The sequence below is a fragment of the Prevotella sp. HMSC077E09 genome, from assembly GCF_001814685.1.
GTDB classification, from domain to species: domain Bacteria; phylum Bacteroidota; class Bacteroidia; order Bacteroidales; family Bacteroidaceae; genus Prevotella; species Prevotella oris.
Window position 1 is genome coordinate 406 of sequence record NZ_KV817517.1, and the last position, 45,429, is coordinate 45,834.

30 protein-coding genes and 1 pseudogene are annotated in these 45,429 nt (G+C 43.8%); 20 read left to right on the forward strand and 11 right to left on the reverse strand.

Annotated elements, in window-relative coordinates:
- Nucleotides 1-610 precede the first annotated feature (610 nt).
- The 5 genes from HMPREF2983_RS03095 (at nt 611) to HMPREF2983_RS03115 (ending at nt 6,416) form a co-directional block, all read left to right on the forward strand.
- On the forward strand, nt 611-1,276 hold the full coding sequence (locus HMPREF2983_RS03095) for a hypothetical protein (protein ID WP_070666674.1): 666 nt from the start codon (nt 611-613) through the stop codon (nt 1,274-1,276).
- Nucleotides 1,261-2,778 (forward strand): RNA polymerase factor sigma-54, encoded by a 1,518-nt coding sequence (rpoN, locus tag HMPREF2983_RS03100; RefSeq protein ID WP_070666677.1) that lies wholly within the window; start codon nt 1,261-1,263, stop codon nt 2,776-2,778. The genes HMPREF2983_RS03095 and rpoN overlap by 16 nt, the downstream gene beginning before the upstream one ends.
- 272 nt (nt 2,779-3,050) lie before the next feature.
- Nucleotides 3,051-3,668 (forward strand): phosphatase PAP2 family protein, encoded by a 618-nt coding sequence (locus HMPREF2983_RS03105; RefSeq protein ID WP_018920635.1) that lies wholly within the window; start codon nt 3,051-3,053, stop codon nt 3,666-3,668.
- Between the two features lie 46 nt (nt 3,669-3,714).
- A complete protein-coding gene (purE, locus tag HMPREF2983_RS03110) occupies nt 3,715-4,221 on the forward strand; it encodes a 5-(carboxyamino)imidazole ribonucleotide mutase (protein WP_070666681.1) in 507 nt (168 codons plus the stop codon).
- A gap of 359 nt (nt 4,222-4,580) precedes the next feature.
- Nucleotides 4,581-6,416 (forward strand): 4-hydroxy-3-methylbut-2-en-1-yl diphosphate synthase, encoded by a 1,836-nt coding sequence (locus tag HMPREF2983_RS03115; RefSeq protein WP_070666683.1) that lies wholly within the window; start codon nt 4,581-4,583, stop codon nt 6,414-6,416.
- 513 nt (nt 6,417-6,929) lie between these two features.
- Here the strand turns inward: HMPREF2983_RS03115 and HMPREF2983_RS03125 are convergent.
- From HMPREF2983_RS03125 to HMPREF2983_RS03140, 4 genes and pseudogenes are all read right to left on the reverse strand, one after another.
- Complete coding sequence (locus tag HMPREF2983_RS03125; protein WP_004372726.1) at nt 6,930-7,952, reverse strand: DUF4973 domain-containing protein; 1,023 nt, start codon at nt 7,950-7,952, stop codon at nt 6,930-6,932.
- Between the two features lie 22 nt (nt 7,953-7,974).
- A complete protein-coding gene (locus tag HMPREF2983_RS03130) occupies nt 7,975-10,047 on the reverse strand; it encodes a RagB/SusD family nutrient uptake outer membrane protein (RefSeq protein ID WP_070666689.1) in 2,073 nt (690 codons plus the stop codon).
- Nucleotides 10,048-10,062: 15 nt separating this feature from the next.
- Nucleotides 10,063-13,145: pseudogene (locus HMPREF2983_RS03135) on the reverse strand (SusC/RagA family TonB-linked outer membrane protein).
- A 24-nt stretch (nt 13,146-13,169) separates the two neighbouring features.
- Nucleotides 13,170-14,654, reverse strand: a complete 1,485-nt coding sequence (locus HMPREF2983_RS03140; RefSeq protein ID WP_070666694.1) for an IPT/TIG domain-containing protein — start codon at nt 14,652-14,654, stop codon at nt 13,170-13,172.
- Nucleotides 14,655-15,660: 1,006 nt separating this feature from the next.
- Here HMPREF2983_RS03140 and metK point away from each other — a divergent pair.
- The 7 genes from metK to HMPREF2983_RS03170 all read left to right on the forward strand — a co-directional run bounded on the left by metK (nt 15,661) and on the right by HMPREF2983_RS03170 (nt 21,223).
- Nucleotides 15,661-16,917 (forward strand): methionine adenosyltransferase, encoded by a 1,257-nt coding sequence (gene metK / locus HMPREF2983_RS03145; RefSeq protein ID WP_004372899.1) that lies wholly within the window; start codon nt 15,661-15,663, stop codon nt 16,915-16,917.
- A gap of 56 nt (nt 16,918-16,973) precedes the next feature.
- Nucleotides 16,974-17,993: a DUF4271 domain-containing protein gene (locus tag HMPREF2983_RS03150; RefSeq protein WP_070666696.1), complete on the forward strand. Its 1,020-nt coding sequence runs from the start codon at nt 16,974-16,976 to the stop codon at nt 17,991-17,993.
- 8 nt (nt 17,994-18,001) lie between these two features.
- The gene (locus HMPREF2983_RS03155; RefSeq protein ID WP_070666699.1) at nt 18,002-18,748 is read left to right on the forward strand and encodes a uroporphyrinogen-III synthase; all 747 of its coding nucleotides are present in this window, start codon (nt 18,002-18,004) and stop codon (nt 18,746-18,748) included.
- Between the two features lie 24 nt (nt 18,749-18,772).
- Nucleotides 18,773-19,177 (forward strand): ribonuclease P protein component, encoded by a 405-nt coding sequence (rnpA, locus tag HMPREF2983_RS03160; protein WP_070666702.1) that lies wholly within the window; start codon nt 18,773-18,775, stop codon nt 19,175-19,177.
- A complete protein-coding gene (gene yidD, locus HMPREF2983_RS13360; RefSeq protein WP_083316658.1) occupies nt 19,174-19,425 on the forward strand; it encodes a membrane protein insertion efficiency factor YidD in 252 nt (83 codons plus the stop codon). Before rnpA ends, yidD begins: the two co-directional genes overlap by 4 nt.
- Nucleotides 19,426-19,515: 90 nt before the next feature.
- The gene (gene tyrS, locus HMPREF2983_RS03165; RefSeq protein ID WP_004377988.1) at nt 19,516-20,817 is read left to right on the forward strand and encodes a tyrosine--tRNA ligase; all 1,302 of its coding nucleotides are present in this window, start codon (nt 19,516-19,518) and stop codon (nt 20,815-20,817) included.
- A gap of 94 nt (nt 20,818-20,911) precedes the next feature.
- Nucleotides 20,912-21,223, forward strand: coding sequence for a hypothetical protein (locus HMPREF2983_RS03170; protein ID WP_246829327.1), 312 nt, complete (start codon nt 20,912-20,914; stop codon nt 21,221-21,223).
- Nucleotides 21,224-21,457: 234 nt separating this feature from the next.
- Here HMPREF2983_RS03170 and metG read toward each other — a convergent pair whose 3' ends face one another.
- From metG to HMPREF2983_RS03200, 6 genes are all read right to left on the reverse strand, one after another.
- Nucleotides 21,458-23,521 carry a methionine--tRNA ligase gene (metG, locus tag HMPREF2983_RS03175; RefSeq protein ID WP_070666705.1) on the reverse strand — a complete coding sequence of 688 codons (2,064 nt, stop codon included), beginning with the start codon at nt 23,519-23,521 and terminating at the stop codon, nt 21,458-21,460.
- Nucleotides 23,522-23,635: 114 nt separating this feature from the next.
- Entirely contained in the window at nt 23,636-25,825 is a 2,190-nt protein-coding gene (locus tag HMPREF2983_RS03180; RefSeq protein ID WP_070666708.1) for a glutamine synthetase III family protein, read from the reverse strand.
- A gap of 268 nt (nt 25,826-26,093) precedes the next feature.
- A complete protein-coding gene (locus HMPREF2983_RS03185; RefSeq protein WP_004372876.1) occupies nt 26,094-26,273 on the reverse strand; it encodes a DUF4250 domain-containing protein in 180 nt (59 codons plus the stop codon).
- A 663-nt stretch (nt 26,274-26,936) separates the two neighbouring features.
- Nucleotides 26,937-29,048, reverse strand: coding sequence for a S46 family peptidase (locus HMPREF2983_RS03190; protein WP_210400358.1), 2,112 nt, complete (start codon nt 29,046-29,048; stop codon nt 26,937-26,939).
- A gap of 107 nt (nt 29,049-29,155) precedes the next feature.
- Nucleotides 29,156-30,649 carry an oligosaccharide flippase family protein gene (locus HMPREF2983_RS03195; RefSeq protein ID WP_070666714.1) on the reverse strand — a complete coding sequence of 498 codons (1,494 nt, stop codon included), beginning with the start codon at nt 30,647-30,649 and terminating at the stop codon, nt 29,156-29,158.
- 251 nt (nt 30,650-30,900) lie between these two features.
- Nucleotides 30,901-32,127, reverse strand: coding sequence for a nucleoside recognition domain-containing protein (locus HMPREF2983_RS03200; protein WP_004372880.1), 1,227 nt, complete (start codon nt 32,125-32,127; stop codon nt 30,901-30,903).
- A 1,468-nt stretch (nt 32,128-33,595) separates the two neighbouring features.
- Between HMPREF2983_RS03200 and HMPREF2983_RS03205 the strand changes: the two genes are divergently transcribed.
- The 8 genes from HMPREF2983_RS03205 to HMPREF2983_RS03240 all read left to right on the forward strand — a co-directional run bounded on the left by HMPREF2983_RS03205 (nt 33,596) and on the right by HMPREF2983_RS03240 (nt 44,730).
- A complete protein-coding gene (locus HMPREF2983_RS03205) occupies nt 33,596-34,819 on the forward strand; it encodes a site-specific integrase (protein ID WP_070666717.1) in 1,224 nt (407 codons plus the stop codon).
- 116 nt (nt 34,820-34,935) lie between these two features.
- Nucleotides 34,936-35,145: a helix-turn-helix transcriptional regulator gene (locus tag HMPREF2983_RS03210; RefSeq protein WP_004381194.1), complete on the forward strand. Its 210-nt coding sequence runs from the start codon at nt 34,936-34,938 to the stop codon at nt 35,143-35,145.
- A gap of 33 nt (nt 35,146-35,178) precedes the next feature.
- Nucleotides 35,179-36,543 (forward strand): toll/interleukin-1 receptor domain-containing protein, encoded by a 1,365-nt coding sequence (locus tag HMPREF2983_RS03215; RefSeq protein ID WP_070666720.1) that lies wholly within the window; start codon nt 35,179-35,181, stop codon nt 36,541-36,543.
- Nucleotides 36,540-38,048: an argonaute/piwi family protein gene (locus tag HMPREF2983_RS03220; RefSeq protein ID WP_070666724.1), complete on the forward strand. Its 1,509-nt coding sequence runs from the start codon at nt 36,540-36,542 to the stop codon at nt 38,046-38,048. The genes HMPREF2983_RS03215 and HMPREF2983_RS03220 overlap by 4 nt, the downstream gene beginning before the upstream one ends.
- Before the next feature lie 10 nt (nt 38,049-38,058).
- Complete coding sequence (locus tag HMPREF2983_RS03225) at nt 38,059-39,654, forward strand: site-specific DNA-methyltransferase (RefSeq protein WP_070666728.1); 1,596 nt, start codon at nt 38,059-38,061, stop codon at nt 39,652-39,654.
- A 3-nt stretch (nt 39,655-39,657) separates the two neighbouring features.
- Nucleotides 39,658-42,315: a DEAD/DEAH box helicase gene (locus HMPREF2983_RS03230; protein WP_070666731.1), complete on the forward strand. Its 2,658-nt coding sequence runs from the start codon at nt 39,658-39,660 to the stop codon at nt 42,313-42,315.
- A gap of 36 nt (nt 42,316-42,351) precedes the next feature.
- Nucleotides 42,352-43,179, forward strand: a complete 828-nt coding sequence (locus tag HMPREF2983_RS03235; protein WP_141757617.1) for a hypothetical protein — start codon at nt 42,352-42,354, stop codon at nt 43,177-43,179.
- Nucleotides 43,180-43,272: 93 nt separating this feature from the next.
- A complete protein-coding gene (locus HMPREF2983_RS03240) occupies nt 43,273-44,730 on the forward strand; it encodes an RNA-binding domain-containing protein (RefSeq protein WP_070666737.1) in 1,458 nt (485 codons plus the stop codon).
- 58 nt (nt 44,731-44,788) lie between these two features.
- Here the strand turns inward: HMPREF2983_RS03240 and HMPREF2983_RS03245 are convergent.
- A partial coding sequence (locus HMPREF2983_RS03245; protein WP_070666740.1) for a hypothetical protein occupies nt 44,789-45,429 on the reverse strand: 641 nt, incomplete at its 5' end.

A 45,429-nucleotide genomic window follows, 5' to 3' on the forward strand; every position in this document is an offset into this window, starting at 1 on the left:
AATATTCTATGATATACCGCGAAGCGGTTAGGAGCCTTCCTCCTTGTGGTTTAGGCCTCCTGTCGCAATCGATATCCGAGAATATCTAAGAATATTATGGAAGATATAAGGGACATTTGATAATAAGACAGATTGAATTTCAACACATACTTTGTCAAAAAACATCTGAAAAAAACGGGGATTGAAAAACAGGAAACAGGAAAATAAAAAGCGGAAAATATTGGAAAAGAAGATTGAAAAGGAGAGATGGCAACACAAGAATAGGAGAGTACAATTGCAACTTGACGCAAAACAGCACGCTTTTTGATGCAGATTGGTGCATGATTTGACGCAACATGGCACATAACTTGACGCAGATGACAAGGTAATCTGACGTAAATCATGAAGAGATTTAATAGAAATAACGACGTATTTTATGCAAGTATATGATTTACAAACAGTTAGAAACATCGCAAATTCTGTGCGTTTTCGGCCCGAAGAAGAGTCTCACGGAGAATACGAGAGCGTTTTGTCAAGAAGTTTTCTATTAAGAGTTATCCCTTCATTTATTTTCATTTTTGCTTTGATTTGTCTGTGATAATCTTTATCTTTGCAGAAAGATTAAAATGTCATGGCAAATCAATCTCAATGGCAGGAAGCGTATTGGTTGCCGCTATTGCAACTGTATCTCAGGAAGCCCGTGGGCATGAAACCGCTCTACTCACGGCCCATGATAGATCTTGCCCTTGAATTAAACGTTGCACCTAAGCAGCTTTACGAGCAGATGAAGATGCTCGATAAGCGGGAAACTGCCTCACTGCAGCAGCTTTGGAAACGTTTTGCCACACACCAGAAACAGCTTCGACGCGACATCGAAACCATCAGAAAGATGCGGGGATTCAATCATCCCCAGCAGTTTTATGACGGTGTCAGCCAGGAAGAAACCTGGCAAACAGACTTCCGACCGCTGCAAGTGGATGCTTCGTTGACCCCACTCCACCTGATTATCATCCTTGACCTCTATTTCCGACTGACGCCTATCACGATGGTCAGCGACACACCCGAAGTGAAGGAATTAGCCACATTGCTAAGCTTAAAACCAGAGAAAGTGGCCGAAATCATGGGGATTTTCCAACTCTGCGACCCCTACTTGAACCGCATGGCATTTGAAATGAGCGAACTCTTTGCCTCCTGTCACGACGTGTGGCAGCGCTTTGGCAACCTCAACCCCAACGAACTGGCACGCGAAGCCACACAGATGAAAGATTTTTTTAAGACATCATGGCACAGAAACTGATACAAACTCAAGAACAGAAGCTGGCACAACAGATGCGCCTTTCACAGCAACAGATGTTGCAGGTGCGCCTGCTGGAGATGCCGTTGACTGAACTTGAGGAGAACATCAACGCCGAACTCGATGATAATCCTGCCCTCGAAAAGGACGACAGTGACATGACATTGGCTGAAAACGAGGGCGAGAACGACTTTTCAGACAGCGAGGATAACGACGATTTCGACAGCATGAACGAGAAAGAAGAGCGTCAGGATGCCCTTGATGCTGCCCTTGAAAACATCGGCAGTGATGATATCATGCCCCAGACTCCCTATGCCAACAACCACGATAATGCCGATTATGAGGAGACGGTATATGGTGACACGACCTCATTTTATGACAAGCTGAAAGAGCAGATGGATATGCTCACACTCACCGACAAGGAGCATTCTGTGATGGAATATCTCATCGGAAGCCTTGATGATGACGGTCTGTTGCGTAAGGATTTGGGCAGCATCAGCGACGAATTGGCTATCTATCACAATATCGATGTGAGCGAAACAGAGATTGAAAAGGTGCTGACAATGTTGCAAGGCATGGATCCTGCCGGCATCGGTGCACGCTCCCTGCAAGAATGTCTGTTGCTCCAGGTGAAGCGAATGCGCCGGGAAGGTGGGCACAGTCCACGCCTCTTGGAGGTCATGGAGCGCATTTTCAAGGAATGTTTTGAAGCCTTCACCAAGAAACATTGGGATAAAATAAAACTGCAACTCGGCCTCAGCGACACGCAGGTGGAAATGCTTCAGCGTGAAATCCGCAAGCTCAATCCGAAGCCGGGAGCATCACTTGGCGAGACCGAAGGACGCAACATGCAGCAGATTACCCCCGATTTCATTGTCGATACGGCCGATGATGGCACCGTGAGTTTCAGCCTCAACCATGGGAATATCCCCGATTTGAAGGTCTCTCCCTCGTTCACTGAAATGGTAGATGCCTACCGAAACAACAAGGAAGGCATGAGTAGGCAGGCTAAGGAGGCGCTACTCTATGCGAAAGAAAAGGTGGCTAAGGCGCAAGGTTTCATCGAAGCAGTGAAGCAACGCCGTCAAACACTGACGCTTACCATGCAGGCTATCATCGCTTGGCAAAAGAAATTCTTCCAAGACGGAGATGAAAGCGACTTGCGCCCCATGATATTAAAGGACATCGCCGATAAGACAGGACTCGACATCTCGACGATAAGTCGCGTCAGTAATGTAAAGTATGCGCAGACCAGATGGGGCACTTTCCCCCTTCGTTTCTTCTTCACGGATGCCTATACTACCGGAGAAGGCGAGGAAATGTCAACGCGGAAGATTAAGATTGCGCTGAAAACTGTCATCGAAAAAGAGGATAAGAGTAAGCCGCTCAGCGATGAGGCATTGACCAAACTGATGAAAGAAAAAGGCTTCCCGATAGCCCGTCGCACGATTGCAAAATACAGAGAGCAGCTGAATATCCCTGTGGCGAGGTTGAGAAGAGGGTAAACAAATACCCACCCCCAGCCCCTCCCCAAGGGAGGGGAGACTAAACTTGCAGGCTATTCCATAGTAGGCATATACGCAACGATACATGTTTTGAGACATGATGAAGCAGATGAAGTAATTGACAAACAAATATATAAAGTTCCATTTTCCTCCATGCTAAAGGGTTGAAAACCTTTCATGAGGTCGTACTCCCCTCCCTTGGGGAATCGAAGGTCGCTGTTCGTTGAGCCAGCGAAACGAGGAAAGCAATGGGTTGGGGGTAGGTTTATTCTATGAAAGAAAAAGATATTATATTGGCAGCACGCATATTCAGTATGGTATTCACACCATTCTATCTTCCCATTGTGGGCCTTGCCGCGCTGTTTCTCTTCAGTTATTTAGGCCTCATGCCATTAGGATATAAACTCACAGTGCTGGGTCTTGTTTATCTGTTTACCATTCTCTTGCCCACTTATATCATACGACTCTACCGACATTATCAAGGTTGGAAGCCTTTCGACTTCATCGTGAGAGAGCGAAGAATGGTGCCCTATGTCATCTCTATCGTGTGCTATTCGGTGTGTTACTACCTCATGAGCATAGCCCATATACCTCATTTCATGGGCAGCATCCTTGTAGCTGCGGTGTTGATACAGGTGGTTTGCGCCCTCATCAATGTGTGGTGGAAGGTCTCTATGCATGAAGCGGCCATCGGAGGAGTGGCAGGTGCATTGCTCGCTTTTGCCTTTCTGTTCACCTTTAACCCTATCTGGTGGTTCTCTTTGGTAGTATTTATCTCGGGCATTGTAGGCACAAGCCGCATGATGTTGCGCCAACACACGCTGTCACAGATTGTGGTGGCATGGCTCATCGGCTTCTTCTTAGCTTTCTTCACGATATCCATGGTATAGCCATTGCTTGAAAACGAAATTATAAACGAATTAAAAACATACAATCATGACACCAATTATCAGTATCATTATGGGCAGCACAAGCGACCTTCCAGTCATGGAAAAGGCTTGCAAATGGCTCAACGACAACGAAATTCCGTTTGAGGTGAACGCGCTTTCTGCCCATCGTACGCCCGAAGCTGTAGAGACTTTCGCCCGCAATGCCAAGCAAAGAGGCATCAAAGTGATTATAGCTGCAGCAGGAATGGCAGCCGCCCTGCCCGGTGTTATCGCTGCTTCGACTCCACTTCCTGTAATCGGTGTGCCTATCAAAGGTATGCTTGACGGCCTCGATGCCATGCTTTCTATCATCCAGATGCCCCCTGGTATTCCTGTGGCAACAGTCGGAGTGAACGCTGCCCAGAATGCAGCTATCCTCGCAACAGAGATGATTGCCCTCTCTGATGAAGCCGTTGCAGCTAAGATTGACGCATGGAAAGCGAGGCTTGGAAAGAAGATTGAGAAGGCAAATGAAGACTTGAAAGAGGTGAAGTATACATATAAATGTGATTAAGAGAAGCCTCCCCCGACCCCTCCAAGGAGGGGGGGAGCGCGCTTGAGAAGCCTGCAAAGAATATCAAAAAGAGAGGAAGAACGAATCTATTAAAGTCATTGACGATTTTTAATCCCTCTTATCAGACATACAGAAACCGAGAATTTACATTTCAACATGGGCATGGATAGATACTCACGAAGGGGTAAACCTATTTTCTCTTGGTGCTAATCAATAGAGAGAACACTGCATTGCAAGAAAGCATCAGCATATAAAACAAATGAATTTAAACATCAGTATTCTGCCCATCATCCGCTAATCCGCCCTCCCCTCCCTTGGGAGGGGGCGGGGGTAGGCTTTGAATGGGCTTCTTATACATTATGAACATAGATTTATTTCAATACAAACGGCGAGAGACATCGACCGTACATATAGGTGCAATCGACATGGGAAGCGAATATCCTGTGCGTGTGCAAAGTATGACAATCACCAATACCAACGACACGGAAGCATGCGTTAAGCAGGCAGAAGAGATTATCAAAGCAGGCGGAGAACTGGTTCGTTTGACCACACAAGGCACGCGGGAAGCTGAAAATCTCAAGCCTATCAACGCACAACTGCGGGCCGACGGCTACACAACACCACTCGTGGCCGACGTGCATTTCAATCCGAATGTGGCCGATGTCGCTGCCCTTTATGCCGAGAAAGTACGCATCAATCCGGGCAACTACGTTGATCCTGCCCGCAAATTCATCAAGCAGGAATACACTGATGAGGAATATGCTGCGGAGCTGAAGAAGATAGAAGAGCGCCTCATTCCATTCCTCAACATCTGCAAGGCCAATCACACGGCCGTGCGCATCGGTGTGAACCACGGCAGTCTGAGCGACAGAATACGCAACCGCTACGGCGATACTCCCGAGGGAATTGTGGAGAGTTGCATGGAATTCCTACGCATCTTCAAGCGCGAGAAGTTTGATAATGTCGTCATTTCTATCAAGGCTTCGAACACCATAATCATGGTACGTTCGGTCAGATTATTGGTTGAAACCATGGACAAGGAGGGCATGAACTATCCGCTTCATCTTGGAGTTACCGAGGCAGGAGAGGGCGAAGACGGACGCATCAAGAGTGCCGTTGGCATCGGTGCACTGTTGGCTGACGGCATCGGCGACACCATTCGCGTCAGCCTGAGCGAAGAACCTGCGGCCGAAATCCCTGTTGCCCGCCATTTAGTTGACTATATCAACCGCCGTCAGGGACATCTGCTCGTACCGGGAACTCAGGCAAAAGCCTTCAACTGGCTACGCCCCGAACGTCGCTTCACACGTGCCGTTGCAGGCATTGGAGGCAGCAATGCACCCATAGTCATCGCTTCTTCACTGAGTGGAAACAAGCAGGAGGCCGACTACATCTATGCAGGTCAGGAACTCAAAGAGCGCAAGGAAGGTCAGAAATACATTGTCGATTATGACCAATACATGACGCTCGACGACAAAACCAATGTCTATCCTATCTTCCCTGTGACTGCCGTTCCGTTCATAGCCATGGCAAAAGCCGACTTGAAATTCCTTGTTTTGCAGTTTGGTGCACCGACAGAAGAATATCTTGCCTGCCTCAAAGCGCATCCCGAAATCGTGGTTGTCTGCATGAGTAATCACCAGAATAGACTGGCCGAACAGCGTGCCTTGGTGCATGAAATGTGGGAGAATGGCGTTTTCAATCCCGTGGTTTTCGCACAGATGTATCGTCACACAGCAGCCGAAAAGAGCGATTTCCAACTCGAAGCTGCCGCAGACATGGGGGCATTAATGGTCGACGGACTGACCGACGGACTATGGCTCATGAACGATGGCGATATTCCACAGAGCATCATCACCGACACTGCATTCGGCATTCTGCAGGCTGCACGACTTCGTACAAGCAAGACTGAATACATCAGTTGCCCGGGATGTGGCCGCACACTCTATGACCTTCGCGAAACGATTGCCCGCATCCGCGAGGCCACAAAAGACATGAAAGGCCTTAAAATCGGTATTATGGGCTGCATTGTCAATGGTCCGGGCGAAATGGCCGATGCCGATTACGGCTACGTGGGCGCAGGAGTTAACCGCGTGAGTCTTTACAGAAAGCAGGTCTGTGTGGAAAAGAATATCCCGCAGGAAGTGGCAGTAGAACATCTGTTGGCACTCATCAGAAAGGATAGGGAGAGTTGATTGGCAGACAAGTTGACGGGTTTTACAAGCATAGAAGTGGGCAGTCCACGGGGTTGAGAGACAAGGAGGGAGTTAACAAGTTGACGAGCTTACAAGTTCCAAAGTTGACACTCAATAAGATGAGTAATATCCGATGAATGGGCAGATACGAGAACATACGGCGCACATATGAATTCATATGCCACGAGGTTCTTTTGACTCCAGTTTGCAATCTGCGTCACATCAGCTTGTAACTTGATGCAGATTACCGCGTGATTTGCGTCAAAATGCACGCTAACTTGACGCATATTGCAGTGTCATCTGACGCAAATTGAAAATCCTGATAGGGAAAGCCATGCTCATCCCCCATTCAATCAGAGGATAAAGCATGGCTCTCTGGCACTACTACAACAACTATCAATCTTTTTCCTTAAAGAAGCTAAACGATACTAAGCAATCTAACCAAAGTAGAGTAGTGCCGAAGCATGTAGTTTCGTTGGATATGTTTCTGACAACCTATACAAAATGGAGACGTTACCATTCGATGGCCTGATCCTCGTCGGGGATCTGCGTGTTCAGCTGTCGTTCTAATGTCAGCGTGCCGCTGACCGACCAGTTGAACTCTGAACCGGGTGCAGAGGTGTAGTCTACATAATCATAACTGATGTTGTTGATGATTACATAGCGGTGTACAAGGTAGGGTCTTACATCATCTTTCTGTTCGATGATATGAAAAGAGGCCTGTTTGTTCACTTTCAGTTTCAGGTCATTGTTGGTAGTGTAGAAGTCTACCGTTCCCTCCTTCTCTCCGTTAAAATGGGCCATGATCTTGTATTTGGCACGGTCGGTGCGGCTCTCATCGATATCGCCGGCGTAGAAGAATATGGTTTTGTCGTCTACCACATATCCACGGATAGTGGATTTTGCCGTAGCGTTAGCCTCGTCGCCCGTAACGAAGATTTTCATCATACTGCCCGAATAGTCGCCCGAATAGTCGTTGAAAGGGAAGATGCGCAGGAGCGCCTTGGCGTAGTTCTTGCGGGGATGAGCCGTGTAGCCATAGTCCTTACCGTTTACGACAGTAAGTGGCAGCACCCATTTGTTGCTCATGTCAATGCCGTTGAAGTTGAACTTCACATTGAGCAGTCCGACGCTTTTCCCTGACGGGATTGTCACCGTGTCGGGAACGGTGGCATAATCTTTCATGTCGGTGTACCATAGTTCAGTTCGATTCAAGAAGCGGGCTTGATTGAGGATATTCAGCGTGTCGCTGTCGTGTGCTATATGCACCGTAATGTTATTGCTGTTCTGCAATGAGCCACTGACGATTACCGGCAGTTTATAAGATGAGAGACCACTGCCTTCAGTAAAAGTCTTGTCGGCATTACGGCGGCTGTAGGGCACGTAGATGTCGGTGACGCCTAATTTGCCGAGCGGTGAGCGAAAACTGATATACTGCGTATATTGCTCTTCGGTCCATTCGTCGTTACAAGCAGTAAGCGTAGCAAGTGTGCTTACTAACATTACCATATATATCGGAAGATGTTTTACTTTCATTTTTTTTTATAACTTAAAGGAGTTAATCGTTGTAGGTCCAACCGGGGTTCTGCGTCAGGCGTGAGTTATGTTTCAGTTCGCTGTGACGGATAGGCCAGAAATACATCTTGTCGGAGAAAGTGGTGCGCAGATTGTTGATAGGAATAATCTGTTGGAATTCTGCCGGATGGTTGGCATCCATCATCACGTTACATCCATAAATGCGCTGATTGAGTTCGCGTGGTGCGTCTTTCCAGCGACGCAGATCGAAATAACGCTTGCCCTCGCCCATGAATTCAATCATGCGTTCGCGTTTGATCTTGGCGCGCAAGAGGTCTTTGTTGGCATAAACATCCGTGGAATAATCGGGTACTCCGCCACGTATACGTATGGGATGTATGCCTTTCTGTATCTCGGTAATGTCACGACGAATGTTGTAAGTGGTTGCTTCGTCCCATGAGGGAATGTTGTATGTGCCATCGAGTTCGTTGAGTGCCTCGGCATAAAGCAACAGGATGTCGGCATAACGAATAGCGGGTTCGGCCCTGTCCTTGATATTCCTGTAATCTTCGCGGTCAGGAACGTCGGTGGGGTTGACATATTTTTTCACACTGATCCCCGTGCGCAGGTAGAATTGTGAGTTGTTATAGCCGTTGCCACTGCCACGATAATAGAAAGTCTGACGGTTGTGGTGGGTGCTTTCCGGATCACCTAAATACTCCCACACAGAGCCGTTATAGCCTACAGAAGCATAGAAACGCGGTTCGCGGTTGGCATATTGCAGCGACACATTAGCAGCCAACGGCTTGTATTTTCCACGCCGATAATCACGTGCTGTGGTAAATCCTTTGAGGCGTGCAGCCCCGTTTCCGCCGTTCAGTTCACTGTCTTTACCGGGGCAGTCGCTACCATCGTTCATATAATAAGCGTCTACCATCTTCTGGGTGAGACCATGTGTGTTCCAGCCGCCAAAGTCGCGTGGCATGGAATGACGTGCAAATGATTTCATGCTGTGGTTGATGCGGGTGGCATTCTGGTCTATGCGTGAGAAGATGAGTTCAGGATTGTCTTCGGGTGCGACATCTCCGTTGAATATGACACGGTAAGACTTAAAGGGATCTATATCTTTCCAGCCTGTAGGCCATCCGCTTTGAGCGAATGAGCAACTTGTTGCGGCAGGCACAATGGTAGCGGGGTCGCCCGCTGCATCTGTCGTGCTGAACGAGGCATGATAGAGGTCGTACACACCAAGCTGCATAACATCTTTGCAGGCAGCTGCTGCACGGGCCCATTTCTCTTCTTTATAGTCAGCGTTGAGCAGTACTCGCCCCTTGTCGTCTACCAATTGCTTGGCATAGGCATCGCTGTTTCCGTTGGCCAGTGGGCTGGCAGCGTAGGTCAGTGCAAGGGCGCGTGTGGCTAAGCAGGCACCCTTTGTGGGGCGTGCGATGTTTTCTCCGTCGCGCTTGGTGTATTGTATTTCCTTGGCAGCCTGCACCATTTCACGGCTGATATAGTTGGCCACCTCTTCGTAGGAACTGCGCGGAGTGGCAATCTGTTCGTAACTTTTGGTGTAGTCAACACCTTCATCGGGCATGATAGGCACCGGACCATAGCGGCGGAGCAACAGCCAATAGAAATAAGCGCGCACAAAACGTGCCTGTCCCTTGAAGTCGAGCCGTTCTTTTTCGGTCATTTCATTGTTCCTGTAGATATTGGCAATGAATACCGAGGCCTGATAAATGCCCCTGTAACACATCGTCCAGCCGTCGTTAAAGTCGTTTTCGTCGTATTCGCCTTGCATGAACGTGTTGTACGAAAGTTCATTGGCTTCCTTGGAGTCGTAGTTGACATCGCGGTCGCCATAGTACATGTCGTCGGCAAAGGTAAACGAATTGGTTTCTCTCTCCTTGCCAACAACGTCGGCATTTTCGTCTTTCAAGAACGAATAAGCGTAAGCAAGCCATTGCTGGGAGCGTACTCTGCTGGAGAAAACCTTTTCTATGGTGAGGCGGTCTTCGAAGTATTTGTCAGAATCCAGATAGTCACTGCAGGAAGAAAAGAGCGTTCCGATGCCCAGCGCTAACGTTATCAGGGTGATATTTTTATGTTTCATGATGTGTGTCTGTAATTATAAACTGATTTGTATACCTGCTGTGAGCGAACGGGTGATAGGGTATATCTGCCCCCGCTGGCTGCTGTCGAGTTCGGGATCCCACAGCTTGAAGGGTGACCAAGTGATGAGGTTCTGTCCCGAAATGTAGATGCGCACACTCTCTAAGTGTATGGTGTTGACCATGGGTTTAGGCAGGGTGTAGCCGATATCAAGATTCTTCAAGCGCAGGAAACGGCCGTTGCGCAGCCAGAAACTGGATGACTGTTGATTATTGAGGTTATAGCCGTAACTCAAACGAGGGTATGGGGCATTGGGATTTTCGGTTTCCTTGGTACCTGATATATCGGATGAAATCCAACGGTTGTCGGTTATTCCTTGCAGAATGTTCCCCCAACGACCATCTCTGAAGGCATTAACTGCCCCACTATTGATAAGGAATGTGTATTTTCCTGCACCCTGGAAGTGAAGGTTAAGGTCGAACCCGCGCCAGCTGACAGATGCTCCAAGGCCATAGATGAGACTCGGGGTATCGGTTGCCCCTATAGCAACGCGGTCGCCATCATCTACGATACCGTCGCCGTTGACATCCTTATACTTGATGTCACCAGGCTGAACGGTTCCCCAACTCTGTTTGGGTGAGTTGCGAATATCGTCGTAGTCACGAAACAGTCCTAATGCAATAAGGCCTCTTTGCTGATTAACCCGGTAGCCTTTTCCATACTGGTAGGCATAGACGTTATTTTCTTCGTCGCGTTCCAAGATGGTATTTTTGCTGTACGTGATGTTCCCACGCACTGTCCAGTTTATCTCTCCGATGTGGTCTTTATATTGAAAATTGCCGTCAAAACCCTGAGATTTTACAGCTCCTACATTTGCCCATGGATAGCTTTCAAGTCCTGTGATGTCGGGTAAGAACATGCGCTGTATGAAGATACCCGTTCGCTTCTCATGGAAATAATCCATCGTGAGCGAGAACTTGTTGTCGAATGCCACGAAATCAAAGCCGAAATCAGTTTTGCGTGCAACCTCCCATGTGACGTTTGGTGATGCCATCTGGGTATAATGTATTCCGGGTATGGTCCCTGAAGAGAGATTCGAACCCCAGTTGTAGCCTATGTTCGGCGTGTAGTCGAGTGTGTAGAGATAAGGGAATCTTCCCATATTGTCGTTACCCACTTTACCCCATGAATAGCGTAGTTTGAACATATTAAGCCATGGCAATGCCTTCTTGACGAGTGGCTCTTCAGCTACATTCCATGCTAAGGAGAAAGCGGGGAAGAAGCCGTAGCGGTGATGATCGGCAAAGTTCTCTGAGCCGTTGTAGCCGAAGTTGAAATCGATGAAATAGCGTAGTGCATAGTTATAGGTCAGCTGTCCGGCAAGTCCTTGGTTCCTTTTACTCACAGAATTCTTGATGTCTGTGCCGATATTCCGTGTCTGTATCCGCTCGTCTTGTGTAAAGCGGCTGACTGCACTGAAGTTGTGTAGCTTGTCGAAAGTGCGATCCCAACGCAACAATGCCTCCAGAAACTCGTGGCGCGAACCATCTCCGCCTGACGTTTGGCTCATGGAAGTCTCTTCAAACAGTTTGTCCCAGATGATGTTGCCCTGTGAGTCGCGGCTGTTGGCACGATACATGGCTGGCCAAAGGCGATAGTAGATGTGGTTGCTGTTATAAGTATCATACCCAAATCGGCCCGTAAATGAGAGGCCTTTGGTAATAAAGTCCAACTTTTGTTCTACGGTTACATTTGTCTGTATGTTATTGTCCCATTCTTCGTTGTATCCTGTACGTGTGGATGAAACCCAGGGATTCATTTGATGGATATTGTTTCCATAGGCCGGAACATAACCATTGGAATAAAGAACAGGAGAGCTAAGGGCATTGAAGCCAAAGAGTTCGCTCCACAGGTATTGGTCGCCGAGACCGGGACTGTTGCGTTTGTTGAGATTGCCCGACACACCCAACTTGATGATTGTCATCGGAGTAACATCTATATCCACATTCATGCGGTAGTTCCAGCGTTTGTAATTGGCATTAGTGTCGTATTTTTTACGTAGTGTTTCGTCGGTGTTATACATGCCTTGATCTTCCACATACGATAGTGAAACAAAATAACGGGCCGTGTTTCCACCCCCACTCATACTCAAATCAGCCCGATAACTCATAGCCCCGTTTTTGAGCAGCAGTTTTGACCAGTCTACGTTAGGATAGAAATCGGGATCCAATCCCGATCTGATAAGTGCTAACTCTTCGGGTTGATACTGTGGCGCAAGGTTACGGGTTACACGTGCCTCATTGAGCAGGTTAGCATACGTGGGTGCATCTATAAACTTCGGCGTAATGGTTCGAGTGTTATACGAAGCCTCGCCTTTTACATTGATGTTTATCTTTCCGGCTTTACCGTGCTTGGTAGTAATAAGAATTACACCATTAGCACCTTTCGAACCATAGATAGCTGTTGCCGAAGCGTCTTTCAACACAGAGAAACTCTCAATATCTTCTATATTCAGGTCATCGATGTTATTCCGCTCAAAGCCATCTACAAGTATCATTGCAGAGGCACTGGCTCCAAAGGTTGAAATACCGCGGACCCAGAAGCGCGATGTACTTTTACCCGGCTGCCCTGATGACTGCATGGCAATGATGCCTGGAACGTTGCCCGCCAAAGCATTAGTGAAGTTTGATGAGGGGAATTGTTTCATCTGCGATACGTCTACATTGGTGATGGCTCCAGTCACCGTAAGCTTCTTTTGTGTGCCGAGACCAGTGACGACAACTTCATCAATGGCGTTTGTCTTTTCTTCTGACATCTGTACGTCGATTACTTTTTGTCGCCTTTAACCAGCACACTCACGGGCTTGTAACCAATGTAAGAGAACACCAGCGTGTGATATTGCTGTATCTTGATGTTATATTTTCCATCAATATTGGTGATAGTACCCAGTCCCTTGGCATCTTTCACGGTGACACTGACACCGATGAGGGCTTCTCCTGCAGCATCGGTCACGGTTCCCGAGATATTCAGCTGTTCCTGTGCTAATGCATTAAACACGATGCAGCACGACATCCAGAATAATATGAATAGTTTTTTCATTGTCTTGTTGCCCTAATTGGCGTTTTATTTTTCCATTGAAATAGTGCGTATCTTGCGTCCTTTGGTATCAAGGATGTAGAATGTATTACTCTTTTCATCGTAGGCAATACCTGTAGGACTATTAAAACGAGCCACTTCTCTTAGGTCGCCATCTTCTGTTCCCCACATGTTGCCATCGCCAGCTTGCGAAGAAGTGCCACGCCCTGCATATGTGCGGATGATTCCATCTGGCGTAAGGTAGCGTATGCAGTGGTTATTGTTATCGCAGAAGTAGAAGTCGTACACGTCATCACGATTCTCTGCTACATATTGTTTGTTTTTTACGAAGCAACCCTGATAGGGTCTGTTTACGCGCGCTCCCGTACCGACGCCGTCTACCCAACCGTTGTTTCGTGCCTGTCCTGCCACAACGTACGGTGGAGCAAAACTTTTAGTAGCCTCATTATAGTCGGAACGGAGTATGTAATGTTTATTAATGACAGCGATGTAGCAGTACTTACCCGTAGGATGAATGAAAATCTTAAACTCCCAACTAACATCTTGAATAGTGAATAACTCTTTAAAATTACCATCGGTCCAATTGGGATACCACGTTCCACCACTGGTAACGGTATTGAAGTAATTGTCCATATTGAGGCGGAACACCTGTCCACGCTCATAGCTGTTGAAGTAAAGTTCTCCGTTTATGGGATGTACGGCTGCCCCATTACATTGTTTATATGCAGCCAAGATCTGCGATTTAGAGTCATCGGTGAAAGTGCCGTCGCTGTTTCGCTTCACAATCCACACACTGGGACTCTGCAGCTGACGGTCATCGCGGTCGGTAGAGATGAGCATATATTGTCCGTCATGCGAGAAATCAATAGAACGTAACCTCTGGTTATCAAACTTAGACATAAAAAGGATAGTTTTTACCTCTTTCTTTTCTAAGTCGAGCGCTTGTATACCGTGCGCGTTTTCATCATAAACGACGTATAAAATGTTAGGATATAGTGGGTCGAAAGTAAGGCAGCCTTCACCGGCAAATCCCGTGGCCGTCTTGAAAGGACCGTCATGCCATCCTTGATCATCGAATTGGTTACGTATGCCGCTAAGTGTTCCCACAACCATCTTTCGTTCGTAATTAAATTTACTGCCGGCAGTAGCACTCTGTTCATTGGCTGTTTTGCCGCCAACAGATACCACAACCTCGCCCGTATAGGCTTTGGCCGGTACCAAACAGTATAGGCAATCGCCTTTAACATTAATAAGAACGGCCCGATGTCCACCAAGGGTAACTTTGACATTGGCTGTGTCGTTCCCGAAATTACTGCCATATACGACCAATTTCTGGTCAGCTCCGCCCGCCTTGGGAACAAAGTCTGTTACAGTTACGGGGCGGCCGGGATCATACTTCCCGGAAGAATCGTCAACATTGTCACTTCGGCATGCTGACATTAAGGTGGCACAAAACAGCAAAGTTGCCCATACGGATTTTCGGGCATAGATGCTTAGATTATTTTTCTTCATAGATATATTGTTTTTTTATTCCTCTTTTTATTTCACGGTATTACACCCTCCATAAGGGTCACTGTTCCGATACATTTATGTGGAAAATTCATCGGCAAAGTTAGTGAGAAATGAATTATTGCAATAAAACAAACCGTTCAAAAGATAAAAAAAACAGGGCATTTAACTGTTTTTTTTACTGGAAAATGTAGGAAAAGATACACAAATATAAATATTATTCATTAAACAATACTTGCATGAAATATGTTTTCAACAGGTTTAAAATATCAATTAAAAGAGTAGTATCATTAGTGTAATCTGAATTGTGTTAAGTCTCTGTCCTCTGTTTTTACTCTCAGGTGAAAGACGTATTTTTAAATTATGTTCTCTATAAGAGAAACTCTTCTGTCAACAAAGCCATATGACTTCATATCAGTTTCCAAATTTTATTGCCAATTGCAGTGAGATAAGGCTCAGTTAACCTACAGCATAACTCGCTTATAGCTGACGTTTCATTAGGTTAGATAGATCAATTTCTTGAGTGCTATGCCAGAGGGAGAATATACCTTTATTTTAATTATCTTACGTAATCAGATGTTAGTACTTTTTGACAGTGTTGGTTGTATAGATGATACTTCTTATCATATTAATTTAATCTAAAATGATTTGCAATTTTATCTTTAAAAGTATATTCTCATCCTCATCTTCCTACACTCTTTCCTTTATTTTCCACTTTCATTTGAAAAGTTACTTACACAAATTCCATCATTATATTCAGACATAAGGCTACAAAATGGAGGTTTATTCCACTTCTTCTTCCCTGCATTCATCTCGTTCTTTTTCTCTCTCTATAATTTTGTTATATCGGGATTTATGCGTAACTTTGCACCTGATTAATATATTAAGTGTAACATTTGTGGAAGAATTTGGCTGCTTGCAACCACATAAAAAAATGCTAAAACTGCAAAATCCCCCTCAGATTTTACGGTTACTTGGTGTTATTCCACGCTAAAAAAGTAATGGAAAAATGAGTTATCTATTTTCTTCAGAGTCGGTGTCAGAAGGACATCCTGATAAGGTTTCCGACCAGATTTCAGACGCTTTGCTTGACCAGTTTCTCGCTTATGACGAGCAATCTCACTGTGCCATAGAGACATTCTGCACCACAGGACAGGTGGTTATAATGGGTGAAGTGCGGTCAAAAGAGTACATTGATCTGCAAAATATTGCACGAAACACTATCAAGAAGATTGGCTATACTAAGGCCGAATATCAGTTTGATGGTAATTCTTGTGGCATTCTTACGGCTATTCACGAGCAGAGTGATGACATTAACCGCGGTGTGAGCCGTGAGAATGAAGACGAACAGGGTGCCGGTGACCAGGGTATGATGTTTGGTTATGCAACGAATGAAACGGAGAACTACATGCCGGTTTCACTCTATCTGTCGCATTTGCTGATGAGTACGTTGGCCGATATCCGCCGTGAAGGGAAGCAAATGACTTATCTGCGCCCCGACTCCAAGAGTCAGGTGACGATAGAATACAGCGATGCCGGCATTCCACAACGCATTGACACGATTGTCGTGAGCACGCAGCACGACCCGTTCATGGACGATGATGAGGCGATGCTGGCCAAGATACGTGAAGATGTTATCAATATTCTCGTGCCACGCGTAAAGGCACAGTTGGGTGAGAAAGTACTGGCGTTGTTCAATGACAACATTAAATATTTCGTCAATCCTACGGGTAAGTTTGTCATCGGTGGGCCTCACGGAGATACGGGGTTGACGGGACGCAAAATTATTGTCGACACATATGGTGGCAAGGGAGCACATGGAGGAGGTGCTTTCTCGGGTAAGGATCCATCGAAAGTCGACCGTTCGGCAGCCTATGCAGCACGTTATATTGCCAAGAATATGGTAGCTGCAGGCGTGGCCGATGAAATGCTTGTGCAGCTTGCTTATGCCATTGGTGTGGCCCAACCTGTCAGCGTCTATGTCGACACTTATGGGCGCAGTAATGTCAAGATGAGCGACAGTGAGATTGCAAAGAAGGTACAGGAGATGTTTGATTTGCGTCCACATGCCATTGAACGTACTTTGAAACTGCGCCAGCCCATGTATCTTGAAACAGCTGCCTACGGTCATATGGGACGTAAGAATGAGGTGGTCAGGAAGACGTTCACCAGTCGCTATCATGAGCAGAAGACTATCAATGTGGAGCTGTTCACATGGGAGAAACTCGACCGTGTGGATGAAATTAAACGCGCATTCAATCTTTAACAGCATATAAGAAGGACGGATAGCGTGGCTTTCCGCCCTTTTTTCATAGCATCAAAATGAGACAACAAGAGGATTCTATCGCAAGTGTAGAGATACAACAAGACCTGCAAGGTGCAGCCGCTCGCGTGCACAAGCAGCCCACTCCGGCTGAAGTCATCGGTTGGTTACCCAAGAATGCTACGCCCGAACAGCAGGATTCTGCCGTTCAAGCACACATCAAACCCAGCAAGATTACATGGAGTGAACGTCCTGATACACTTCATCTGCCGGGTCATTCCGTTGGTAGAAGCTGGCGCGATGTGAGTCTTCCACGTTATTACAAAGAGTCGTTTTTCTCGAAATCTCCACTCTTCCATCCTGAACAACCTGGTGGACGAATGGGCGTTGCCGGTGATCCTGTGCCTTATTCTGTGGCTTCCGACAATGTCATCACGGGTATTCTGCTTGCTTGTTTCATTCTTGTTATGGTGGCCTACACCAAGTCGAAGCGTTTCATTCAACGTCAGGCAAAGAACTTTTTCTATGTGCAGTATGGTGAAACTACCGTCATTTCAGAGACTTCGAACGAGCTTCGTTTCCAGTTCTTCCTCATGCTACAGACTTGTCTGCAACTCTCTTTGCTGTTCTTTTTCTATACGCGTGCCGCCATCAGTGATACGTTTATCATCGAGCAGTACAAGGTAATCGGATGGTTTGCAGGTGGAATTCTGGTCTATTTCCTACTGAAAATTCTGGCCTATACGATTATAGACCTGACGTTTTTCGACTCGAAAAAAAATGAACAATGGCTGAAGTCTTACCTCTTTATCATATCAATAGAAGGATTGTTGATTTTCCCCGCCGTGATGCTTGTAGCTTACTTCGGTCTTGAACTGCAGCATGCTATGATTTATTCCATTATCATCATCGTTTTGCTTAAAATCCTTTCGTTCTACAAGACCAATCTTATCTTTTTCAGACAAAATGGCAGTTTTCTGCAGAATATTTTGTACTTTTGTGCGCTTGAAATAACGCCGTTGATTGCATTATGGGGCACATTGGCGATGATCAATGGATATTTGAAAATCAATTTTTAAGACAATAAATGATAAAGAAGATTTTAATTTCTCAACCACAACCGGCCAGTGACAAGTCGCCTTACTACGATCTTGCCAAGGAGCACGGCATTGAAATGGTGTTTCGGCCATTCTTTAAGGTTGAGGGTATCTCCTCAAAGGAATTCAGGCAGCAGAAAGTCAGTCTGCTTGATCATACTGCAGTGGTGTTCACTTCACGTCATGCCATCGACAATTTCTTTACGCTTGCGAAAGAATTGCGTGTCACGATACCAGAGGACATGAAGTATTTCTGTCTCATTGAGACCATTGCCCTCTACATACAGAAGTATGTGCAATACCGTAAGCGCAAGGTGTTCTTCGGCACAACAGGAAAGATTGACGGCTTGTTGCCACAGATGTTGAAGCATAAGGGCGAAAAGTTTCTTGTGCCGCTGAGCAGTGTTCACAATGACGATATCAAGAGTATGCTTGACAGCAAGGGACTCAAGCATAGCGAATGTGTGATGTATCGCACTGTCAGCAATGACTTCAGCGAAGACGAAAAGAAGAATTTCGACTATGATATGCTGGTCTTTTTCAGTCCCACTGGTGTCAAGGCACTCAAAAAGAACTTCCCCGATTTCAAGCAAGGTGACATTAAGATTGCCGCTTTCGGGCCGGCAACAGCCAAGGAAGTAGAGGCACAAGGCATGCGCATTGACCTCATGGCACCGAGTCAGGAACATCCTTCCATGACGGCTGCACTGAAAGATTATCTAGAAAAAAACAAATAAACAACGACAAGGAAGCAGCATCATATGGCTGAGATCCATTCGGAAAGACTTCCAAAGCAGGAGCGCGTCTGTAGCAAGAAGCTTATCGACAGGCTCTTCAATGGCGGACACAGCCATTCGATGTCGGCCTTTCCACTGCGAGTGGTCTATATGCCGATGGAGGCAGAAGACGAAAGTCAGCCTTTGCCTCGTACGCAATTGCTTGTCAGTGTGCCCAAGAAATGCTTCAAACGGGCTGTCAAGCGCAACCGCGTGAAGCGCCAAGTGCGCGAGGCCTATCGCTTGCAACGCCAGATTTTAGCCGACAAAATAGCCGACCGTCACAGTATGGTGCTGGCCTTTATCTGGCTTGATGACAAGCTCTATCCTACCGAGGTGGTCATGCAGAAAGTGAAGAACCTGCTTCAACGCATCAGTGAAAAGCTATGAATGTGCTGAAAACGATAATACATGGGATATCACGTATCCTCGTGTGGGCTTTGCTCTTACCCATTCTTTTCTATCAGCATGTGATTTCACCTTTCACGCCACCATCATGCCGTTTCACGCCTACGTGCTCCGAATATGCCCGACAAGCACTCATGAAACATGGCCCACTGAAAGGACTCGCACTGGCGGTATGGCGCATTCTCAGATGTAACCCATGGGGAGATAGCGGATATGACCCCGTTCCCTGAACGCCTTTCAGAGGCTCCCCTACAACATATTTACAAACACTGCAGGGCAGCAGAAGTTGCATATACCTGCTTTTTATAATACAAGAAGACATGGCAAAGAATTTTGTTGAAGAATTGAAATGGCGTGGTATGCTCGCGCAGATTATGCCGGGAACGGAAGAGTATCTGCAGAGTAACATGGTATCAGCCTACTTGGGAACTGACCCCACGGCCGATTCTCTCCATATCGGTCACCTCTGTGGCATCATGATGCTGCGCCATTTGCAGCGTTGCGGCCACAAACCCTATCTGCTTGTGGGCGGAGCAACAGGCATGATTGGCGACCCTTCGGGTAAGAGCCAGGAGCGAAACCTGCTTGACACCAAGACTCTCTACCACAACCAAGAGGCTATCAAGAAGCAAGTGGCGAAGTTTCTCGACTTCGATGGCAACGAACCTAACAAGGCCGAACTCGTCAACAATTATGACTGGATGAAAGATTTCACTTTCCTTGATTTCGCAAGAGAGGTGGGAAAGCACATCACTGTCAACTACATGATGGCCAAAGACAGTGTACAGAAGCGCTTGAATGGTGAGGCTCGAGACGGACTTTCATTCACAGAGTTCACCTATCAGCTGCTTCAGGGCTACGATTTCCTTTATCTCTATCAGCATCATGGCGTTCGTCTGCAGCTCGGTGGCAACGACCAATGGGGTAATATGACCACAGGCACGGAACTTATCCGCCGCACTTTGGGCAATGAAGCCGAAGCGTTCTGCCTCACCTGCCCATTGATTACGAAAGCAGATGGGCGGAAATTCGGTAAAACGGAGAGCGGAAATGTGTGGCTCGACCGTAATCGTACCACACCATATGCCTTCTATCAGTTCTGGTTGAACGTCAGCGACAGTGATGCCGAGCGCTATATCAAGATCTTTACCGACCTCGATAAGGAGACTATTGATGCTCTTATAGCCGATCATCAGCAGGATCCCGGGCGCCGTATCTTGCAGAAGAGACTCGCAGAAGAGGTCACCACCATGGTACATTCCAAGGAAGACCTCGACATGGCCATTGCAGCCAGCAACATTCTCTTTGGCAAAGCCACCAAGGATAGCCTTGCACAACTTGACGAAGCCACGCTCAACGATGTCTTCAAAGACGTGCCTCATTACACAGTTGACCGCTCATTGCTCGGTTCTCCGGCTGTAGACGTGTTCAATCAAGAGGAAATGGACATCTTCCCCAGCAAGAGTGAGATGAGAAAACTCGTCAAAGGAGGTGGTGTCAGCTTGAATAAGGAGAAACTCTCTGCCTTTGATCAGCTTGTCACAACCGATGACCTTATCGATGGAAAATATCTCCTTGTACAGCGCGGAAAGAAGAACTATTATCTCATCACCGTCAAGTAAGAATTCATCTACATTTCAATAGAAAAAGTCTGCAAGACACTTTGCCTTGCAGACTTTTTTGTATATTTGCTTCATCGATCCCAAATGATGTCACATGAAGAAATATCTGATCCCCTTTCTACTTCTCTTTTGTACGCTTATCGGTACTGCCCAGGAACACAAAAGCTTTGATACGTCCGATTGGAAGCGCATCAAAGACCTGTACACATCACGTCCTGACAGCATCCGAAACCTTGTGAAGACACTGACAAGTAGGGCACCTAAGTCTCCGTTAACCACGGAGGAAAGCCTGCTGGCCTATATCGGACAAAGCTATATCAGCCAAGGAAAGGAAGAAAAAATCCTTCAAGAAATGTTCAAAGCCCTTATCATATCGGTTTACAAGATGACGCAAATTGCATCGTAATTTGATGCTGATTACATACTGTTTTGACGCTGATTACAGTGTCTTTTCGCGCAGATTGCAAGACCTTTCGCCAAAAGGTATGAGAAAGGGGAAAGCCCGTTTGGACTTTCCCCGACACAAAGATAATGTTTTTGAGAGGCAAATGCAAATCTTGTTTGAATTTAATTTACAATCAATAGCCTGCAAACCGTTTTCCAAACTGTTGGAAAACGTGTAGGATGTTGCCTCTTGTTTCTATCCAACCTGGCTTCCAGGCTTCACCTTGTTGAGCGTTGTTGTGACGCAGAGACTGCCGTCAAAGTTGACAGCACTAAGGATCATCCCCTGACTTTCGATGCCCATCATCTTGCGAGGAGCAAAGTTTGCCACGAAAAGAACATCTTTACCGACGAGTTGTTCCGGCTCATAATAGGCTGCAATACCACTGAGAATGGTGCGGTCTGTGCCGCTTCCGTCGTCGATAGTGAACTGCAGAAGCTTCTTGCTCTTCTTCACTTTCCGGCAGTCTTTGATGTGACCCACACGGATATCCAATTTCTCAAAGTCGTCGAAAGCCACTTCTTTCTTTATCGGTTCGGCCTTATAAGCAGCGGCTTCATTGGCTTTCTTGGTGGCAGCAAGCTTGTCGAGCTGATACTGAATGACGTCATCTTCAATCTTATCAAACAGTAACTCTGGCTCTGCAAGCCGATGACCAGCCTTTAAGAGATTGGTGTTTCCAAGCTCACTCCAATCGAACGACACCATATTGATAAGCTTTCGGAGCTTCTCTGAAGAGAAGGGAAGGAACGGTTCGAATGCAATGGCAAGGTTGGCAACTAATTGAAGCGAGATATAGAGAATGGTTTCAACGCGCTTCGGATCGGTCTTCCACACCTTCCAAGGCTCACATTCGGTGATATATTTATTGCCGATGCGGGCTAAGTTCATGGCTTCTTTCTGTGCTTCACGGAACTTAAAGACATCAAGGTAGGCCTCAACCTTCTCCTTTACATCCTTGAATTCATTGAGTGCTGCACGGTCAACATCCTGCAATTCGCCACAAGCGGGAACCACACCTGCCCAGTATTTCTTCGTCAGTTGCAGGGCACGGTTGACGAAGTTGCCGTAGATGGCCACGAGTTCTGAGTTGTTGCGTTCCTGAAAATCCTTCCAAGTGAAGTTGTTGTCCTTGGTTTCGGGAGCGTTTGCCGTAAGTACATAGCGCAGCACATCCTGCTTCCCAGGCAGCTCTTGCAAGTACTCGTGGAGCCAAACAGCCCAGTTGCGGCTCGTAGATATCTTGTCATCCTCGAGATTTAAGAACTCATTGGCCGGTACATTGTCGGGAAGTATGTAGTCACCATGGGCTTTAAGCATCGTCGGGAAGATGATACAGTGGAACACGATGTTGTCTTTTCCAATGAAATGTACTAAGCGGGTATCGGGATCTTTCCACCATTTCTCCCACGAACCAAACTTCTCCGGCTCATTGTCGCAAAGTTCCTTGGTGTTGCTGATGTAGCCGATTGGCGCATCAAACCATACATAGAGCACCTTGCCTTCAGCCCCTTCAACAGGCACAGGAATACCCCAGTCGAGGTCACGGGTCATTGCCCGTGGCTGAAGATCCATGTCGAGCCAGCTCTTGCACTGTCCATATACATTGGGACGCCACTCTTTATGCTCATCAAGTATCCACTTCTTGAGCCATCCCTGATAATCATTCAGCGGCAGATACCAGTTCTTTGTCTTGCGAACAACAGGCTTTGAGCCCGAGATTGTAGAGTGAGGATTGATTAATTCCATTGGACTGAGGTCGCTTCCGCACTTCTCACATTGATCGCCATAAGCGTTCTGATTGTGGCAGTGCGGGCATTCGCCCATGATATATCGGTCGGCAAGGAACTGATGTGCCTCTTCATCGTAATACTGTTCGCTCTCTTTTTCAATGAGTTTTCCCTCATCATAGAGCTTCTTGAAGAAGTCGCTGGCCAACTTACTGTGGGTTTTGCTCGTCGTTCGGCTATAGACATCAAAACTGATTCCAAAGTCCTCGAACGATTTTTTGATGAGTGTATGATAGCGGTCGCAGACATCCTGCGGTGTGATGCCCTCTTTCTTGGCACGCAGAGTGATAGGCACACCGTGCTCATCACTACCGCCAATGAAGACCACTTCCTGCTTTTTGAGTCGCAGATAGCGCACATAGATGTCGGCAGGAACGTACACTCCTGCTAAATGTCCAATGTGAACACCACCGTTTGCATAAGGCAATGCAGCGGTCACCGTGGTGCGTTTGAATTTCTTTTCTTCCATCTAATTCGTTGATTATTATTTCTTTGACTGCAAAATTACAACAAATCATGCGTAAAGCAAAGAAAACAAGGGAAATAATATGAGTTTTTCCCTTCTTCGTTTTCCACCTTTATATTATCTGATGAACAGCAGTTCGCGATACTTCGGCAGTGTCCAAAGCTCATCACTGACAATCAGTTCGAGTTTATCTACTTGGTAGCGGATGTCTGACATCTTGGGAGCGATGATGTCATGATAGGCTATTGCCTTCTCACGTGCATCCTCTATGCGGTTTGCAACCTTACGGGAATTGACCAATTCTTCAACACCTGTCTCAATAATCTGCGTGCGATCGGCAATCTCCTTGATGATTTTGATGTTGCGTTCTGTAAGTTGTTTACCCTCTTCCCGACCGAAGATGTCAATCATACTCTGCACATTCTTGGCCAATTGGCTTTGATAATGCGTGGCAACAGGCACGATATGGTTCATCACAAGGTCGCCCATGACGCGGGCTTCTATCTGTATCTTCTTCGTATAAGTCTCCCACTTAACCTCGTTTCTGGCCTCCAATTCGTTGCGTGTCATTACACCTGTCGACTCAAACATTCTCACACTGTCTTCATCCAAGTAGCGATCGAAGCATACTGGGCACGAAGCTTCGCAGTCAAGTCCGCGTGACTTGGCCTCTTCTTTCCATTCATCGCTGTAACCGTTGCCGTCGAAACGAATGGGTTTGCAGGTCTTGATGTCTTCGCGAATGACGTCGATAATGGCGCTGTTCTGGTCTTCTCCCTTGGCAATCAGCGCGTCAACACGTTGCTTGAAATCGGTCAAAGCCTCGGCAACAGCGGCATTAAGCACTATCATTGCACTCGCACAGTTGGCTTCACTGCCTACGGCGCGGAACTCAAAACGGTTACCTGTAAAGGCGAAAGGCGATGTTCGGTTGCGGTCAGTGTTGTCAATGAGCAGCTCAGGTATCTCCGGTATGTCGAGTTTCATGCCTTTCTTACCGGCCACAGTGAACAGATCTTTCTTGTCAGCAAGTTCAATATGGTCGAGCAAATCAGTGAGTTGCTTGCCCAAAAAGGATGAAATGATAGCGGGAGGAGCCTCGTTTGCACCGAGTCTATGGTCGTTGGTAGCACTCATAACGCTGGCTTTAAGCAGTCCGTTATGGCGGTAGACGGCCATTAAGGTCTCAACGATGAACACCACAAAGCGCAGGTTATCTTCGGCCGTCTTGCCCGAACGATGAAGCAGGGTGCCCGTGTCGGTGGTCAGACTCCAGTTGTTATGCTTGCCGCTTCCATTGATACCATCGAATGGTTTCTCATGGAGAAGCACCCTGAAACTATGTTTATGAGCCACCTTTTTCATCAGTCCCATCAAGAGCATATTATGGTCAACGGCAAGGTTACACTCCTCAAAAATCGGCGCCAACTCAAACTGACCGGGGGCCACTTCGTTATGTCTTGTCTTGCAGGGAATACCGAGTTCGAGTGCCTGTCGCTCCAAATCTTTCATGAAAGCCTGCACTCTTTCGGGGATAGTACCGAAGTAATGGTCGTCCATTTGCTGGTTCTTGGCCGAATCATGACCCATTAATGTGCGACCGGTCAGCATCAGATCGGGACGCGTGGAATAGAGATCTTCGTCTACAAGGAAGTATTCCTGCTCCCAACCAAGGTTGGCCGACACCTTCTTTACATTCTTATTGAAATAATGACACACTGCCGTTGCCGCCACATTCACGGCATGGAGCGATCGCAGAAGCGGTGCCTTGTAGTCTAAAGCTTCGCCGGTATAGGAGATAAATATCGTTGGAATGCACAGCGTATCATCGATAATGAACACCGGAGAGGTAGGATCCCACGCGCTATATCCGCGAGCTTCGAAGGTGTTTCGAATGCCACCGTTGGGAAACGAAGAAGCATCCGGCTCCTGTTGTGCCAGCAGTTTGCCCGAAAACTCCTCAATCATACCACCCTTCCCGTCGTGTTCAACGAAGGCATCATGCTTCTCTGCCGTGCCTTCCGTAAGGGGTTGGAACCAATGGGTGTAGTGAGTGACGCCGTTTTCCATTGCCCATTGCTTCATGCCTGCAGCGACATCGTCGGCAATTGAGCGGTCGAGCTGGGTGCCATTGTCTATCACATCTGTCAGTTTCTCATACACATGGAGGGGCAGATACTTATACATCTTCTGGCGATTGAACACTTTCTTCGCAAAGTATTCACTTGGACGTTCCTTTGTCGTCATTGATTCTAACGGACGTTTCTTAAACGCTTCAGCTACAGCCTCAAATCTTAAGTTTACCATTTTTCAGTTCTTTATGATGATTGTTGTTTCTTCTTGTCGTGCAACTTACTGTTGCAAATATACGCTTTTTCTTTTAACTTTGTCCTCCGCCTGATTGTATTTCGAGCTTGAAAACAGCCTTTTCATCGGCTTTCCGCCTTTCACATGCAGCGCAATCTCTTTGCCATTTCAGCATAAAACATAAAGTTCAGACTTCAAACTCCAATGTACAAAGCAAAACAAAAAAGACCCTCATGCTGCCATAAGAGTCCTTGTCATGTCGTTGTTATTACCAGAATTTGTTGAGCTTCTTGTCATATTTGAAGCCAACAGCAGCTAACTTCTTTTCCAAATCGTCGCGACTGACGTTCATATCATCGCACAGTTCGTCGAGCGAACCATAGTTATCGCGCAGCAACATGTTGACTGCACTGAAAAGAATCATCGGGTCATTAGGTAATCTATCCATTCTACTTGCTTTTTGACTATACTTGTTTTCAATTGCAAAAATAACACAAATAATCCGTAATCAGCAACTTACAATTCATTATTATGCTTCATTTTAAAATAGATTTACATATGACAGGCCTTCCCTGCAGGGTAGAGACATGAGGTCTCTACTGTCAACATTCTTCCTCATTTTTAACACTTTTTCCCGCGACCAAACAGAAATCAAAACGCATTTTCCATGCTTCTGCAGTGCCGTTTCACTGCTTTCGAGAAGCCATTTTATGGCTTTGATGCTCTCACTTCAGTTATTTTGCGCTGTAATCTGACGCTAATCACGTTGCTATCTGCATCAGATGGCATCGTAAAATGAAGCAAGTTATGCGGTCATCTGACGCAAATTGCAATGCTTTTCAGCGTGATGATTCATCGTAATTTGGTTTTAACTATGTAACAGTTTGACTGTCAATACTTTGCGAAAAAGTAAAAAACAACGCGTATTTGGAACGAAGACAGAGTTCGTTTCAAATACGCGAGTTTTATAAAGGCATTTGTAAAGAAGCTTGACGGATATTAACACATATTCCGTTTCTTGTGAGAATGGCGCTGCAGGCATGTCTTGTTGCTGAATGGGCAGCGCCATTTTGTTGTGTTTCCACATTCGAATGATGTGGAAACGAGACTGTTATTTTGCGCCAATTTCCTTGATGAGGTGGTCTGCATGGCCCCATTTGTCGATCATGTAGAGCACATAACGAATGTCAACGCCAATGCAACGAGCCAGTCGGTTGTCGAAGTTGAGGTCGCTACTCAAGCTATCCCAGTTGCCATCGAAAGCCAAACCAATGAGTTCTCCCTTGCCATTAAACATCGGAGAACCAGAGTTTCCGCCCGTAATATCATTATTAGTTAGGAAGCAAAGTTGCATCTTTCCCGTCATCTTATCTTGGTATTTGCCGAATGATTTCTCACTCATCAGCTGCTGCATCACGGGTTCTGCCTTATAATCGAATAGCCCGTTATCTCCCCGTTTCATCTTTTCGACGATGCTTTCTGCCGTGGTATAGTACCCTGAAGGGCGTCCACCGAGGTCGAAACCACCTACTTGTCCATAGGATAAACGCATAGTAAAATTGGCATCACTATAGTGAGGTAAGTCTTCTTCCATACGAAGTTTAGCCGCACAAAGCATTTGTTCCTGGTTGTCAATGCTATCTCGTGTCGCATCAAGGGCACGGTTAAACACCTCGCGCATTGCCTTGAGTTGTGCGCCATATTGTAGGCCGGCATCTTTCTTAATGGCTTTCTTTGTGACATAAACCTTGGCATCTTTCTTCATCAAAGCAGAGGTTTCCCAAAGATAGTTGACATATTTTTGATAGTCACCACCAAACTTTTTGTCGATGATTTGATAGAAAGCAGGAAGATATTTGGCATCAACATGTTCGCGATAGTTCTTTAACAACACGGCCTGTACATCCTTATCAAGAGACGCATCCCATGTGTTGCTGTTGTCAGCAAACGTCACATAATCGCCCTTTTTGTCTTTCTTTGTTGTTCCGGTCACGGCTTTCATGGCGCGAGTAGTAAGCTCGTTGGTGCGCAAGAAGGTTTCTTGGAAGTACATAGCTGCCTTTCTTGGTTCAAAGCGTTCATTGTAAAGGCGAGCCATTTTGTCGAAATCAAGCTGTCCTTTCAGATAGCCCGTAGAGTCCTGCCAATGGCGAATGATGTCCTCATAATGTTGTTTTTGGGCAATCAGACCAATGGAGTCGATACATTTGTTCATGCCGATAGAGTTCTTCCAATAGTTCGCACTCTGCGCAAACTTGGAGTCATATTTGATGCGGACAGCCTCATCTGCACGCATGTGTCGGGTCATCACCTCCTGCTTCACGCCACGAACCTGCGCGCGAGGAGCATTCAGTGCGTCGCGACGTTCACGTATTCCATAACTTGAAAGATAGCGACTTGTGCTGCCGGGATAGCCCATTGTCATTGCAAAGTCGCCCTCCTTATAGCCTTGAAGACTTACAGGTGCCCAATGTTTTGGATGATAAGGCACATTATCTTTACTATAGGCAGCGGGTCGGTTGTTCTTATCGGCGTAGATTCTAAACACACTAAAGTCGCAAGTTTGACGCGGCCACATCCAGTTATCGGTTTCTCCGCCAAACTTACCCATTGACTTCGGCACAGTGAAAACAAGTCTTAGGTCGGTAAAGTCCTGATAGGTTGTGGCGTAATATCGGTTGCCTTCATAGAAAGCATCAAGGTCAACGTGGAGCGTGGAGTCTTGTTTCTTGACCTCAGAAGTATAGGCATTCTGCAAGGAATCAAGCAGTTTGGTCTGATGTCTGCGGTCTAATGCGGCGAAACCAAGCTTCATCACCTCTTCGGTTACATCCTTCTGGCTGATCATAAAGCTGACAAACATGTCCTTGTTGGGTAGTTCTTCTTCATGATTTTCAGCCACAAAGCCGTTCAACATGTAGTCGTGTTCTACGGTAGAGTGGCTTCGAATGGCCTCAAAACCACAGTGGTGGTTGGTGAAAACGAGTCCGTCGGGACTGACAACAACGCCCGAACAGAAGCCAGAGAAGTTGACAACGCTGTTCTTGATGGCGTCGTTATTATTGTAAAGTGCGCCATAAGGCAACGCAAATCCTTCGCCTTTCATCTGGTTATAGACGGCTTGTGGCAAGTTATAGAGCGTCCACATGCCCTCATCGGCATGCAAAGGTAGGCAGGTGAAAAGGTAAAAGGGGATGAGAACCCAAAGTAGTTTTTTCTTCATAAGACTTATTTTATTGAATATGGAAGCCTCCCCCAACCTCTCCAAAGGAGGGGAGAACGACTTGAATGCGACTTCTTTCATCTGTAGGGCAAGGCAGTTTGTGATGTTTATTTCTTGAATTTATCTTTTATTTTAACTAAACTTGACAGGCTTAAATCGCGTTTCACAATCACAAGGGCAAAGCAAATGATGAGCAAGGTGTTGACGGCAAGAGCTGCAAACATAGGAAGTCGGGCGTTGGAAACCGAGATAAGCGCAAACAGGAAGACTGCAATGAGCGTATAGATAGCGATGTCTTTGAGCGGATAACGAATGGGGTAATACTTCTGTCCGAATGCATAACTGAGCACCATACTAACTGCATACGATGCAAAACCGGCCCAAGCGCAGGCCCAATAGCTGAACTTTGGAATGAGCAGCAAGTCTACTCCAATCAGGATTACAGCGCCGATGCCACTGAAATAGGCTCCCCAAATGGTCTTATCTATTAGCTTATACCAGAAACTTAGGTTGAAGAAGATGCCGAACATGATTTCAGCGGCCATGACAATCGGGATGATTTGCAGTCCTTCCCAATAGCTTTTGCCCACGATATAGCGCAGAACATCCATGTAACCAATTACACAAAGGAATGCCAGAAGCGTGAAAATGATATAGAACTTCATGGCCTTGGCGTAGGTTTCTTTGTTGTCTTGATCTTTCGTCTGACTGAAAACGAAGGGTTCATAGGCATATCTGAACGCCTGAGTAATGAGTACCATGATCATCGCAAGCTTGATACAAGCTCCATAAATGCCTAATTGTGTGCGGGCATCTTGGGCCGTTCCGTCATACAACCAAGGGAAGATTATCTGCGAAACTGTTTGGTTCAACTGGCCCACCAAGCCCATCACGAGCAACGGCCAGGTGTATTTCAGCATGCGTTTACAGGTAGCTTTGTCGAAAGGATTGCGGAAACCACGCAGCTCTTTGCCTAAGAAGAAGAGCGTAAGTATGCTTCCTGCCAGCTCAATCCAGAACACCCAGACGACGTTCAAGCTGAAGTTTGCATCGTAAATTCCAAAGGGATTGAGTCTGAAATAAGGCAGAACAACGAGATAAAGCAACACGCCTACGATGTTGACTACAATGCTTATCATGCGCAAACAAACGAACTTTATCGGGCGATGTGCATGGCGAAGATAAGCCAAAGGAATGCAGATGAAGGCGTCAACGGCCACACATGACGCCATGATCATAATGAATTCGTGGTGATCGGGATAGCCGATTGCATCAGAAATCGGGGTCAAGAATAACGCCACGAATGCGATGAAGAGCACAGAGGTGAATGCAACCATACGCAAAGCTGTGGCATATACTTTCTCTGCTTGCTCGCCCTGACGGTTCATGAAGCGGAAGAACGTCGTCTCCATGCCGTAAGTAAGCAGGATAGTCAGCAAGGCCACATAAGCATAGATGTTGGTAATGATGCCGTATTGTCCGCCTGCTGCACTGAATTTTGCCGTCTCAATAGGCACTAAAAGATAACCAACGAAACGGGCTGCAATAGTACTTAATCCGTAGATTGCAGTGTCTTTAGCTAATGATTTTAAGTTTGCCATAACATAAACAAATTGGAACCTACCCCCAACCCCTCCCTAAGGGAGGGGAGTTTTAAATGGTGTGAGCTTCTGATATCTTATATTTTTAATTTATTCTTAACGATGATATTTATTTGTTTTCTCTTTGAGTTCTCTTTCCTCTTGACCCGGATATCCATATTCTCTGCATGGTTTCATCAAACTTCCATGTATAGGTGAAAGCCCATCGCAAGTCTGTACTCCCCTCCCTTCGGGAGGGGTAAGGGGGTGGGTTAAAAGAACATATACGCCAATCCGATAGCAGCAATCACGCCGGCAAGGTCGGCAAGCAAGCCACAAGCAACGGCATGACGCGTGTATTTGATGTTCACACAGCCGAAATAAACGGCGAGGATGTAGAACGTAGTGTCTGTACTTCCCTGGAACATGCAGCTCAATCGGCCGATGAAACTATCTGCTCCGTAGGTCTTCATGGCTTCCAACATCAGTCCACGAGCGCCACTTCCACTCAGCGGTTTCATGAAAGCAGTGGGCAAAGCGCCTACGAAATCGGTGTTAAGTCCGCATTTCTCCACGCACCATGCAATGCCGTCAATCAGCATGTCCATAGCTCCGGAAGCACGGAAAACGCCAATCCCCACGAGAATGGCCACGAGATAAGGAATAATCTTGACCGCTGTTGAAAAGCCTTCTTTGGCTCCTTCGATGAAAGCATCATAGACATTGATTTTCTTGATGAAGCCCGCGACGATGAAACTCACGATAATTGAAAAGAGAATCATACTGCCACTGAGATTGGCAACGGTATCCATTGTCTTCTGATCCAACTTTCCAAATCCCCAAATCACTATGCCCACAAAGGCTATCAAGCCTCCGATGAAGGCTAAAAGTGCAGGCTGAAGCAGGTTGATGCGTTGCCAAAGGGCTGTCAGAATGATGCCCACGAGCGTGGCAACAGTAGTGGCAAGGAGGATAGGAATAAACACATCGGTGGGCACTGCGGCTCCATTCGAGGCGCGATAAGCTAAGATTGTGGTCGGAATAATCGTCAATCCACTCGTGTTGAGCACGAGAAACATAATCATCGGATTAGTCGCTGTGTCTTTCTTTGGGTTAAGTTCCTGCATCTGTTGCATGGCTTTCAGTCCCGTTGGTGTGGCCGCATTGTCGAGTCCGAGCATGTTGGAAGCAATGTTCATGAATATACTTCCCATAACAGGATGGTTCTTGGGAATGTCGGGAAAGAGTTTTGTGAAGACCGGACTCAATGCTCTTGCCAGCACATTTACAATGCCGGCTTGCTCTCCAATCTTCATAATACCGAGCCAAAGTGACAGCACCCCCGTCAGTCCCAACGATATTTCGAAGGCATTTTTCGATGAGTCGAAAGTGGATTGCACTATCTTTTGGAAGACAGTTACATCTCCTAAACAGAGTGAAATCAAAGCAAAAAGGAAGGCAATCACGAAGAATGCCACCCAAATATAATTCAGAACCATATAGCATGCAAAGTTAAAGGAAATACATTATATATAAAAGTAAATCGCGAAAAAACATGAAGTTTTACGTTGATATCGCTGCTTTTACGATTCCATGGCGCTGTCCTATAAAAGTTTGTAAGCCCTTTTCTCTTATCTTTCTATATTAGAAACAATAAAAGGAAGCAACTATGGAACTTGCAAATCCACAAATTTTGAAAAGCCTTTTGAATTACACAAGTAGCAGAGAGAATTTTGTCGCTATTCAGTTTTTATTCATGGCGTCCCTTATGTTTCATGAATAGAAGTTGTTTGTCAGTAGGAATGCCAATGAGCTGCGTAATGGCTTTCTTCCTCGGTACTGGTACTGTTTCCACTTTGAGTGCTCGCTTCGTATTCTGTACAACCGCAGCGGAAACTTCTATCCTATTTTCTTAGGGTTAATACGCCATTAGAGCGAGGAACATTCCAGGCAGTTTTATTTTCTCTACATCAAGGTGGGTGCTACGGAACAGATTGGTGAGATCTCTGATAGTGTCTATAGCAAACAGCAAGTTTCACGTCTTGTCGGCAGCTGCCGTGGGGTTGTAGAACTGTAACTCGGTCGTATCTTGTCTTCCCACTACTTAGCCGTCTGCATTAATGTCACTTTTATCGCCACTCACAGGGACAAGCTGGTATCCAAGAGGGTCTACTATACTATACTGGAAGTATTAGAGGTTGGCAGTAGGGAGGCGCTCACGGTAGTCAATCACCTCACGCACTCTTTCAATTGGTTTCCATCGTCTTTCCTCTGGTAGTATTGGCCTACTTCATCATTGTAGATTATTGAAATAGTACTACAAAGTTTCGTATTCACTTGGATGAAAAAGCAGATGGCCATGTCTTTCCATAGGTTTATATCGCGTCCAAAGGCTTAATGGTGGCTGCTGAGATAATAGACTTCACCAGCCGAGATCATAAGTTCATACTTGTTATTCAATGTCTCTGGTAGATTGACATCTGTACGGGCAAGAGCTTCACCCTCCCTTCTGGATAGACCTTACTGCATATTACTTTTTTTGAGAATAAGCCCAAAGCACTATCTGTATATGTGAAGAAGTCAAGGCTGTTAGAACTTACATACTAAACTTATCTCGAACTGGCGTATTGTATGTTGGGAATAATTTGGGAACATTTATAAAACAAGAAAAAGCTAAGTATTGAATAATCAACTACCTAGCTTTTTACTTTGTACCCAGACCCGGTACAATGCCGTGAAAACAAGAGAATTCAAAAGAATATATTAAATTGATAATCAATAGATTATAATTTTCTTATATTTGTCGATTTTACCCATTTTTGCCTGTTTTTTGTTAGATAGTACACTTTTAGTACACCTTGATACTCGGAACTTTTTAGTATCTTTGCAAAATAAGAAAGCATCTGAAAATAAACGAGTTAATGATTTGTTCGGTTTGATACACATTTAGGTACATAACTATCAATTATGGCAAAATTAGAAAATAAAGCAAAGGAAAACCCGAAATTGGAGCAAAATGTGCTGTCTGATGGTCGGATAAGTCTATATCTGGAGTATTATCTCGGTAGAGAAGAAACACCTGTTTTGGATGATAATGGCAATCCTGTTTTGTATGAAACAGGTAAGATGGTGGGTAAGCCCAAAGTTCACATCAAACACAACAGGCGAAAAGAAAACTTGCAGTTGTACTTGATAGCTAAGCCCCGTACTCCTGCGGAAAGGCAACAGAACAAGGAAACTCTTGAATTGGCTGCCAAAATCCGTACGGAGCGTGAACAACAGTTTAAGGAGAGTATGCTTGGTTATCGCCTGAAGAAAGACAGAAATGTCAACTTCTTAGACTATTATCAGGCGTACATAGACAGTTATACGAAGAAAGACCTGCGAATGATAAAGATAGCCTTGAATCGTTTTAAGGATTTTCTGAAAGAGCAATATCCAGTTTATGAGTTCAGTATTAACCCCGAACTAATAACCAAGGATATGATGAAACACTTTGTTGAATATTTGCAATCAAGAAGTGTTGGTGAAGGAGCAAAGAGTATCTATCAGCGTTTCAAGAAAGTTGTACGCTATGCCATTGACCACGAAGTGATGCAGAAAGATCCCTGCAAGGGCGTTGTGTGCAAGGTAGATGACCAAGTGGTGCGCAAAGATGTACTCTCAATGGACGAAATACAGGCATTGGTTCAATGTCATTATGAGAATGAGAATCCTAATGTTAGACGTGCTTTTATTCTCTGCCTCTATTGTGGTCTGCGCTTCTGTGATGTAAAAGACCTTACCTATAAAAACATTGACTATACCAATCGCTTACTTAAATTTGAGCAGAATAAGACCAAAGGACATTCTGCCAATAGTGGTGTAGTTATTCCTCTGAACGAAGGTCTATTGTCATTGATAGGTGACGCTCCAGACGATTTGAATTCCTCCATATTCAATCTTCCCTCATATGAGAGTTGTTGCAAATCCGTAAAGCGATGGGTAAAACGTGCTGGCATCAACAAACACATCAGCTGGCATTGTGCTCGCCACAGCTTTGCCGTGAACATCCTGAATAATGGTGCCAACATCAAGACCGTTGCAAGTCTTTTAGGGCATAGTGGATTAAAGTACACAGAGAAATACACTCGTGCAGTGGATAAATTGAAGTCGGAGGCAATCAATAGTTTGCCAGAATTGAAGTTGTAATAAGAAAAATGAATTAAAAAACATTTTTTTGACTAGAAATAACCATCTTTTTACTCAAAAGAGATATATTCAGAAAAATAATGAGTAATTTTATAGCGTAATCAAGTTGCATAAGTATGGAACGCAAGAAAATAAACCGTCTAAAGGTGGTTCTCGCCGAAAAAGGAATGACAAATAAACAACTGGCAGAAATTTTGGACAAAGACCCTGCGGTTATATCAAAGTGGGTAACTAATGTTGCCCAGCCCAATGTTGAAATGTTCATCCAGTTGGCAAAGATATTGGGGGTGAGAGTTGATGATTTGTTGTGGACAGAGGATATTTAATCCTCATATATAAACGAGTATCGTGATATTAAGATGAAAGATCAAATATTCATAAGTCATGCGACACCAGAAGATAATGACTTTACCATATGGCTCGCTTCTCGTTTAGAAATGCGGGGCTATCAAGTATGGATTGATAAAAATGGACTTCTGGGAGGAGAACGTTTCTGGCAAACCATACAAACAGCAATTTACTCCTCTCGAAAAGTTTTGCTAGTTTATTCTAAAAATATTGTACGTGATGGTATATTCAAAAAAGGTATCGAAGATGAATTAGAATATGCCAAAAGTCTTGTAGGGATAAAGAATGATACAGAGTTTGTTATTCCGTTGCATATTGATGATTCTGCATATAATCTTGTAATTGGATTACCCAATATCAATCATATCCCATTTGTTGGGAACTGGGCAAAAGGATTGGCACAGCTATTTAAGAAGTTAGATAAAGATGGAGTAAAATATAGTACAGATATAGAATCTTCACTATCAAATTGGTACGAAACTTCATATTCGACCGATTCATCAATTGTCTTGAAGAAAGAATTATACTATACTTCTTGGTGGAATGTAAAATCAATTCCCCAGAAATTTTACATGTATCAATTCCTCAATAAAGAACAAGCTACCTATATTCGGCAAGCGAACATAAATATTCCTATAGCTCAATTGGCAAATACATTATCTTCTTTTGATGATAGATTGTCATATCTAATAGATAAAGAGGGACAAAGTTTTGATATTCATCCACTGTCGGTATATTCTTTCTCTCTTGAACAAATTTTATATGGCTTCAATTCTGATAGTTTCCCTACACACAAGGATGTGGTAAATCATTTTAAAGATTTCTTGAGATATTTAATCTCGGAAATTCTTAGGAATAAAGGTTATCGCAAAACGGAGCTATCTAATAAAAAATATGTTTTTTATCGACCTATACATAAGAAAAAGCCAATCCCCATTCATTTCAAATATAAATACTCCTCAAAAAACAAAAGAAAATCATTAGGTGGCAGGTATAAAGATAAAGGCTTTTGGCATTACGGAATATCCATACAACCAATCGTTCATCCTTTTATTGGGGCTTCTATTAAGCCTCATTTGATATTTACACAAGATGGGGTGAATATTATAGATAATGATTCAACTCAACACTCGTACCGAAGAAATAAAGGGAAAACCTTTTTCAATGAACAATGGAGGGATATGCTGATAGCGCTTTTATTTTCTTTACAAGATAATAATGAAGAGATTAAGCTTTCAGTAAGCCAGTCTAATGACATGCTTGAAATGAAAAATTGGACAGAAACCTTTTGGAGTGAATATGGCTATTATGACCCATATAGCACCATGAGTGAAGATGACATTGTAAACTTGACAGATGAAGATAAAACAGAATGATAGAGCCAATTATTAAATACATAGAAGAACCATTTCTAACATTTGGCTGTAACCAAAAGGCAATAGATCCGAGAGATGGCCTAATGTTGTTTGGCCCTTTTGACAAGACGAAGTTAAAAGGTTCCATAACACTGGGTATTATTGGGCCCACAGCGGCACGATTATCTATGATAGATTATCTTAGAAAACTGCATGAACAAATACTGCCAATTAAAGATTCTAAAAAGTATCCTATTTTTCCTGGAATTGAATCTACAATGGGGATAGCTGTGAATTTTGGAAATATACCGCAAATAGATGTAAAAGAAGAAAATATTAAATCGGCTTTAAGACATACAAATACGCATATTCGCATTCATGAACTTGTGAATTTATATGTAGATCCTTTGATGGCTTACATGAAAGAGGAAGAAATTCCCGTAAACCTTTGGTTAGTAGTTATTCCAGAAGTTATTTTTACTTATGGCCGACCACAATCAAAAATAAAGAAGGCTGATGATAATATACACACTAAGTTTTCAAAAGAGATTTTAAATCCAAATAATCAGAATCTCTTTCCCGAGTTTCAGAAAGAAGATGATAAAATAAGGGAAGCTTATGAATATGAAATAAATTTTCACAACCAGTTAAAAGCAAGACTGTTAGGGAGTAATATAGCGACGCAAATTATTAGAGATTCAAAAATATCAAACATTGGATTGTCTGAAAAACAAATAGAGAAAGAAGAACAAATTAGAACAGCAAAAGCTTGGAATTTAGCATCTGCCATATATTATAAACTCGGAGGACTACCATGGAAAATGGGGGAGGTTAGAGAAGGAGTCTGTTATCTAGGATTAGTTTATAAAAAAACTGATGAAAAGAACAGAAATGCTTGTTGTGCGGCACAAATGTTCCTCGATTCTGGAGATGGTATGGTATTTAAAGGCAATGTCGGCCCTTGGTGGAATCCACAAACAAAAGAGTTTCATTTATCAAAAGAGGATGCATATAATATAATAAGCCAATCATTAGAGTCATATTCTAGTAAGTTTGGAACCTATCCATCTGAAGTATTTATTCATGCAAGAACATACTTTGATGATGCAGAGTGGGCAGGCTTTGAAGAAGCCTCATATAACAAATCAAAAATAATTGGCGTAAGAATCAGAAGTAACAACACCTTCAAATTGTATCGGCAATTTTCTTATTGTGTGCCGCGAGGACTAATGCTCCAATATGATGAATATAAAGCTCTTTTGTGGACCAAAGGTTATATTCCAAGATTTAAGACTCAAATTGGATTGGAAACTCCAAATCCTGTTGATATTCAAATCACCCGTGGAATCGCAGATATTGATGTCGTTTGCAAAGATATTATGAGTTTGACAAAACTTAATTACAATGCATGTATTTATGGAGACGGATTACCTGTGACATTAAAATTTGCAGATTCAATAGGAGAAATATTGACTGCAGGGAAGAATTTAGACACGGGGGTATTACCTTTTAAATTTTATATATAAATATTGAAATATGCCGACACTACATTGGATAGGAAAAGATAAAGTTGTAAACCATCATGCGGAAGTACCATTCTGTGTGTTGGAACATCAATATGGGTATCGGGGGGATAATCCTTCTGATACATCTGAAACACATAGTGGAAATAAAATTATTCATGGAGATAACCTCAAAGCGTTAAAGGCATTATTACCTGAATATGAGGGCCGAGTGGATTGTGTCTATATAGACCCTCCCTATAATACGGGCAATGAGGGATGGATATATAACGATAATGTGAACGACCCACATATACTTAAATGGCTCGGGGAAGTAGTGGGTTCCGAGGGCGAAGATCTCAGCCGACACGATAAGTGGCTGTGTATGATGTATCCAAGACTCAGGCTATTGTACCAACTCCTTTCACCGAAAGGGGTAATTTTTATTTCAATTGACAAGAATGAGTTTGCTAATCTTAATTTTATATGTGAGGAGATCTTTGGTCGTAACAGTTTTGTTGCTGATTTAATTTGGCGTTCCGCAGATAGTTCAAACCATGATGCCAAGCAGTTTTCTTATGACTATAATCACACTCTTGTTTATTCTAAGGAGCCAGGATGGAACCCAAATAAGATAGAAAGAACAGAAGATAACAATAAGCACTATAAAAACCCCGATAATGATCCAAAAGGTCCTTGGTATGCAGGAAACCTTTCTTCACCAAATCCAAGAGCTAATTTGGTTTACGATGTTACTTCACCCCAAGGTATTGCCATTCATCCTCCCAAGAATGGATGGCGTTGGAGTCGAGAGACTATGAGTTCCATGATAGAAGATGGAGAAGTGGTATTTTCAGAAGATGGCTCCCGTATTATTCGTAAAACATATTTATGTGATCAAAAGGGACTTGTCCCATCAGATATTTGGTGGGATATAGAAGATACGGGACATAACCGTAATGCAAAATATGAGCTGAAAAAAATCTTTCCAGAAAAGAGTACTTCTGAGTTATTTAAGACCCCTAAGCCAACAAAATTTATAGACAAGATACTTTCCATAGCCACTAGTAAAGACAGCATTATCCTTGACTCTTTTGCAGGCAGTGGCACTACAGCCCATGCTGTGATGAAGAAAAATAAGGAAGACAAAGGAAAACGTAAGTTTATCTTGGTAGAACTGATGGACTATGCTGAAAATATTACTGCTGAACGAATACGCCGGGTAATCAAAGGCTACGGAGAAGGGAAGAAAACAGTTGAAGGCTTGGGGGGCTCTTTCGATTACTACGAATTAGGTTCTCCTCTGTTCAATGAAGATGGAAACCTAAACGAACAGGTAGGTATAGAAAAGATGCGTGAATACATTTATTACACTGAGACCCACGATTACCTGACAAGTCAGCAAACAGTGAATTACCCCTATCTGTTAGACTACAAGGACGGTACGGGCTATTTCTTTTATTACGAGTCCAATGAGATTACAACTTTGTCGTATGACACATTAAACATAGTACCCAAGACAGCAGACCATTATGTCATTTATGCTGATATCTGCACGATAAGTAAAGAGCAGCTGGCACAAATGAACATTACATTTAAGAAAATTCCACGCGATATAAACAGGTTTTAAAGTATGCAACTGAAAGAATATCAACACCAGACACTCCGAGATTTGGAGTTATATATTGAGACTTTGAACAACAGCAAGAGCCTCTCTGTTGCCTATTCCCAATATTGGGCAGAAAGAGGCGTTTCTGTCAACAGTTTCAGCAATAGTTATTTGCATCCTTATATTAACAGCGTCAATGGGGCGCCACGTGTTACATTGAAAGTTCCAACGGCAGGAGGTAAAACTTTTATCGCGTGCAATGCAATAAAACGGATTATGGATAAATTACAGACTGGTGCTCAAAATCAAGTCGTAGCATGGTTCGTACCTAGTGATACTATCTTGAAACAGACTTTGGAGAAGTTGCAAGATGTTTCTCATCCATACAGACAGACTATTGATGCCTTGTTTTCTCATCGTGTTGTTGTTGTTGATAAAGAGGCGGCATTAATGGGGCAAAGTATTAGCCCAATTCAGATGCACGACAATTTAACGATTTTCGTATTAAGTGCCCAGTCGTTTATTGAAACGATTCGCGGTAAGAAAGATAAAAGTGCAGAACTATTGAAGCCGCGTGCATTCCGAGAAAACGGAAACTTTTTGGAACATACAAATTATTATACTCATCCAAAACAATTGATTAGCGGTGCTGATCCAACGGCATTGATTCAGGTAATTGCACAACAGAATCCTGTAGTGATTGTGGATGAAAGCCACAACTTCAAAGCTGATTTAAGGGTAGAATTGCTTAACAACCTCAGTCCTCGATTTATTTTGGAATTGACGGCCACTCCTCGCGATAATAGCAACATCATTTCTTTTGTTGATGCCATGCAACTGAAACGGGAAAACATGGTAAAGTTGCCCGTAATTGTGGAGAACCGAAATACACCGAAAGATGTGCTTGTGAATGCAATTAGAATGCGCAACAGTTTGGAGCAACATGCTATTGAAATGGAGAAACATGGTGGTCGGTATATCCGTCCAATTGTTTTGTTCCAAGCGCAACCTAAAACTGATGATGACAACATAACCTTCGACAAGATAAAAGCCAATCTAATCAGCTTTGGCATACCTGAAAATCAAATCAAAATCAAGACAGCCAATAAGGATGAATTGAAAGGTCTTGATTTAATGAGTCGCGGCTGCGAAGTACGATACATTATAACGGTGAATGCGTTGAAAGAAGGTTGGGATTGTCCATTTGCCTACATATTAGCTACACTCGCCAATAAAACAAGCCGGGTTGATGTGGAGCAAATTTTGGGCCGTATTCTTCGCCAACCTTATACAGCTCAGCATCAAAATCTATTGCTAAATATTTCATACGTGTTCACCAGCAGCAATGATTTCCGAGATACTGTTGAGAAAATCATATTGTCTTTACAAAAGGCTGGATTCAGTAAAAAGGATTTCAGAGAGGCAACCCCTGTTGAGTCGCCAGAGACATCAAAGCCAACAATAAAAATACCAGGACTCTTTGACTCTCCAAAGCAAATGGCGGAAGAGGACGAGAAAGATAATGGTATTGACTTAACGGAGGAAGAATCATCGGCCATTAAAGAACAGATTAAAAACACTGCTCAAAATGAGGATATTCAGAACCTGCAAAAGCAAGCAAAACAAATGAGCGAAGAGTATAACAAACAAATAGAAGAACAAATCAATGGTGGAGAATTAGATCCGCTTGCGGCAATAACACCGAAAAAAATGTACTATCCAATCAATGAACATTATAAAAAGGTCGCAGCAGGAATGAACCTCCCTATCTTCTACACAAAAACAGTCGCATCTATTTTTTCGGATGATGAATGGATTCCATTGGAAAAATCAATGTTAACCAAAGGCTTTGACTTGCCAACTAAAGATGCAACAGTAGATTTTACAATTGTGCGTCCATTGGGTGTGACTATTGATGTCGCAGAGTCAGGTGATGATTACGTTCCTGTGCGTCGTAATAATCAGCAGGCCATTGACTTCATCCGCCAGCAATATATGGATAAGTCGGCAACAGTTCAGAAGGATATTTTAAGTAGGCAGATTGCCAGTATGATAAAATTGGATAACGTTGTGGAGCCAGATATTAAAAAATATGTAGATCGAGTTATCGCTAATCTTGATGCAGATGCAATATCAAGTCTTGTGGATAATCTCTATCTGACTCGCGATACTATACAGGAAAAGATAGAAGGATTATTGAAAGATTATCAAAAGCAAGTCTTTCAACAATGGTTGAATACTGGAAGAATTCAACTTAATGGCCATTACACATTCTTGGAAGTAATTGCCATGACAAAAGAAGAAATAGTTGGTATCGATAAGGGACTTTATGTTGCTGAAGAAACTGTCAACGACTTCGAGTATGATGTTATATCTGCTATTGCAGACAATCCGAATGTTTTTTTCTGGCATCGCAATCGAGAAAAGAAGGAATTCTGTATCAATGGTTTCATTAACCATTATCCCGACTTTGTTGTTCGTATGAAGTCTGGTAAGACGATTCTTGTAGAGACAAAAGGTGACCATCTTGTAAATGATGACTCAAAGAATAAAATTTGGCTTGGCAACAAATGGGCAGACCTAGCAGGAAGCAACTATAAATATTTTATGGTATTCCAAACAAAAGAAGTGGAAGGGGCAATTACTGTTAAGCAGTTGTTGCAGTATCTGAATGAGTTGTAAACGATTGTAAGACATAACACCGAAAAATAAATGAGTATGGATTTCTATTATTTACCCAAAGAATATCAGCAAACACATGAAATGTGTTATGAACTCATAGGACAAGTAGAAGAGTTCTTAGTTAGAGATGAATATAAGTTCTTGCAAATAACTACTTATCCTATAGATGCAGCAGAGATACCAAATATAAAGAAAGAGGATTTTAATGTCTGGGATTATTTAAGAGAACATAATCAGGCTGGTTTTAGATTGCAGCTAAATAAAAGTATTATCTTGGGGCTATTGAGAGACTTCTGCTATTTTATGCAAGAGTCTCTAGACTGTTCGAATAAGATGCGATTAGTTGTAGCATATGCGTTATTAAGAAAGCCGCTCGTGGATAATCTTAAAATATTATTACGTTTTGTATATGATGATAATTTCTATGATGATTTTATTAATCGTAATGATTACGATCCAGCATACCTTAACGATGATACACTTAGGAAATACTTGGATAAGACGGACTCTATAAGAATGGCAAATAGTATCAAAGGGTCATTCATATATGAATGTATCTATAAAAAAGAAAATATAGGGTCTATTCTGAATTTATCCAATAGAGCAATTCATCCTGTTACGACAAGACCATGGAATAAAACTGGAGAAATGAATTTTAACTTTATGTTTGCCACTCATTTTGATATAGAACACTTATGGCAACATTATTACACATATCTCCCTGCAATATTACTATTTTATGTAGAGTTATTTAATAACACTATTTTCTGTCTTTTTGAAAGTGAGATAGATAAGGACTTGTACCTTAAGAAAATAGAAAAGATAGTTGATATAATGCAAAAGAAATCAAGCAGAGCGCAGTAAATGATTTAATATCACATATATAACCATATGTTATAAACAATAACCTGTAAATATATATTATACCGTTATACTAACATATATAAAGTATTAGAGATGACCATACAAGAAATAATAACTCATAAAGAAGACCAGACTTTTGATTGCAAAAGCATTCAAATTGATCCGAAAGCATTAGCTATTACCATTGTGGCGTTTGCTAATGCTGACGGTGGTGATATCGCTATCGGTGTGTCTGACAAGACAAGGAAGATAGAAGGAGTTGACCAGCATACGGAAAAGTTGAATGAGTTGCTTCGTGTGCCCTTAGACTTCTGTAATCCTTCTGTGTCTATTACCAGCGACTTGTTACCATGCACGGATAAAGATGGAAACGAAAATCATATTTTATTGATGCATATTCCTGCAAGTTCTGAACTACATACTAATCAGGCAGATGAAGCCTTTATGCGTGTTGGCGACAAAAGCAGGAGGCTGTCTTTTGAAGAGCGCATACAGTTGATGTACGATAAGGGAGAACGCTACTATGAAGATACGGCTGTGTATGGTGCTACGGTTGATGACATTGATATGGCTGCTGTAGAAAGATATACAGAATTGATTGGTTATACCAAGTCTGCCAATCAATATCTACATGAGAATAATGGCTTCATAACTACCAATGCCAAGGGAGAGGAGCAAGTTAGTGTAGCTTGTATCCTGTTGTTTGGTAAATATCCTCAAAAGTTCTTTCCTCGTGGGCGTACTCGCTTTATCCGTTATAAAGGTACAGAAGAGAGAGTGGGCGCAGAAATGAACGTGATTAAGGACGTAACTTTTGAAGGAACGATACTTGATCAGGTGAAAGCCACGATAGCTTATCTTGAAACCCAAGTAGAGGAACACACTTTTCTTGGACAGCATGGGCAGTTTGTAACCAATAGGGATTACCCAAAGTTTGTGATTCAAGAAATGGTTGTCAATGCTTGTTGCCATCGTGCCTACAATATCAAGGGTACGGAAATCCAAATTAAGATGTTTGATAATCGCTTGGTATTTGAGTCACCGGGCAGATTGCCAGGAACGGTTAAGCCCTCTAACATTCGTCATACACACTTCTCACGCAATCCGAAAATTGCTCAATTCTTAAAAGCATACGACTATGTAAAAGAGTTTGGAGAGGGTGTGGATCGTGTATGCAGGGAGTTGGAAGCTAATGGTACACCACATCTATCTTTCCATCTTGATGATTTTATTCTGAAGATTACAGTGCCGAAGGTGACAGAAAGGGTGATAGAAAAGGATGTCAACGTGACAGAAAAGGTGATAAAAACTCATCAAGAGGTGATAGAGAAGGTGATAGAAAAAGCGGTGGCTCTCAATGAAAAATTAACAGAAAATCGTATTTCTATCATCAAGCTAATAATAGAGAATCCATATATTTCTAAATCGGAACTTTCCAAACATGTGGGAATCAGTGAAAATTCTATATCTCGTAACATAGAAGCTATGCGTGATAAATACCTTCGCCGTGTCGGTCCCAATAAAGGCGGCTTTTGGGAAATCATAGACTAATATGCAGCGCACAAGCCCAACCAAACGAGAACTTAGGTTGGGCTTGCTTCATATAGGATTATTTCAATTTCTTTTGCATCAAGCTATCTGCCTTTTGCTTCAAATCCATATCGTAACCATCGGCTTTCTCCTTGATTAGCTTGATTGTCTTTTCATTGCGATGAATGTCAAATACATCGTTAAGCCATAGGATTTCCTTAGGGCTGCAACCTCGCCATACTCTAATGATACGAAATTTCAAGGCATCATCCTTGTATTGCTGTTTGCTTTGCCATAAGAAATAATTACCGACCAAAGAAACAAAACAAAGGACAGACACTGCCACCACGGTAGTAAAGACTTTCGATGACTTGATGTCAAAACTGTGTCTATGGATGTGCTCTTGTTGCTTTGGCTGTTCTTTCTGTTCCTGCCACTCGTGCAACATGGTCAGGACGTTTGCCACCAATTTGTCAATGGACTTAGCTTCCTCGTCCTTGATGCGCACTTGCACACCAATGTACTCGTTAATCACTTCTTTAGTCCGCTGCTCATACTGATTGAGCAATTCTTGTTCCTGTTGTTCGTCACGTTGTACAGGTGTAGATGGAACAGGGAGAGAAACAGAACCGTTCTCCTTTTCTTTCAGTTCCTTTAGTCCCCCGTAAATTGTCTCCAGTTTGTTTTTGATTTCCTCAAAGAGGACAAATGTATTATTAT

Bases quoted from the DNA above. Each gene is read 5' to 3' on its own strand.
- metG (WP_070666705.1), bottom strand. From the start codon at position 23,521: ATGGAAGAAAAGAAATTCAAACGCACCACGGTGACCGCTGCATTGCCT.
- HMPREF2983_RS03130 (WP_070666689.1), bottom strand. From the start codon at position 10,047: ATGAAACATAAAAATATCACCCTGATAACGTTAGCGCTGGGCATCGGA.
- HMPREF2983_RS03215 (WP_070666720.1), top strand. From the start codon at position 35,179: ATGAAAGATCAAATATTCATAAGTCATGCGACACCAGAAGATAATGAC.
- HMPREF2983_RS03115 (WP_070666683.1), top strand. From the start codon at position 4,581: ATGAACATAGATTTATTTCAATACAAACGGCGAGAGACATCGACCGTA.
- HMPREF2983_RS03180 (WP_070666708.1), bottom strand. From the start codon at position 25,825: ATGGTAAACTTAAGATTTGAGGCTGTAGCTGAAGCGTTTAAGAAACGT.
- HMPREF2983_RS03170 (WP_246829327.1), top strand. From the start codon at position 20,912: ATGAAGAAATATCTGATCCCCTTTCTACTTCTCTTTTGTACGCTTATC.
- HMPREF2983_RS03230 (WP_070666731.1), top strand. From the start codon at position 39,658: ATGCAACTGAAAGAATATCAACACCAGACACTCCGAGATTTGGAGTTA.
- HMPREF2983_RS03205 (WP_070666717.1), top strand. From the start codon at position 33,596: ATGGCAAAATTAGAAAATAAAGCAAAGGAAAACCCGAAATTGGAGCAA.
- HMPREF2983_RS03095 (WP_070666674.1), top strand. From the start codon at position 611: ATGGCAAATCAATCTCAATGGCAGGAAGCGTATTGGTTGCCGCTATTG.
- HMPREF2983_RS03200 (WP_004372880.1), bottom strand. From the start codon at position 32,127: ATGGTTCTGAATTATATTTGGGTGGCATTCTTCGTGATTGCCTTCCTT.
- tyrS (WP_004377988.1), top strand. From the start codon at position 19,516: ATGGCAAAGAATTTTGTTGAAGAATTGAAATGGCGTGGTATGCTCGCG.
- HMPREF2983_RS03210 (WP_004381194.1), top strand. From the start codon at position 34,936: ATGGAACGCAAGAAAATAAACCGTCTAAAGGTGGTTCTCGCCGAAAAA.
- HMPREF2983_RS03140 (WP_070666694.1), bottom strand. From the start codon at position 14,654: ATGAAGAAAAATAATCTAAGCATCTATGCCCGAAAATCCGTATGGGCA.
- HMPREF2983_RS03190 (WP_210400358.1), bottom strand. From the start codon at position 29,048: ATGAAGAAAAAACTACTTTGGGTTCTCATCCCCTTTTACCTTTTCACC.
- HMPREF2983_RS03195 (WP_070666714.1), bottom strand. From the start codon at position 30,649: ATGGCAAACTTAAAATCATTAGCTAAAGACACTGCAATCTACGGATTA.
- HMPREF2983_RS03240 (WP_070666737.1), top strand. From the start codon at position 43,273: ATGACCATACAAGAAATAATAACTCATAAAGAAGACCAGACTTTTGAT.
- HMPREF2983_RS03220 (WP_070666724.1), top strand. From the start codon at position 36,540: ATGATAGAGCCAATTATTAAATACATAGAAGAACCATTTCTAACATTT.
- HMPREF2983_RS03125 (WP_004372726.1), bottom strand. From the start codon at position 7,952: ATGAAAGTAAAACATCTTCCGATATATATGGTAATGTTAGTAAGCACA.
- purE (WP_070666681.1), top strand. From the start codon at position 3,715: ATGACACCAATTATCAGTATCATTATGGGCAGCACAAGCGACCTTCCA.
- metK (WP_004372899.1), top strand. From the start codon at position 15,661: ATGAGTTATCTATTTTCTTCAGAGTCGGTGTCAGAAGGACATCCTGAT.
- HMPREF2983_RS03185 (WP_004372876.1), bottom strand. From the start codon at position 26,273: ATGGATAGATTACCTAATGACCCGATGATTCTTTTCAGTGCAGTCAAC.
- HMPREF2983_RS03150 (WP_070666696.1), top strand. From the start codon at position 16,974: ATGAGACAACAAGAGGATTCTATCGCAAGTGTAGAGATACAACAAGAC.
- rpoN (WP_070666677.1), top strand. From the start codon at position 1,261: ATGGCACAGAAACTGATACAAACTCAAGAACAGAAGCTGGCACAACAG.
- HMPREF2983_RS03105 (WP_018920635.1), top strand. From the start codon at position 3,051: ATGAAAGAAAAAGATATTATATTGGCAGCACGCATATTCAGTATGGTA.
- yidD (WP_083316658.1), top strand. From the start codon at position 19,174: ATGAATGTGCTGAAAACGATAATACATGGGATATCACGTATCCTCGTG.
- rnpA (WP_070666702.1), top strand. From the start codon at position 18,773: ATGGCTGAGATCCATTCGGAAAGACTTCCAAAGCAGGAGCGCGTCTGT.
- HMPREF2983_RS03225 (WP_070666728.1), top strand. From the start codon at position 38,059: ATGCCGACACTACATTGGATAGGAAAAGATAAAGTTGTAAACCATCAT.
- HMPREF2983_RS03155 (WP_070666699.1), top strand. From the start codon at position 18,002: ATGATAAAGAAGATTTTAATTTCTCAACCACAACCGGCCAGTGACAAG.
- HMPREF2983_RS03235 (WP_141757617.1), top strand. From the start codon at position 42,352: ATGGATTTCTATTATTTACCCAAAGAATATCAGCAAACACATGAAATG.